Consider the following 45,019-nt stretch of genomic DNA (forward strand, 5'->3'; position numbering starts at 1 on the left):
CGAGGTGCGCCGTGTCGGGCATCCCCGCACCGTGCAGGTCCTGGTCGCCCTCGCCGCCGCCCACCCCGACCCGGCGCTCGCCAAGGCCGTGCGCCGCGCCGCCTTCCAGGTCCACACCGGCGGCGAGTGAGGCTCAGCGGAAGGTGTTGCACCGGCCCATGTCGCCGGTGCGATAGCCCTCGTAGAACCACTGCTGGCGCTGCTCGGCCGAGCCGTGCGTCCAGGACTCCGGGGTGACCCGGCCCTGGAACTTCTCCTGGATCCGGTCGTCGCCCACCGCGGCCGCCGCGTCCAGGCCGTCACGGATGTCGTTGTCGTCGAGCCTGCTGATCAGCGTCTTGCCCGTGCGGTCGTCCGGACTGCGCGTCGCGTGCCGTGCCCACACCCCGGCGTAGCAGTCGGCCTGCAGCTCGACCTTCACGGCGTTGCTGTCCCGGCCCGTGCGGCCGTCCTGGGAGCGCCGCAGGGTTCCCATCAGGTTCTGCACGTGGTGCCCGTACTCGTGGGCCACGACGTAGGCCTGCGCGAAGGGCCCGCCGCTGGAGCCGAACTTGGTCCGCAGGTCGTCGAAGAAGCCCAGGTCGAGATAGACCCGCCGGTCGCCGGGGCAGTAGAACGGGCCGACCGCCGACGTGGCGGTGCCGCAGGCGGTGCCCGTCCGGCCGCTGAACAGGATGGTCTGCGCGGGGGAGTACGCCCCCTGTCTGCGCTGGAACTCGGGGCGCCAGAAGTCCTGGACGCTGTTGACCACCGCCACGATGCGGCAGTCGTCCTTGCTGTTCGCGTCCCGCCCCTTGTGACAGGTCTGCTGGACCTGCGCAAGGGACGAGGAGGTGGCCGTAGGCTCCTCGTTGCCCGAGGAGAGGCCCAGCTGGTCGGGGCCGACGCCGAAGAAGAGCCCCAGGAGCAGGGCGATCAGACCGGCGATGCCGCCGCCCACCGTCGCCCGGCCGCCGGGGATCCGACTGCCGCGCACATCCTGCACCTCCGAGGTGTCCAGATCGGCGTCGTCGTCGAACTGCATGCGTGCACCCCTCTGCCGGGCATCCGGAACGGCCCACGCCGTCCCGCGCCGGGCTACCGGCCACTTCATCCTGATATGCCCGCCCCGGCCGGGCGCCGGAGGGAGGTCCGAACGGGGGACGCGGAGCGCTCCCCGCGCCGTGTCGTCCCGTCGCACGGCGGCCGCCCCGACCCCCGCGGCTACGCTCTGCGCCTGATCCGTGGGCAGTGGTACCGAAGGGGGGCGTCATGTCCGCTCTGCCGCTCGACGCGACCGGCCACGCCCCGGCCCGTCGGGGCACGCGCATCGCGCTGCCCGTGGCCCTCGCCGTGCTCGCCCTGCCGCTCGTCACCGCCGCCCACCACGCGCGGCCCGCCCCCTACGGAGACCGCCTCACCGTCCACGCGCGCGTGGACCGCGTGGATGATGCGTCGCCCGTCGGCGACCCCGCGCTGCGCGCGAAGGGCCGGGCCGTCGAGGCGTACGACAAAGAGAGCGGCAGCCGCCGTTGGACCTACACGCGCGCGGGACGCCGTCCCGTCGCGCTCCTGCCCGCGCCGGGCCACGCCTTCACGCTCTGGAACGACGGCCTGGTCACCGACACCGCCCGCGGCTCCGTGCGCTGGCACCGCGCCGTCCCCGCGAGCGCCGACTGGCTGCGCACCCCGGACGCCCGGGACGGCGCCGGGGTCCTGCAGCCGCTCACCCCGGACGCCGGAATGCTGGCCGTCGTCACCCCGCACCGCATCGCCGCCTACCGCACCTCGGACGGCGATCTGCGCTGGGTGCTGCCCGCCGGGCCCGGCTGCGCCTTCGCACCCGCACGCTCGGTCCGCCGCGGCGGGGCGCTCCTGGTCGCCCAGCCCTGCGCGGGCCCGGCCGCGGCCTGGACCGCCCAGGTCGTCGCGGTGGACGACTACGGCAGGATCGTTCCGGGCCGCGCTCCACTGGGCAACGGGGACGTGCGGCGGGGCCCCGGCGGCAGCGGCAGCCCGGAAAACTAGTTGCGGCGGCCCGTTAGAATGGCTGCCATGGCAGCACCTCTCCTCAGTTGGACGGCATAGACACCGGTCCTGAGCACCTCAGTCGTCCCTCTCGCCGTCCACTCTGTTTCTGGAGAACCCCGTGATCACCGCTTCCGGCATCGAGCTGCGCGCCGGCGCCCGCATCCTCATCGAGAACGCCACCTTCCGCATCGCGAAGGGCGACCGCATCGGCCTCGTCGGCCGCAACGGCGCGGGCAAGACCACCCTCACCAAGTGCCTGGCAGGTGAGGGCATCCCCGCGGGCGGCACGATCTCCCGCTCCGGAGAGGTCGGCTACCTCCCGCAGGACCCCCGCACCGGCGACCTCGACGTGCTCGCCCGCAACCGCATCCTCTCCGCGCGCGGCCTCGACGTACTGATCCGCAAGATGCGCGAGAACGAACAGCGCATCGCGAACGGCTCGGGTGCCACCCGCGAGAAGGCCCTCAAGCAGTACGAGCGCCAGGAGACGGAGTTCCTCACCAAGGGCGGGTACGCCGCCGAGGCCGAGGCCGCCACCATCGCCGCCGCGCTGAACCTCCCCGACCGTGTGCTCGGCCAGCCCCTGCACACGCTCTCCGGTGGTCAGCGCCGCCGCATCGAGCTGGCCCGCATCCTCTTCTCGGACGCCGACACGCTCCTCCTGGACGAGCCGACCAACCACCTCGACGCCGACTCCATCGTCTGGCTCCGGGACTACCTGAAGACGTACCGCGGCGGCTTCATCGTGATCTCCCACGACGTCGACCTCGTCGAGACGGTCGTGAACAAGGTCTTCTATCTGGATGCCAACCGCGCCCAGATCGACGTCTACAACATGGGCTGGAAGCTCTACCAGCAGCAGCGCGAGTCCGACGAGAAGCGCCGCAAGCGCGAGCGTCAGAACGCCGAGAAGAAGGCCGCGACGCTGCACTCGCAGGCCGACAAGATGCGCGCCAAGGCCACCAAGACCGTCGCCGCGCAGAACATGGCCAAGCGGGCCGACAAGCTCCTCGCGGGCCTGGAGGCGGTGCGCCAGAACGACAAGGTCGCCAAGCTCCGCTTCCCCGAGCCCTCGCCCTGCGGCAAGACGCCGCTGATGGCCGAGGGCCTGTCGAAGTCGTACGGCTCGCTGGAGATCTTCACCGACGTCGACCTCGCCATCGACAAGGGCTCGCGCGTCGTCATCCTCGGCCTCAACGGCGCGGGCAAGACCACGCTGCTGAGGCTCCTCGGCGGCGCGGAGAAGCCCGACACCGGCCAGGTCATCGAGGGCCACGGCCTCAAGCTCGGCTACTACGCCCAGGAGCACGAGACGCTCGACCCCGAGCGCACGGTCCTGGAGAACATGCGCTCGGCCGCCCCCGACCTCGACCTCGTCGAGGTGCGCAAGACGCTCGGCTCGTTCCTCTTCTCCGGGGACGACGTGGACAAGCCCGCCGGAGTGCTCTCCGGCGGCGAGAAGACCCGGCTCGCGCTCGCGACCCTGGTCGTCTCCTCGGCCAACGTCCTCCTGCTCGACGAGCCCACCAACAACCTCGACCCGGCGAGCCGCGAGGAGATCCTCGGCGCGCTGCGCACCTACAAGGGCGCCGTCGTCCTCGTCACGCACGACGAGGGCGCCGTCGAGGCGCTCCAGCCGGAGCGCATCATCCTGCTGCCGGACGGCGTCGAGGACCTGTGGGGCCAGGACTACGCGGATCTGGTCGCCCTCGCCTGAGCACCGGGCCACGGCGTCCACCGCGCTTGATCGAATGACTGATCCACTGCGTATGGATCATTCGGCCGATCCGTGATCCCTCATCTGTGTGAGCTGTCCTCGTACCGAGGTGTGGCATACACGGATTTTGGCGCCGAGCTGCGACAAGGCGACCCCCGTCGCCCGGCACGGCGCTGACCTGGAGATTCGCTGTATCACCCGTTCCGCTTCGGATGGATCGACGCGCGGAATCGTTAATTCCGATCGTGGTAGACGCTCCCGAAGGCGCGAACCGCGCCGTACGGACCTTGTCGAATGGGTGGCCAGGAAGCCCGGGAGGGGTGATCATGAGAAGTCCAGAGCGCACTTCCCATGAGGAGGCACGGGTGGCCGAGACTCTGAAGAAGGGCAGCCGGGTAACCGGCGCCGCGCGCGACAAGCTCGCGGCAGACCTGAAGAAGAAGTACGACGGCGGTGCGAGCATCCGGGCGTTGGCCGAAGAGACCGGCCGCTCGTACGGCTTTGTGCACCGGATGCTCAGCGAATCCGGCGTCACGCTGCGGGGACGCGGCGGGGCGACGCGAGGCAAGAAGGCCGCCGCCGGCTGACGGCAGGCGGCACGCTGTCCCATGGTCCGATGGTGACCACCCGGTCGGTCGCGTGACCGGCCGGGTGGTTACTGTGCAGTCACTTACGGGCGCTCCCGGCGTCCGGTCCGACCGCACCCCCATCGGAGGCACCCCATGGCTTCGTCCGACAGCGAGCTCGCACCGGTTCTCGACAAGGACGGCGTACGCCTCACCATCGACGAGGCCGTCGCCACGGTGACGCTGACCAATCCGGCCAAGCGCAACGCCCAATCTCCCGCGCTGTGGAGGGCGTTGGTCGAGGCCGGTCAGCTGCTGCCGGGCAACGTCCGAGTCGTGGTGCTGCGCGGAGAGGGCAAGTCCTTCTCCGCGGGCCTGGACCGGCAGGCGTTCACGCCCGAGGGCTTCGACGGCGAACCGTCCTTCATCGATCTGGCACGCGGTGAGGACGGCCTTCTCGACGCCACGATCACCGAGTACCAAGAAGCGTTCACCTGGTGGCGGCGCAGCGACATCGTGTCCATCGCCGCCGTCCAGGGCCACGCCATCGGCGCGGGCTTCCAGCTCGCGCTCGCCTGTGATCTGCGGATCGCGGCGGACGACGTGCAGTTCGCCATGCGCGAGACCAGCCTGGGCCTGGTCCCCGACCTCACCGGCACGCATCCGCTGGTGGGGCTCGTCGGCTATGCCCGCGCGCTGGAGATCTGCGCCACCGGGCGCTTCGTCCACGCGGACGAGGCCGAGCGGGTGGGCCTCGCCAACCTCGTCGTGCCCGTCGACCAGCTCGACGCTGCCGCCAGGGACTTGGCCGCCGCGCTCGTCGCCGCGCCCCGGGACGCCGTCATCGAGACCAAGGCGCTGCTGCAGGGCGCCGCGGGCCGCTCCTACGAAGAGCAGCGGGTCGCAGAGCGCGCCGCACAGGGGCGCCGACTGCGCGACCTCGCGGGCCTCGGCGACTGACGTACTGCCGTAGGCCGACCCCGCACCTCCCCTGCCGCTACCGCACGTCGGTGACGAGCACCGCCACCGACGGGTGGTCGGGCAGGGCCGTGCCGACCGCCGCGCGGACCGCGAGCGCCACGTCCAGAGCGCGGTGCCCGTGGTCCGTCGCGAGCTCCACGCGCGCGTGGCGGCGCGGCAGCGAGCCCGTCGCCGGGCGCTGCTCGATGTGCACGGCCCGGCCGAGCACGCCGGTCAGCCATGCCACTCCGGGCACCGCGAGGGCGGCCCGCTCGGCACGTGCTTCGTCGCTGTCGCTCGCGGCCTGCTCCGTGGACTGCTCGGCGGGCTGCTCGGCGGGCGGAGTGTGCGGCCTGGACCGGCCGTCCTCGCCGCCTTCCTCGGCCGTGTCGAGCAGGGCCGTCACCTTCAGGTCCACCCCGTCCGTCACCAGGCCGAGCCCGTCCGCCGCTTCCGAGAGCGCGGCGCGCAGCCGGTCCGCCGCCGCGGGCAGCGGATCGCCCGCGACGGCCGAGAACTCCGCGACGATCCGCAGCGGTCCGGGCGGCAGCGCGCTCGGCGGTGACGGCACGGCCGCGACGGACGCCTCGCCCGGAGCGGCCGGTGCGATGCGCACCGGCCCGAGACGCACGCCGGGCACCCGCTCAGCCATCCGGCGCAACGCGCCGTCCACCGCCGATTCCGTCACCCACGCGCCGTCCGCGGCGCCGCCCAGCGGCAGCACCCGGCCGAGCCCCAGCTGTCGGCGTACCGCCTGCGTCCAACCCTCGCCCGTCATGGCTCAAGCCTGCCGCATCCAGGGCGCGCGGGTGTGGGGCCGCGCTTAGTGTGGGCTGAGAAGCAGCCCCACTCGACCCCCACTCGACAGGGACGGCACGGCCATGACCGACACCGGACAGCGCAAGGCGTCTCAGACGCTGGAGAAGGACTCCCAGGACGAGAGCGCGGCGAGGTCCGCGCCCGGACGGGGCGGCGGTGATCCCGGCAGCCGGGGCCGCACCACCATCGCGGACGGCGTCGTCGAGAAGATCGCCGGCCTCGCCGCACGTGACGTCGACGGCGTACACGCGATGGGCGGCGGCCTCGCCCGCACCTTCGGCGCCGTGCGCGACCGGGTGCCCGGCGGCTCGAAGTCCGTGTCACGCGGTGTGAAGGCCGAGGTCGGCGAGGTGCAGACCGCGCTCGACCTGGAGATCGTCGTCGAGTACGGCGTCTCGATCGCGGACGTCACACAGGACGTGCGGGAGAACGTGATCACGGCCGTCGAGCGCATGACCGGGCTCGAGGTCGTCGAGGTCAACATCGCGGTCAGCGACGTGAAGCTGCCCGACGAGGAAGACGACGAGCCGCAGGGACGCCTTCAGTAGGACGTCCTCGACGACGTCGACGACGTCTCGATAAGGAGCGCACGATGAGTATGGCCGTGATCGGCATGGCCGTCGGAATGGCACTCGGCTTCGCCGGATACTTCGGCGGATTCGGGGCGTTCCTGTTGGTGGCCGCCCTGGGCGCGATCGGTTTCGTCGCCGGGAGGTTCCTCGAAGGGGACCTGGAGCCCGGCGACTTCTTCCGCACCCGCGGCGACCGGCGGCGGTGAGCGGTGGCGGCACAGGTCGAGCCCCGGGAGCGCGGCGCGACCCGGATCGCCGACCGGGTCGTCGCGAAGATCGCCGCGCGGGCGGCGCGCGAGGCGGTGGACGCGGTTCCGGCCGACGGTTCGCCGCCGCGCGCCACGGTCTCCGTCCACCGTGAATCGGCCCGTATCCGCGTCAGCCTGGAGCTCGACTACCCCTGCGACATCGGCGGGCAGTGCGGCGCGGTGCGTCGCCATGTCACCGAGCGGGTAGAGGCGTTGGCGGGGATGGACGTACCCGAGGTGGCCGTTCAGGTGGAGCGGCTGCACTCCGCGCAGGTGCGCGCCGCGGCGCAGGGGAGGACACGATGAGTGAACCCCGAGGGGGTGGCGGCACCCAGCCGCTGCCGGTCATCGAACAGTCGGCGGGCGAGTTCGGCCAGTCGGCGTCCGCGGCGGCCTACGACCCGCTGCCCACGCTCTCCGACGAAGAGAAGGCCACCCGTTTCTGGGCGCCCCGCCGGGTGCCCGCCGCTCTCCTCGCCCTGGTGGTCCTCGGCGCCGCCGGGCTCCTCCTCTACGACGTCGTCGCCGTCCGGGCCGACCATCCCGCGATGCACTGGCGACGCGAACTGGCCCGTCAGCTCGGCAGGCGCCCCCTCGACGACACCGCGGTGCTCGTCGGGGCCGGGGTCGCCGCCGTCCTCGGGATCTTGCTCGTGGTGCTGGCCGCGACACCCGGGCAGCGCGGCATCCTGCCGATGCGCCGCACCCACTCCGAGGTCCGCGCGGGGCTGTACCGCGGCGCCGCCGCCATGGTGCTCCGCGACCGGGCCATGGACGTGCCCGGCGTGCAGTCCGTGCGGGTCCGCGTGAAGCGCTCCAAGGTGGACGTGCGCGCCGTCTCCCACTTCCGTGAACTCGACGACGTACGGGGCGACCTGGACGCGACGCTGGCCGACGGCATCCGCGACCTGGGACTCGCCCGCGCCCCCGGGCTCTCCGTCCGGGTGGCCCGGCCCGGTAGGAAGGGGTGAGCGGCGTGCTGAGCACGGTCAACCGCGTGGTCCTCGCGCTCGTCGGGGTCGTCCTGCTCGTCCTCGGCGGCTCCGTGCTCGCCGTCGGGCTCGGCGCGTCCCCGCCCTCCTGGTGGATCCACGACGGCCGGCACGACGTGCTGGTCAGCGCCGCCGACCGGGCGCGGTGGCGGGGCGACGGATGGTTCTGGCCCACGGTCATCGCGGCCCTCGCGGTGTGCGTGCTGCTCGCGCTGTGGTCGCTCTCCGCCCAGCTGCGCAGGCGCCGCCTCGCGGAGGTCCTGGTGGAGACCGGGGACGGCGAGGGCGCGCTGCTGCGCGGCCGGGCGATGGAGAACGTACTGACCGGGGAGGCCGAGACGCTGGACGGCGTGGCGCGCGCCCAGGTCGTGCTGACCGGCAGGCGCAGCACTCCGCAGGCGCGCGTGGAGCTCGTCCTGGCCCCCCACGCCACGCCGTCCGAAGCGCTGCACCGGCTCTCCGCCGACACGCTCGGCCGGGCCCGCGACTCGGCGGGCCTGGCATCGCTCCCGGCCACGGTCCGGTTGCGGGCCGCCAAGCACCGCGCGGAACGCGTGAGTTGAGGCCCGCACGGCCCGTGCCGTCAGAACCCGGCGCGTGAGCCGCCGTCCACCGGGACCATGATTCCCGTCAGGTACGACGCCGCGGGCGAGAGCAGGAACGCCGCGGTGCGGCCGAATTCCTGGGGCGTGCCGTAGCGGCGCAGGGGGATGCCCGCCTCGTTCGCGGCGCGGGTGGCCTCCGGGTCGGGGGAGAGGCCGTCCAGCTGGCGCATGCGGTCGGTGCCGATCCGGCCGGGGAGCACGCCGACCACGCGGATGCCGCGCGGGCCGAGCTCGTCCGCGAGGGACTTGGCGAATCCGGCGAGCCCGGGACGCAGGCCGTTGGAGATCGTCAGGCCCGCGATCGGCTCGTACACCGACCCGGAGAGCACGAAGCCGATGACGCCGCCCTCGCCGAGCTCCGCGGCCGCGGCCCGGGCGAGCCGCACCGCGCCGAGGAAGACCGACTCGAACGCCGCCTGCCACTGGTCGTCGGTGTTGTCCGCGACGAAGCCCGGCGCGGGCCCGCCGACGCTGATCAGTACGCCGTCGAACCCGCCGAAGTGCTCGCGGGCCGCGGCGACGAGCGCGGCGGCGGAGGCCGGGTCGGCGTTGTCCGCGGCGACGCCCACCGCATTCGGGCCCAGCTCGGCGGCCGCCTCGTCCACCGTCTTCTGCTGACGGCCCGTGACCACGACCTTCGCCCCGTCCGCGACCAGTTCGCGGGCGGTGGCGTTGCCGAGGCCGCGGGTGGCGCCGGTGACTACGTAGACACGGTCTTTCAGTCCAAGATCCATGGCCCTATCCTCCCGCGTCCGCCCCGTGGAGCGCGAGGGCGGTATTCACCAGGCCGATGTGGCTGAATGCCTGCGGGAAGTTGCCGAGCTGACGGCGGGAGGAGGGGTCGTACTCCTCCGCGAGCAGCCCCACGTCGTTGCGGAGCGAGAGCAGGCGCTCGAACAGCTCGTGCGCCTCCTTCGTGCGGCCCGTCATGTGCAGCGCGTCCGCCAGCCAGAACGAGCAGACGACGAAGACGCCCTCCTGGCCGGGTAGGCCGTCGACGGCGGTCTGGTCGGCGGTGTAGCGGCGCAGGAGCCCGCCGTGGCCGAGCTCGGCGTGGACCGCGTCGATGGTGCCGATGACGCGCGGGTCGTCGGGCGGCAGGAACCCCACCCGCGGTATCAGCAGCAGCGAGGCGTCCAGTTCCGTGGAGCCGTAGGACTGTGTGAACGTGTTGCGCTCCGGGTCGTAGCCGCGCTCGCAGACCTCGCGGTGCACCTCGTCCCGCAGCTTCCGCCACCGCTCGACGTCGCCGCGCAGCTTCGGGTTCTTCTCCAGGGCGCGCACGGTGCGGTCGGCGGCGACCCAGACCATCACCTTGGAGTACACGAAGTGCCGGCGCGGGCCGCGCACCTCCCACAGCCCCTGGTCCGGCTCCCGCCACTTCTGGCGCAGGAATTCGAGCAGGGACAGCTGCAGGTGCCAGGCGTGCGGCGGGGTGGCGAGGCCCGAGCGGTCGGCGAGGGCGAGGGAGTCGACGACCTCGCCGTACACGTCGAGCTGCAGCTGTTCGACCGCTTCGTTGCCGATGCGCACCGGGGCGGAGTCCGCGTACCCGGACAGCCACGGGACCTCGTACTCCGGCAGTCGGCGCTCACCGGCGAGGCCGTACACGATCTGCAGGTCGGCGGGGTTCCCGGCGACCGCGCGCAGCAGCCAGTCGCGCCACGCCTCGGCCTCCTCCGAGAAGCCGGCCGCGAGCAGGGCGCCGAGGGTGAGGGTGGAGTCCCGCAGCCAGCAGAAGCGGTAGTCCCAGTTGCGCACGCCGCCGGGCTCCTCGGGCAGCGAGGTGGTGGGGGCGGCGACGATGCCGCCCGTCGGGGCGTAGGTGAGGGCCTTGAGGGTGATGAGGGAGCGGACGACCGCGTCGCGGTGCGGGCCGTCGTAGTGGCAGCGCGCCGTCCAGGCGCGCCAGTCCTCCAGGCTGTGGCGCAGCGATTCGTACGGGTCGACGAGCGCGGGGCGCGGCTCGTGCGAGGGGTGCCAGGTGAGGACGAACGCGACCTTCTCGCCCTCCTCGATGGTGAATTCGGAGTGCGTGCCGAAGTCGCGGCCCCAGGTGTGCACGGCGGGCTCGCTGCGCAGCCACACGGAGTCGGGGCCCGCAACGGCGACGCGATGGCCGTCCTCCTGGCGCATCCAGGGCACGACCGAGCCGTAGTCGAACCGGATCCGGAGCGTGCTGCGCAGGGTCACGCGCCCCTTGAGGCCCTCGACGATGCGGACGACGTCGGGGGCGCGGTCACGCTGCGGCATGAAGTCCGTGACGCGGACGGAGCCGTTCTCGGTGTCCCACTCCGAGTCCAGGACGAGGGAGTCGGGGCGGTAGGCGCGGCGGGTGCAGGCTCCCGCGCCCTCGGGCGCCAGGCGCCAGTGGCCGTTCTCCTCGTCGCCGAGCAGCGCGGCGAAGCAGGCGGCCGAGTCGAACCGGGGCAGACAGAGCCATCCGATGGAGCCGTCCCTGCCGACGAGGGCGGCGGTCTGGTGGTCGCCGATGAGCGCGAGGTCCTCGATGGGCACGAGGTCCGAGGCGGGTGGGAGGTCTGTGGCGGGCGTGAGGTCTTCGATGCGGCGGGGCACGGATGACGGGTTCCCGGAGAGCGGCCCCGTCAATCCGCCGGGGGCTCGGTGCGCCCCGGCGCGAGTGGGCCGTCCACCCCGCCGCGGGTGCGGGGCCGCCTCAGACGGCTGCCGCGGCCGTTTCCGGCGTGGTGGCCCCGGCGGCTTCCGCGCGGTCGCGCCGCTCCCTGCGGACCAGGACGACCCAGCCGACCGGGACGCCCGAGGCGAACAGCCACCACTGGACCGCGTACGCCATGTGCGCGCCGATGCTGCTGTGGTCGGGCTCGCCGATCAGCTGGGGGGAGTTGTCCTTCGTCTCGGGCGCGGACTGCTCGACGTAACCGCCGAGGACCTTCTTGCCGAGGGCGTCGGCCTGCTGCCCGCTGCTGATCAGCATGATCTGACGGTCCGGCAGTCCGCGGACGTCCTTGATGCCGCTGGCGGCGGACGTCTCGTCGGCCATGAGGCGGCCGGTGACGGTCATCTCGCCCTTGGGGGGCGCGGGGATCTTCGGGAAGGCGGTCTGCGGGCCGTCGGCGGGGATCCAGCCGCGGTTGACGAGCAGGACCTTGCCGTCGTCGAGGACGAACGGCGTCAGGACGTGGAAACCGACCTCGTCGTCGGAGTTGGTGCGGCGCCGCACGACGACCTCGTGCTCGGTGTCGAACGTCCCCTTGGCGCTCACCCTGCGGTAGAGGTCCGTCTTGGGCACCTCGTGACCGGGCGAGGTGAGCGTCTCGGCCGGGACCGGGTCGGCGGCCAGCGCGTCGGAGATCCGCTGGTTCTGCGCGACGCGGTTCTCGTGGCGGTGCAGCTGCCAGAAACCCAGCTCGATCATCACGGGGATGAGAACGAGAGCGATGAGGGTGAGGATCACCCACTGCCGGGACAACAGGAAGCGGTACACGGCATTGACGGTACCCCGGCCCGGTTCGGCCCTCGTCGGGTGGGTCCCGACGAGGGCCGGGGAACCCCGTGATCACACTCGGTCGACGATGCCCACCCGCCCCTCCGCGCGCGAGCAGTGGGCGCCGCAGTACCAGTGCCCTTCCGCCTCGACGCCCTGGCCGATGATGCGGCACCGGCAGTGCTCGCAGATGGGCGCCATGCGGTGGATGGCGCAGGAGAAGCTGTCGAAGACGTGCACGGCCCCTTGGGCGTGCACTTCGAAGGACATGCCGTAGTCGTTTCCGCAGACCTCGCAACGTGCCATGCGCCACAGGGTGGGACGCCACGGCGGTGCGGGGCGAGCGGTCGGCGGGCGAGTCGTGCGGCAATCACCCGTCTGACGCCTGTGCGGTTACGACTCCGTGGCGGGCGTCACGTCCTGGAGGAGCTGGCCGAAGGCCGCCTCGTCGATCACCGGCGTGCCGAACGAGCGGGCCTTGACCGTCTTGGAGGTGCCGGAGTCCGGGTCGTTCGTGACGAGCAGGCTCGTGAGGCGGGACACACTCGTCGCGATGTGCAGCCCGGCGTCCACCGCACGGTCCTCCAGGAGTTCGCGCTCCACGGAGGTGTCTCCGGAGAACGCGACCCGCATGCCCTGCTTGAGTGGTTTGCCCGGTTCGTACCGCCCCGGGTTCGGGTACGGGCACGGCGGGCGCTTCCGCGAGGGGCGCCAACTTCCGGGCCGGTACGACGAGGCGGGCGTCGGGCCCGTCTGCTGACGGCCGATGCGGGGCGCGCCGTCCGACCACTCGGTGAGCGGCCGGCACTCCAGGAGCGGCAGGCGGACATTGCCCTCGGCCGCCGCCAGCAGGCTGGGGCGGAACGCCTCGGCGAGCACGCGCGCGTCGTCCAGGGCGTTGTGCGCGTGGCGCTGCTCGACGCCGAAGTGCGCGGCCAGGGACTCCAGCTTGTGATTGGGCAGCGGCAGCGCCAGCTCCTTGGAGAGCGCGATGGTGCACAGGCGTTGGCGCACGGGGGCCGTGCGCTCCGCGCGCGCGTACTCCCTGGCGATCATCGACCAGTCGAAGACGGCGTTGTGCGCGACGAGGACGCGGCCGTCGAGCCGGGCCGCGAACTCCTCGGCGACGTCCTTGAAGAGCGGGGCGTCCGCAAGCATCTCGCTGGTGAGGCCGTGGATCCAGACGGGGCCCGGGTCGCGCTGGGGGTTGACCAGCGTGTACCAGTGGTCCTCGATGTCTCCCCGGGCGCTCACGCGGTAGACGGCGGCCGACACTATGCGGTCGTCGCGGGCCAGGCCGGTGGTCTCCACGTCGACGACCGCGTACCCCGTTGGATACGCGGCCGGCCAGGGCACTGCGGACGCTGCGGTCGTGCGGTCTTCGAGCATGGTCCATGAGGATACGGGCCACGACCGACAGTCAGGGCGCCGGTCCGAGAAGCCCGGCCACCAGAGCCCTGACCGAGGTGGCGAAAAGCGCCTCCGGATCGAGGGGTCCCGCCAGCGCACGGGCGAGCGCACCGTCCTGCTCCGCGGCCTGCGCCGTCCACAACTCGTCCTCGCCGGGCCGCTGCACGGGGGCCCGCTCCCGGTTGCGCTCGACCAGGACGTGGCCGACGACGTGGACCTGGACGGCGCGGACGGCCTCGGCGGCGCGGCCCCCGCGCAGACCCGCCTCGTGGACCTCGTGCACGAGCGTCCGCTGGGCGGGCAGGAACATCCGCTCCGTCAGGCCCCGTTCGTGGACCATCGCGACGAGGTGCGGATGGTCGAGGAGCTGGCGGCGCAGGGCGCGGGCCACGGAGGCGACGCGCTGGGCGGGGGTGTGGCCGGTGGCGCGGATCTCACCGAGGTCGGCGAGGGTGCGCTCGACGAGGGCGTCCAGGAGCGACTCGCGGTTGCCGACGTGCCAGTAGATCGAGGTGACGGCGGTGCCGAGCTCGGCGGCGAGCGCCCGCATCGTCAGGGCCTGGGGGCCGTGCCGCTTGACGAGGCGTGCGGCGGCGGCGAGGACCGTCTCCCGGTCCAGATGCGCGCGGGGCTCCTGGGACGGCCGGTTCCGCGTCCCTTCGCGTTGCGTCTCTTTACCCTTCACGCGTCCTGTTGTAACTGTGTTACAGAACCGCCGCAAGTCCCGCCCGCGGACCCCTCGGTCCGCGCCGACGAAGGGTGGTACGACATGGCACGTATCCGTTACGGAGCACGCGACGAGGCGGAGATCGCCGCCGCGCGCACCGCGAGTTCCAAGCTCCCCGACATCTGGTCCACGGGCGTGGTGGCCGTCTGGGAGAGCGATCCGGACGCGGTCGCGGCGGTCCTGCCGCCACCGCTGAAGCCCACCGGGCAGCCCCTGGTGCGGGTGAATATCAGCAAGGTCGACCTGCCCGGCTATCCGCTGGGCGCCGGCTCGGTCGCCGTCGCCGCCGAGCACGGGGGAGTGCGGGGCTGGTATCCGCTGGTGATGCCGATGACCCACGAGCGGGCCCTGATCGGCGGGCGCGAGGTCTTCGGGGAGCCCAAGAAGCTCGGCGAGGTGGAGGTCGAGCGCGACGGCCTGGTGGTGAGCGCCCGCCTCGCCCGGCACGGCATCGCCTTCGTGGAGGTGCGCGGCGCGGTCAGCGGCCCCCTGCCGCTGCCGGAGCCGACGCGGAAGACCGACTTCTACTTCAAGTTCCTGCCCGCGGTGGACGGTTCGGGCTTCGACGCGGACCCCGTGCTCGTGCACTGCGTACGCAACGAGAAGGTCCGCAAGCTGGAGGCCGTCACCGGGGACGTGGTGCTGCGCGAGTCGATGTACGACCCGGTGGCCGACCTGCCGGTGCGCTCGCTCGTCGAGATCACCATCGGCGAGAAGACCACCGACCAGCAGGGCCGCGTCGTCGAGCGCGTCAGCGCGCAGGCCCTGCTGCCCTACATCCACCAGCGCTACGACGACCCCGCGCAGATCCTCGACGGCCCGCCCGAGGGGAGCGCCTGAGATGGAGCTGCGCACGGGTCAGGTCGCCGTCGTGACGGGCGCGGCGAGCGGCATCGGGCTCGCCATGGCGCGCCGGTTCGCGGCGGACGGTCTGCGGGTGGTCCTCGCGGACGTCGAGGAGGGCGCCCTGGAGAAGGCGGCCGCCTCCCTGCGGGAGGACGGTGCGGCGGTGCACGCGCGCGTGGTGGACGTCGGGGTGCGCGAGCAGGTCTTCGCCCTCGCCGAGGAGGCGTACGACAGGTTCGGCGCCGTCCATGTGCTGTGCAACAACGCGGGCGTCGGCTCGGGCGCCGAGGGGCGCATGTGGGAGCACGAGCCGAACGACTGGAAATGGGCCTTCGAGGTCAACGTCTGGGGCGTCTTCCACGGCATCCAGGCCTTCGTGCCCCGGATGATCGCGGGCGGCGAGCCGGGCCACGTCGTCAACACCTCGTCCGGTGACGGCGGCATCGCGCCGCTGCCCACCGCCTCCGTGTACGCGGTCACCAAGGCCGCCGTGGTGACGATGACCGAGTCGCTGTACGCGCACCTGAAGGCGGAGCACGCGCGCGTGGGCGCCTCCGTGCTCTTCCCAGGACCCCACATGCTCCGCACCGGTCTGTGGGAGTCGCACCGCAACCGGCCCGGCCGGTACGCCAAGTCCCGCCCCCGCAGGACCCCTTACCGCAGCCTCGGTCAGTGGGAGGCCGCGATGAAGGAGGCCGGGCAGGAGGTCGAGTTCACGCCGGTCGAGCAGGTCGCGGACTTCGTGGCGGAGGGCATCGCGGCAGGACGCTTCTGGCTGCTCCCTGAGAGCGAGCACAGCGACCGGCAGATCAAGGCGAGGTCGCGCTCGATGCTGGACCGGGCCGACCCGGCGTACCTGGAGAGCTTCATCCTGGACTGAAGGGGCGTGTGACCGATGACCGACCAGGACCACCGGAACGACCTCGATCCCTACCTGATCATCTCCTCCGACTGCCACGCCGGGCTCCCCACCGAGGAGTACCGGCCCTACCTCGACCGCCGCTTCCACCGCGCCTTCGACGACTTCCTCGGCGAGCGCGGCGCCCGCCGCGAGGAGGCGACCCGGCTCGGCATCCGCAACGACGCGTTCGCCGCCAAGTGGTTCCAGGACAACGAGGAGGGCCTGCGCGGCGGCTGGGACACCGCGCAGCGCCTCAAGGAACTGGACGGCGACGGGGTGGCCGCCGAGGTGGTCTTCCCCGACGCGGACGCCGTCGACAGCCAGACGGCCGCGCCCTTCGGGGTCGGGCTCGGTCTCTCCGGCGACCAGGATCCCGAGCTCGGCATGGCGGGCGCCCAGGCCCACAACCGCTGGCTGGCCGACTTCGTCTCCGAGCACCCCGAACGGCACTGCGGTGTCGCCCTGTTGCCCGTCACCGGAGAGGTCGACCGGGTCGTCGCCGAGGTCCACCGCGCCAAGGAGTCGGGGCTCGGCGCGCTGATGATCCCCTCCATGTGGGTCGACAAGGCGCCCTACCACGACCGGCGCTACGACCCGGTGTGGGCCGCGGCGGCCGAGTGCGCGATGCCCGTGGTCACCCACTCCGGGGCGGCGCCCCGCCACGAGTACGGGGACCACCTCGGGATCTACGTCTCCGAAGTGACCTGGTGGCCCGCCCGGCCGCTGTGGTTCATGCTCTGGTCCGGTGTCTTCGAACGCCATCCGGGGCTGAAGTTCGGTGTCGCGGAGTCGGGCTGCTGGTGGCTGCCGAACCTCCTGTGGTTCATGGACCGCCTCTACCTGGGTGCGCACGGCGGCAAGAAGCTCTCCCCGTTCGAGGAGCTGAAGCGTCCGCCGCACGAGTACCTGGACCGGCAGATCTTCGTCTGTGCCACCAACACCAAGCGGCGCGAGCTCGCCCAGCGGTACGAGATCGGCGTCGACAACATCCTCTGGGGCAGCGACTTCCCGCACCCCGAAGGAACCTGGCCCGACACGCGCGCGTGGCTGAAGAGGACCTTCCACGACATCCCGGTGGCGGAGACCCGCCGGATGCTGGGTCTGGCGGCGGCGGAGGTCTTCGGCTTCGACACCGGGAAGCTGGCGCCGCTGGCCCGCCGCATCGGCCCGACACCCGCAGACCTCGGCCAGGACGCCGACCAGACGTCCGTGACGGCCTCCTGGGCGCGCTCGCGCGAGGTGGGCCGCCACTGGCTGACCGACCACGACTTCCCGGTACTGGGGGCGGACGCATGAGTTCACGGCACGGCAGCGAGGACCGCTACACCGTCATCTCCGCGGACTGCCACGCGGGAGCCGATCTCCTGGACTACCGGCCGTATTTGGAGTCGCACCACCACGACGCGTTCGACGCCTGGGCGGCCACCTACGTCAATCCGTACGAGGACCTCCTCGCGGACACCGCGGACCGCAACTGGAACTCGGACCGCCGGGTCGCCGAACTGGAGGCGGACGGCATCGTCGCCGAGGTCGTCTTCCCCAACACCATCCCGCCGTTCTTCCCCTCGGCGTCCCTGATGGCCCCGGCCCCGACCCGCGAGGAGTTCGAGCAGCGCTGGGCCGGTCTGCGCGCCCACAACCGCTGGCTCGCGGACTTCTGCGCCGCCGCACCCGGTCGCAGGGCGGGCGTCTTCCAGATCCTCCTGAACGACGTGGACCGGGCCGTCGAGGAGATCCACCGGTCGGTGGAGGCGGGCCTGACGGGCGGCCTGATGCTGCCGGGCACCCCGCCGGGCTCGGGCCTGCCCGAGCTCTACTCGGCGGAGTACGACCCGATCTGGTCGGCCTGCGCCGAGCTGGGCGTGCCGGTCAACCACCACGCGGGCTCTGCCTCGCCGCCGCTCGGCGAGGAACCGGCCGCGCGCGCGGTGTTCATGGTCGAGACGACGTGGTTCTCGCACCGGGCGCTGTGGCACCTCGCCTTCGGCGGGGCCTTCCGCCGCCACCCGGAGCTCAAACTGGTCCTCACCGAGCAGGGCTCGGGATGGGTCCCCGGGGTGCTCGACATGCTGGACTACTACCACGGGCGCCTGGTCGCCGCGGCGCAGCGGGCGGGCGGCGCGGGGACGGCAGGGACGGCGGAGTCGAAGTTCGGCGAGGGGCTCGCCGACGCGATGGGCAAGGGGCCCTCCGAAGTGTGGCGCGACAACTGCTTCGTGGGCGCCAGCTTCATGCGCCCCCACGAGGCGGCCCTGCGCGACCGGATCGGCCTCGACAAGATCATGTGGGGCAGCGACTACCCGCACGACGAGGGGACGTACCCCTACTCGCGCGAGGGCCTGCGCATCGCCTACGCCGGTCTCCCCAGGGACGAGATCGCCGCCATGGTCGGCGGCAACGCGGCCCGCGTCTACGGCTTCGACCTGGCGCGGCTCGGCGAGATCGCCGCGCGCGTGGGACCGACAGTTGGAGAACTGGACGAACCCCTCAAGGAGACGCCTGCGGACGCGACAAGTCCGGTGTTCGCGGCGGGAGGGGCGGTACGGGTCTGGTGAGCGCGTAGCGCTACGCGGCGATACCCCATTACGGGCCCCGCCTCGGGTTCCCTGTGGAATCCTGGCCCGCGTCGAGCTCGTTCAACGGGAGGCGCGGGCCATGGGGGAGAGCAAGCGGGCGCTGATCGTCGCCGTGCCGCGTTACGAACTCGAGGAAGAGTTCCCGGACCTGACCCAGGCCGTCCACCGCGACGCGGAGCTCATCGGCGCGGCGCTGCACGCATCCGGATACAGTGTCGAGGTCCTCGGGCTCGCGCCCGACAAACCCGCCCAACGCTCCCGTATCCGGAGCGCGATCAGCCGGATCTGCTGCACCACTCCGGAGGACGGCACCGTCCTCATCCACTTCACCGGGCATGGGCTCTCCGCCGGGGGCGCCGACCATCTCGTGCCCGCCGACGCCCAGTTGAGCTGGGCCACCGAGCCGCCCGAGGTGGAGCCCGACAGCCTCATCGACCTGGACCTGACCTCGCTGCTCCAGGGCTGCCGGGCCGGCACGGTGCTGCTGACCGTCGACGCCTGCCGCGATCCGGCGGGTCCGGACGGCGGTTCGCACGGCGGCCCCGCCACCAACTTCCCCTCCTGGCGCGATCGCGTCGCCGTCCTCTTCGGCTGCGGGGCCGGCCAGACCTGCGGTTCGGACGACGAGCACGGCAGCCACTTCACGCGTGCGCTCGCCGAAGCGCTCGACGCCGACACCGCGCCGCGCACTGTCGCCGAGGTCATCGCCTACACGACCGCCCGCACCACCGAGCTGGCCCGTGCCGCCCGGCACGAGCAGACCCCCAATCCGCACTACGCGCCGAGCGGCCCCGACGCCATCGGCTCTGCGCTGCTCTGCTCGGGGCGCACCCTCCAGGAGTCGTGGTCCACGGCGGTCCGTGACCCCGAACTGTGGGCGGCCGTGCGCTGCGACGACGAACGCCGCGCCATGCTCCAGCGGTCCCTGGTCCAGCTCACCCGGGAGTGTGCCCGGTGGTGCGGTGCCGCGACGGCCGGGGTGCACGACCCGTGGGCGGACGACGACTATCCCGTACGCGTCCTCACCAAGGGCCTGCGGCCGCTTCTCGCGCCCTCACAGACCCAAGGGGGGCCGGTCCTGGACGCGGGAGAGTTCGCCGTGCTCGCCGCGGCTCCCTTCGTACGGGAGGCGTTGTACGCCCTCGGCGTCAAGGCGGCCGTCGCGGCTGACGCCTTCCACCTCGATCCCGCGGTCGGCGACAGCGAGACGGAGACGGAACGCGTCGACCTCGAACACACCTTTGCCGCGCACTCGTTGATCTGGCGCAAGGGTCGTGAGCTGGCGGGCCGAGGGCGCGACGAGGACGCGCGGGCCGTCGCCGCCTGGCTCATGCACCGGCATGTGCGGGGCAAGGAGGAGCTGTGGGACGACTTGTACGTCACGCAGCTCCTGCTTCCACTGGCCAGGGCACTGCTCGGCGAGAGCGCGCCGACCGGACGCGTCGAGGAACTCGCCGACGAACTGGTGCGCGTCTGCCGGCAGACCGGCGTCGTACCTCCCCAGCCCGGCGGCGACGACCGTGAACCGCCCTACCGCCTCACCGAACTGGTCCGCACGGGGCCGCCCGGCACGAGCGAGGTGACCGAGCGATGGCGTCCCCGGGAGCTGGCCTGGTTGCTCGCCGTCGCCGGACTTCTCGGCGGCGATCTGCGCGAGCTGCCCGGTGTGCTCGTCGACAACATCGGCGTCACCGACGGGCTCGTACCGGCGCAGGCCGTCGCGAGCGTGCGGGAGCTGCGGTGGGTCAGGGACCGCTACACCCGCACCGTCGACCTCGACCTCCAGTGCCCGCACCCCGCCGTCCACGCGGCCCTGGAGACGCTGACCGGCTGGACCGACGATGCGGTGCAGCGCGTGCGGGAACATGCGGGACCGACACCGGACGACCTCCTGGCATACCTCCCCGAGCGGGTCACCTGCCGTCGGCTCGGACCCGCCTGGGACACCGCGACCAAGAACACCGTCTACGGCGTGCCGTTGATGCGCTTCGGTCTCGCCGAGGACGAGATGCGGGAGCTGCTGATGGGCACGCAGCTCTACGGAGACCCCCATCTCGCCCTGCGCGAGCTCTACCAGAACGCGCTGGACGCCTGCCGCTACCGCCAGGCGCGGCTGCGGTACGGCAAGGCACACAAGGACATCCCGTACTCATGGGAGGGCGAGATCGTCTTCCGGCAGGGCGTCGACGGCGCGGGCCGTCCCTTCGTGGAGTGCGCGGACAACGGCGTCGGCATGGGACGTGACACCCTGCGGGGCACCTTCTCGCGCGCGGGGCGCCGCTTCGAACAGTCCCGGGAGTACCGCAGGGAACAAGCACGCTGGCGTCGTGCCGACGAAACATTGCGCATCTACCCCAACAGCCGATTCGGCGTAGGGGTGTTCAGTTACTTCATGCTGGCCGACGAGATCAGCATCCGCACACGTGCGACGGACGACTACGGCCGCCCGGAGTCCGGCCGAGGGCTGCGCGTGGACATCGCCTCCAGCGGCAGCCTGTTCCGCATCAAGGGAGCGGACGAGTCCCAGCCCGGCGGCGGCACCACGGTGCGCCTCTACCTCCAGGACGACACCGTCGACGTGGCGAAAGTGCTCGGCGCGCTGGTGTGGCGCACCGATTTCTCCCTGCGGGTGGAGCGGGACGGGGCGACGGTGCGGAGCTGGCAGCCGGACGCGCTCTACTACGAAGGCGACGCCTCGCGGGCGGTGCGGGCGACGCGGGACCTGTGGTGGGTGCCGGGGCCGGGCCGACTGCTGGCGGACGGGGTGCTGGTGGGCGAGTCGGGTGAGAGGCCGGGGCGGCTGGAGTTCCATTTGCCCCGGTGGGACAGGGCCGATGACGAGGAGACTCACGACCCCCGCCGCGACAGTTTCCCGTTCGGCTGTGTGATGGACCTCAGGGAAACTCACGCGCCGGAGCTCAGCACCAGCAGAACCCGTGTCTTCTCCTACGACCAGGTGTGGGCGACCCACGAGATCCTGCGGGCCTGCGCGCGGTTCGAGGCTCCGGCGTGGTTCTACCTGGAATGGCTCTGGGACTTCGCCCGGTGGGTGCCGGAGGGCGCGGTACGGCTGACGGAGCGCCTCATGGCCACGGACGCCCATGTGACGTCCGTGCTCACCTGGGACCGGACGACCCTCATCCCTTTCCGCCGGGTGGGCTTCTTCACCAGCGATCCGGTGATCGCCGCCAAGCGCGAGGTGGAGGAATCCAGCTACTCGTCGGCGGATGACCGCTATCTGGCCTGGCGGTCCGGCATCCTGCGGGACGCCGGCATCAGGCGGGAGGAACGGCTGCTGAACCTGCCGGTTCCGGACTCGGTCGAGGGCTATCCGCGCCCGCGTGCCTGGGAGGCCGGTGCCCATGGGCGCATGCTGTACGGAATGGACTTCCTGTTCCGTGCCGCCGTGCCACCGGAACCCGAGGCCTGCACTTTCGGCCAGTTGCTCATGCGGGCCAGGCGGCACGCCATCACGGGCTTCGGCGTGCCTGCCGCACCCGACCTCGACGCCGCGCACTCAATGGCGCTGGACGCGGTCGACCGGCGTTTGCTGCTCGGCGGACGAAGATACGGCAGCTTGCGTAGGCACTGGCTGACCGACACCGAAGAAGGTGGTGTCCGGGACGTGCTCTGGCTTCTGCGGTGGTTCTCCGCGGACGCGGGACTCTCTGTGCGCGAAGCGCTGGAGCGTGCACGGCGTTTCGCCGCCGCCGGTTTCGCCTTTCACGTCCCGGACACCGTGGCAGAGCCGTCCGGCGATCACCGGGCCACCCATGAGGAGCTCAACGCCCTCTCCTGGCACCCGTGGTTCGCGGAACCCGAGGGCAGAATCTTCCGGGGCAGCTACCCGCCTCCCTGGTTCTACGCCGAGGTGCTGCGCCGCTACGCCTGGCTGGGGATACCCGAACTGCCCGCCGTCGACGGGCCGGCCGGGACGACCGGCGGACGCCGGCGCAGGGAGCTCACCGACGAAGAGAGAGACGCCTACTCCCAGCACTTCAACCTGTACGTGTCCGACGCGGAGGTCTCGCTCGTCAAAGTGGCTGTCGCGGCGGGAGAGCTGTCCCTCACGTTCGCCGAGGTCGTCGAGCGCTTCGCCGCCACCTTCGAGGCGCTGGGAATGCGGGTGCCCGACCTCGGCGATCTGGCCGGGTACACGCCCAGCAGGCTCGATTGCGAGCTGTTGCAGGCGCCCCGGCACCGCCTGCTGCTGTTCGAGGAGGGGGAGGAAGACACTCCCGCCCCGCTCCTCGGCACGGCGCTCGCGGTGCAGAGCGTGCAGGCGGACGCCGAGCAGGTGCGGCAGGCCCTCACGCGGCTCGCGGACGGCGGGCTCGTACAGCCGTCCGCCCCCGGACTCGTCGACAGCTGGCGGGAGCTGTCGCGCGGTGACCTCTCCCTCCTGCCGCACGAACGGGGCGCGTCCGGTCAACTGGACCGGGTGGACGGCACTCGGTACTCCATCGTGCAGGAGAAGTTCGACGTTCCCTACGGACTCATGGCAGCGGCCTCGGCCGGGCTGCCGCTCGGACCGGCCTTCGACCGGCTGGCCGTCCTCGGCCCGCTGACCGGCCATCCCGCCCCACTGCGCCTGCCGTCCCCGGAGCGGCTCGCTGGAGTACGGCCTTCCACGACTGACGCCTTCGCCTGCTGCCTGCGCGGTGACGGGGGCGTGGTCTGGCGTACGGAAAGCAGCGTGCGCCTCCTGATCGAGCACGCGCGCGAGTTGAACCACACGCTGGGGGACAGCCTGGACACTCTCGTCCAGTACGCCGCACTGGGTGCCCCCTGGCATGCGATCGAGGGCGACGACCAGGCGTGGCGCGACCACCGGCCGAATCCGCACGACAGCGCCCTCTTCCGGGACGACCTGGTAGGCGGCGGTGCCCCTGTCACCCCCCTCACCCTCGTCCGTGTGGCCGCCCGCTTCGGCTGGCCCCTGGACCAGGCCTGGGACCGGATCGCGCTCTACCGTCCCTTCGGCGTGGAACTCGTCATGCGACGCCCGGAGATGGCGGTCATCCCGTGCTGGCAGGACCTGATCCTGCTCACCTCTCAGTACACGGGTCGCGCCCCCGCCCTCACCGGGCCGGTCCCCTCTCGCCACATCACCGTCGCCGCCCGCGAGGTCGAGGAATCCACCCACTGGGTGCGTGACCGGCTCGCCCTGTACTCCGAGCTGTTCGCCCTGACGCTGCCCGACCGCTGCCCCGCCGAGCCCGCTCCCACTCCGCAGGCCGTGCTGTACCGCTCAGCGGCCGACCGACCGACTCACTGACCGACGGAGACCGACGTCCATGCCCGCTCATGCCCCGACTCCGTTCCAGGAATCGGAAGTCCAGCCCGCCGACACCTTCACTGTGGAGCGGTCCGCCGACGGCCGCTGGTACACCGTGACCGGGCACTGCCCGACCTGCCGCGGCCGCACGGTGTTCCGGGTCGCTTTCGGGGTGCTGGGGCCGGTCAAGGGGCGCGGGCGCCGGACCCGGCCCGAGCCGCTCACCGGGTCGATCCCGGTCTACTGCCAGTGCGGCTACCCCCATCCGGACCGTCCGCCCGAGTCGCCCGACTCCGGATGCGGCGCCTTCTGGGACGTTCCGGTCCCGACCCCGGCGCAGGGCGGTGCCACTCCGTGACCGACCTCGCCAAGAAGAGGTTCGCGCAGCTCGGCCAGCAGCTCCAGGTCGACCAACTGGCCGCCGTCCGACGGCAGGCCGAAGGGTGGCGCAACGGTCTCGCCGGGCTCATCGGACTGGTCGGCGCCGTCTTCGTGCTCAAGGGCCGGGAGAGCGTCGCGGGCATGCCGGAGCTCTGGCGGTGGACCACGGCGGGACTGCTCGTCACCGCCTTCGTCCTGCTCCTCTCCGGCGCGCTGAAGGCCGTACGTGCCGCCCACGGGCAGTTGGGGCAGCAGGCCTGGCTGAGCGGCGACCGGCTCTTCGCGGCGATCCTCGACGAGGTCGAGGAGACGCAGGACGCGCTGGCGTCGGCACGGCGGCGCTCGGTCGTGGGCCTGTGCGCGATCGTGACCGCGCTGGCGGTCAGCTGGGTCGTGCCGGTCGGCACCGAGGAGGGCAAGGGCGAGGGGAAGAGGGAGGAGGGAGGCGCTTCCAGCGTGTCGCGCGTGCTGGTGACGACGGCCGGGGGCGGCACTGTCTGCGGCGAGCTGGTGGTGAGCGACGCCCGGGGCGTGGCGGTGCGGGCGCCGGGGACCAAGGACCGTGCGGGGAAGCCCGTACGGCGGACCATCCCCGCCGACGAGGTCCGCTCGCTGGTGCCCGCCAGGCGATGCTGAGACACGGCAGCCGCACCCCGGAGCAGCGGCCCGCCGTTTGAAGCCGGATCTTTGGTGAGGATCACCAACATCCATACCCGTACCGCCGGTAATACTTGTCGGTAACAACCTCTAGTCGTGGGCGAATAGCCGTTCTACCGTGCACGCATGTCCCCGAACCTGCCCGATGTCGTGCTGTGGTCCATACCTGCCTTCGTGCTGCTCACGGTCGTCGAGATCGTGAGCCACCGGATCCATCCCGACGACGATGCCGCGGGGTACGAGACCAAGGACGCCGCGACCAGCATCACCATGGGGCTCGGCAGCCTCGTCTTCGACTTCCTGTGGAAGATCCCCATCGTCGCGATCTACTCGGGCGTCTACGCACTGACGCCGCTGAGCGTGCCGATCCTCTGGTGGACGGTTCCGCTGATGCTGCTCGCGCAGGACTTCTTCTACTACTGGTCGCACCGCGGCCACCACGTGATCCGCGTCCTGTGGGCCTGCCACGTGGTGCACCACTCCAGCGAGAAGTTCAACCTCACCACCGCGCTCCGCCAGCCCTGGACGAGCCTGACGGTGTGGCCCTTCTATCTGCCGCTGATCGCCCTCGGCGTCCACCCGGCGGCGCTCGCGTTCTGCTCGTCGGCCAACCTGGTCTACCAGTTCTGGATCCACACCGAGCGCATCGGGAAGCTGCCCCGCCCCTTCGAGTACGTCTTCAACACGCCCTCGCACCACCGCGTGCACCACGCGTCCCAGGGCGGCTACCTCGACCGCAACTTCGGCGGCATCCTCATCATCTGGGACCGCATGTTCGGCTCGTGGGTGGCGGAGACCGACCGGCCCGTGTACGGCCTCACGAAGAACATCCACACGTACAACCCCCTGCGCGTGGCGACCCACGAGTACGCCGCCATCGCCAAGGACCTGCGGGCGGCCACCAACTGGCGCGAGCGGGCCGGGCGGGTCTTCCGCGGCCCCGGCTGGCAGCCCGCGGCGCCCGAGGCCCCAGAGGCGCCCCAGGCCGCCCTGCCCGCCGCCGACGCGACGGTCCCGGAGCGCGCGGCATGACGGGACGGCCCTCGTCCCGGCTGCTCCTCGGGGCCTTCGGCGTCGCCGCGCTCGGCGACCTCGGCGCGCTCCTCGCGGACTTCGGCCCCGGCCACGCCGTCTTCAAGCCGCTGCTCATGCCGCTCTTCGCGGCGTACGTGGCCGCCCGGCGGGGGCCCCGGCCGCTCGTCGCCGCGCTCCTCTTCGGCTGGGGCGGCGACACCTTCCTGCTCTTCGACGCCGAGCTCGCCTTCCTCGCCGGGATGGGCTCCTTCGCCGCGGGGCACGTCTGCTACCTCGTGCTCTTCAAGCGGTACGGGGCCGGGGCGTCCGGCGCGCGCGGGGCAGGCCTCGTGGCCGGGTACGCCCTCGCCCTCGTCGGCACCGTGGCGCTGCTCTGGCCCGACCTGCCGGCCGACATGCGGGGGCCCGTGGCGGGCTACAGCCTGCTGCTCACCGCCATGGCGTTCGGCGCCACCACGCTCGGACCCGCGGCGGGCGCCGGAGGGGCGCTGTTCCTGCTCTCGGACACCCTCATCGCGACCGGCGTCGCCGAGTGGCCCCAGCTGCCGAGGCCCGACTTCGCGATCATGATCACGTACCTCGGGGCCCAGTACCTGCTCGCCCGGGGAGTGCTTGCGGCGGCCGGGCGGACCGCGCCGGAGGTCACCAGCGAATCGGTACCGGCACCGCGGTGAGCAGCGCCGACAGCACCACGACGACGCCCAGCGCGATCACCTCCCCGCGCGCGGGAACGTAGGCCGAGACGCGGTCCGCCGTGCGGCGCAGCCGACGGCGGGCCAGCAGCGCGAGCAGCGCTACGGCCAGCACGAGCAGCACCTTGGCGAGCAGGGTGCGGCCGTAGGCCGTCCCGGTGAGCTGGTCGAGGACCGTGCTCGCCGGCATCCGGCGCAGCGTGCTGCACACCCCGGTCGCGGTGATCGCGGCGAACAGGACGGCGGCCACGCGCGCGTAGAGCCCCAGTACCGCGACGGCCTCCTCCGGAGAGGACGTCCGCCACCGGCGCAGCATGCGCAGGACGTACAGCAGCCCGCCCGCCCACAGCGCACCGCACGTCAGGTGGACGAGCGTGAGACCGCTGCCGAGGAGTGGGCTGTCCTCCACCGGAGGGTGGGCCCGCAGCGCCTCCGCGACGATCACCGCGGCCAGCGGGAACACCGCCCCCGCCGGACGCCGTGAACGCGCGCACAGGGCGGCCACGATGAACGCGTTGACCTCCAGGAGGGCCAGCCTCCCGTCCCGGGTGTCGTACAGCCGCCCGATGTCCAGGTCGGAGAGCTCCTGCGGGACCAGGTTGCCGTTCGCCACGATCGCCGCGAGCCCCAGCGCCGCGACGCACCCCGCCCAGGCCGCGTACGACGACCAGCCGCGCGGCGCCCGGTCGAGCGGCGCGCCCGCCACCCGGCGGGCGAGCCGGGTCGCGAACACCTCGCCCAACTGCACGCACAGGGCGGCGAACAGGACCGTCCGAAGGAACGTGATCCAGGCCGTGCCGGGTGCGCGGGCCTCACCGGTGCCCTGCAGCGCCGTCGAAGGGCCGAGCAGGGGGATCAGCGCGGCGACGGCCACGAGGACGAGCACGGCGGCGGCGCGGGCCGCGGACGGGCGGCGGCGCGGGGCGCGGTGCGAGACGGGGGCGGTGGCCGGTATGCCGGTCGAAGCATCGCCTCCGGGCTCGACGGACGGTCGTATGGAGCTCACTACAAGATCTTCACCAGGGCTCCCGGCGACGGGCAAGTCCTGAGGGACAACTGGCGCAAAGGCGCTCCGATCGGACCGAGTCACTCATCTCCACCCGAGTCCCTGCCGGTCAACTGCTCGCCGACCACCACAGCCTCACCGACTTCTCCGGCTCCGACGGCCGCAGCTCCCACCCCTGAACGGCCGCCGCCTGGACGACGTAGTGGCCGCCGCAGCCTCGGTAGGCGCGCCGCGGGATCTCGCACTCGGAGGGCGGCAGCGGCTTCTTGGGCACGCGCGGGGCCGACGCCTTGGCCGTCCACCGGGCGAGCAGCTTGTCGACCTCCGCGCGGTAGTGGTCGGCGTCCCCCTCGTGGCGCACCTCGGACCAGAGCACGCACCAGCGGGGCAGGGTGAAGACGCGGCCCATCGCCCGGTCCATGAACCGGTCGAACGCCTTCTCGTACGACGAGCTCACCGCGGCGATCACCTCGGTGACCAGGCCGATGGCGAGGGTGCCGAGGAAGATCGCGATCCCGAGCACGACCCAGCACGGCAGGAACACCACCGTGGCGACGAACCGGGTCACCAGCTGCCACCGGGGGCGGGTGGGCCAGGCCACCCAGTGTTCCGTGCCGGAGACGACGAACTCGGAGTTCTTGTACTCGTACATGACACACGATCCTCTCGTGGAGCGACAGGAAAGGGCCGGGCGGCCCCGAAGCCGCCCGGCCCGATCCGTCGCGCCGTGGTGCTACTTGCGCACGGCGTCCAGCGCGTCGGCCATGCCCACGCCGTAGAAGCCGTTCTTGTTCCTGCCGCCCTCGCAGACCGCGTCGACCTTGCCGTCACCGTCGTAGTCGTACGGATCGGTGCACGCCATCGCGTCCGCCTGGCGGTAGAGCAGCGCCTTGATCCGCGCCGCCGAGGCGTGCGGATGCGTCGACTTCAGCAGCGCGGCCACGCCCGCGGCGTGCGGCGACGCCATCGACGTACCGGCCTTGTAGCCGAACTTGCCGCCCGGCAGCGTCGACAGGATCCTGCCGTCCTCGGCCGGCGCGTTCGGCGCCTGGTACTTCGTGGAGTCGCCGCCGGGCGCCGTGATGTCGACGACGCCGTTGCCGTAGTTCGAGTACGACGACTTGAAGCCCTTCGCGCCGGTCGCCGAGACCGTCACGACGCCGGGCAGCTGCGACGGGAGGTCGAAGCAGTCCTTGGTCTTGACGGTCCGCGGCACCGGGGTGGTGTCGTCGGGGCTCGACTCGTCGAGGATCTCGTCCTGGGCGAGGTCGGTCTTGGCGTTGCCCGCGGCCGCGACGTTCACCGCGCCCTTGCGCTCCGCGTACTCGGAGGCCCGCCCGACCGCGTCGACCAGCGCCTTCTGATCGGCGTCCGTCGTGCAGTTGAACAGCCACGGGTCGGTGTAATAGCTGTTGTTGGTGACGTCGACGCCGTGGTCGGCCGCCCACACGAAGCCGCAGACCACGGCCTCCGTGTAGTACATGCCGGTCGCCGGCTCGGCCACCTTCAGGCTCGCCACCTTCACGCCCGGCGCGACACCGGTGACGCCGGTGCCGTTCTTCGCCGCGGCGATGGTGCCCGCCACGTGCATCCCGTGGTCGCTCTCCTTGGCCACGGGACGCCACGCGTTGTCCTTCTGCACGGGCACGCCGCCCAGGCAGCTCGCGGACGCCCGGCGGTCGAAGTTCGGCGCGATGTCGGGGTGCGTGTCGTCGACCCCGGAGTCGAGCACGCCGACCGTGACCTCGGAGCTGCCGAGCGAGACCTCGTGCGCCTTGTCCGCCTTCATGGCGGGCAGGTCCCACTGCAGCGGCTCCAGCTCGTCCTGACCCGCCGACGCCTTGCCCGCCGCGGCCTTCGCCTCCTCGGCGGTCAGCGGCCGCTCCGACTCGAGGGCGTCGTCCGCCTGCGCCGACAGCGGGGCCGTGCGCGTCGCGCCCGCCGAGTCGACGCCCTTGACCTTGCGGATCGTCTTCGCGAAGTCGGGGTTCGCCGAGTGGACGACGATGACACCGATCTTGTCGTACGCGATGACCACGTCGCCGCCGGCCTTGGCGATGGCCTTCTTGGCGCGCTCCGAACTGCCCTTGCCGGGGCGGACGTTCACGACGTAGCTCATCGACGCGGCATCCGCTGCCGTGGACCCCGCGGCCGCCGGGGCGGAGGCCGGGGCGTCCGGCATCGCCGCGGGCCTGGCCGAGGCAGTGCCCGGCAGGAAGGCGACGGCCGAGACCATCGCGACGCCGAGCGGCAGGGCTAGCGCGCGGCGGGAGCGCAGGAAGGCCACGGCCGATATGTGGGACTTGTTCACGTTCTCTCTCCCCGTCACTTCTTCTTCACGGCGTCGAGCGCGTCGACGAGCCCACTGCCGTAGAAGCTGGTCCCGTGCTTGCCGCCGCTCTGGCAGACCGCGTCGACGTCGCCGTCACCGTCGGGGTCGTACGGGCCGGACGGGCAGTCGAGCCGGTCGGCCTGCTTCTTCAGGAGCCGCTGCAGCTCCGCCGGGCCCGCCTTGGGGTGCGTGGACTTGAGCAGCGCGGCGACGCCCGAGGCGTGCGGCGCGGCCATCGAGGTGCCCTGCAGCCAGCCGTACTCGCCGCCCGGCATGGTGGAGAGGATGCGGCCGTTCTTCGACGGGGTGTCGCCCGGGATCTGGAACTTGTCGCCGCCCGGGGCGGCGATGTCCACGACGCCCTTGCCGTAGCTGGAGTAGATCGACTTCAGGTTCTGCACGCCCGTCGCGCTGGTGGTGACGACGCCCGGCAGCTGGGTCGGCACGTCGAGGCACTCGTGCGGGTCGATGGTGCGGGTCACCGGAGTGGAGTCGTCCGGGCTGGAGTCGTCGACGATCGCGTCGGAGTCCAGGTCGTGGTTGGAGTTGCCCGCGGAGGCGACGTGCAGGGTGCCCTTCTTCTGGGCGTACAGCTGCGCGCGGTTGACCGCGTCGAGGATCGCCTTCTGGTCCGGGTCGTCCTTGCAGTTGTACAGCCACGGGTCCACGTAGTAGCTGTTGTTGGTGATCTCGACGCTGTGCTCGGCGGCGAACACGAAGGCGCAGACCACGTTCTCCGGGTAGAACAGCTCGTCGACCGGGTCGGCCACCCTGATGGCCGAGACCTGCACGCCGGGCGCCACGCCCGCGACGCCGACGCCGTTGCGCGCGGCGGCGATCTCACCGGCCACGTGCGTGCCGTGGTAGCTGTCCTTCGACGACGGGCGCCAGGCCCCCGCCGAGGTGTCCGCCTTGCCGCCGACACAGCTCGCGGACTGCGACGGCGAGAAGTTGGACGCGAGGTCGGGGTGGGTGTCGTCGACGCCGGTGTCGATCACGGCGACGGTGACCTTCTTGCTGCCCGGATTGATCTTCGCGGCCTTGTCGGCACCGATCGCGCGCAGGTCCCACTGGTCGGCTTCCATCGGCTCGGCGCCCGGGGCGGCGCTCTGCTTCAGGGCCTTGGCCTCAGCCTTCGAGAGCAGCTTCGCCTTGCCGTCGTCCGTGGTGCCGGCGGCCTTCAGCGGCGAGGTGTGGGTCGCTCCCGCGGACTGGACACCGCGCACGGCACGTATCTGCTGGCCGAACTCCGGATTCGACGAGTGCGCGACGATGACGCCGATCTTCTCGTGCGTCACGACGACGGAGCCACCGGCCCCGGCTATCGCCTTCTTGACGTACGCGAGCGTCTTGCGGTCCGTTCGGGTGTTGACGACGTACGCGAAGACGGGGGCATCCTTCGCGGCCTTCGCCGACACGGGGGCGGGCGACTCGTTCGGGGCCGCGGTCGCGGCGCCGGGCACGAAACCGACCGAGGCGGCGAGCGCGATGCCGAGCGGCACGATCAGTGCCGCACGACGTCTGGAACGCAGATGAGCCATGGGATCTCCACATCATCCGGAGACGGAACCGTACGCGGAATTGCATACGGAACTGCCCGAACACGACTGGTGCTCGGGCAGGTACATGACGGGCTGTGCAGGGTGAAGCTAACCCTGAAGCTCCCAGGCCAGCAATGACTTACCGAAGAAATGGGGGAGTTCGACCACGTCGGAGACGTCGCGGGGACGTTGAGCAGACAACGGAAGCAACATCAACCCCCTGTCGGATCACGTCCCATGGCCTTAGCATCGCCATCCGTGGCTCACGTGATCCGCGTCACGCTGGATGTGAGACCAGAGAGCCCATGGATCAACTGTCCGTCCCCACCCCACCCGCACCACGAGGAGACTCCGTGGCCACCGACGCACCGCCCCCTTCGAAGGGTGGCGCAGGAAACGAACCCGCTCCCCACGCGCCCTCCACGGAGGAGTTCACCGAGGTGCAGGAGAGCGCGGAATTCGGCGAACTGCGCACCGCTCACCGCTCGTTCGCCTTCCCGCTCACCGTCGCCTTCATCGCCTGGTACCTCGTGTACGTCCTGCTCTCCAACTACGCGGGCGACTTCATGGGCACCAAGCTCTTCGGCAACATCAACGTCGCCCTGGTCCTCGGCCTCGGGCAGTTCCTGACCACGTTCCTCATCGCCTGGTTCTACTCGCGCCACGCCGCGTCGAAGCTCGACCCGAAGGCCGAAGCGATCAAGTCCCGCATGGAGAACCGCCCGCAGACCCGCCTGGAGGGCGACGCATGAGCCCCGCGCACCCCGCCGTCATCGAGCTGGCGGCCGCGTCCGACGCCTCCGAGCACCGGACGCTGATCATCAGCCTTTTCGCGGCCTTCGTCGTCGCGACCCTCTGCATCACCGTCTGGGCCGGCCGGCAGACCAAGAGCGCCGCCGACTTCTACGCGGGCGGCCGCCAGTTCACCGGCTTCCAGAACGGCCTGGCGATCTCCGGCGACTACATGTCCGCCGCGTCCTTCCTCGGCATCGCCGGTGCCATCGCCCTCTTCGGCTACGACGGGTTCCTCTACTCCATCGGATTCCTGGTCGCCTGGCTGGTGGCGCTCCTCCTGGTCGCCGAACCGCTGCGCAACTCCGGGCGCTACACGATGGGCGACGTCCTCGCGTACCGCATGCGCCAGCGCCCGGTCCGCACCGCCGCGGGCACCTCCACCATCGTCGTGTCGATCTTCTACCTGCTCGCGCAGATGGCGGGCGCGGGCGTCCTGGTCTCGCTGCTGCTGGGCATCACCAGTGACGCGGGCAAGATCCTCATCGTCGCCCTCGTCGGCGTCCTGATGATCGTCTACGTCACCATCGGCGGCATGAAGGGCACCACCTGGGTGCAGATGGTCAAGGCCGTCCTGCTCATCACCGGCACCGTCCTCATCACCTTCCTGATCCTGCTGAAGTTCAACTTCAACGTCTCCGACTTGCTCGGCACGGCCGCCTCCAACAGCGGCAAGGGATCGGCCTTCCTGGAGCCCGGTCTCAAGTACGGCGCGTCCGGCACCTCGAAGCTGGACTTCATCTCGCTCGGCATCGCCCTGGTCCTCGGCACCGCGGGCCTGCCGCACATCCTGATCCGCTTCTACACGGTGCCCACGGCCAAGGCCGCCCGTAAGTCCGTGAACTGGGCGATCGGCATCATCGGCGCCTTCTACCTGATGACGATCGTCCTCGGCTTCGGCGCCGCCGCCCTGCTCAAGCCCGGCGAGATCATCGCCTCCAACAAGGCGGGCAACACGGCGGCACCGCTCGCCGCCCTGGAGATCGGCGGCGGTGGCGACTCGACCGGCGGCGCGATCCTGCTCGCGGTGATCTCCGCGGTCGCCTTCGCCACGATCCTCGCGGTGGTCGCGGGCCTCACCCTCGCCTCGTCGTCCTCGTTCGCCCACGACATCTACGCGAACGTCATCCGCAAGGGCAAGGCCACCGAGAAGGAGGAGATGAAGGCGGCCCGCTGGTCGACCGTGTTCATCGGCATCGTCTCCATCGCCCTCGGCGCCCTGGCCCGAGACCTCAACGTGGCGGGCCTGGTCGCCCTGGCCTTCGCGGTCGCGGCCTCCGCGAACCTGCCGACGATCCTCTACAGCCTGTTCTGGAAGAGGTTCACCACCCAGGGCGCGCTCTGGTCCATCTACGGCGGTCTGATCACCGCGGTCGGCCTGGTGCTGTTCTCACCGGTCGTCTCGGGCAAGCCCACCTCGATGTTCCCCGACGCAAACTTCGACTTCTTCCCGCTGGAGAATCCGGGCCTGATCTCCATCCCGCTGGGCTTCCTGCTCGGCTGGCTCGGCTCGATCCTCTCCAAGGAGGAGCCGGACAAGGGCAAGTACGCGGAGCTCGAGGTCAAGTCCCTCACCGGCGTCGGAGCCCACTGATCGGGCATTGTTCACACGTCCGTAGCGGCCGCGTCGTAGAGTCCTACGACGCGGCCGCACCGTTCCTCGTGGCAAATGGCCCATGGCGTTGTCAGACGTCTGACGTAAGGTCGAAAGCAGCCGGAACAACAAGTCGGTTCTATCTGCATCCAACCGCCGGGGAGGGGCCGCAGTGCTCATCGACACCTATGGCCGTGTAGCCACTGACCTGCGCGTTTCGCTGACCGATCGCTGCAATCTGCGCTGCACGTACTGCATGCCGGAAGAGGGCCTGCAGTGGCTGGCCAAGCCGGACCTGCTCACGGACGACGAGATCGTGCGCCTCGTGCGCATCGCCGTCACCCAGCTCGGCGTCACCGAGGTCCGCTTCACCGGCGGCGAGCCCCTGCTGCGCCCCGGCCTCGTCGGCATCGTCGAGCGCTGCGCCCAGCTGGAGCCCCGCCCCAGGATGTCCCTGACGACGAACGGCATCGGCCTCAAGCGCACCGCGAAGGCCCTCAAGGCCGCAGGCCTCGACCGTGTGAACGTCTCGCTGGACACGCTGCGCCCCGACGTCTTCAAGACGCTCACCCGCCGCGACCGCCACAAGGACGTCCTGGACGGCCTCGCGGCCGCCCGTGACGCGGGCCTCACCCCGGTCAAGGTCAACACCGTCCTGATGCCGGGCCTGAACGACGACGAGGCCCCGGACCTGCTGGCCTGGGCCGTCGAGAACGACTACGAACTGCGCTTCATCGAGCAGATGCCCCTGGACGCCCAGCACGGCTGGAAGCGCGACGGCATGATCACCGCGGGTGACATCCTGCAGTCCCTGCGCACCCGCTTCGAGCTCACCGAAGAGGGGTCGAAGGAGCGCGGCTCGGCGCCCGCCGAGCGCTGGATCGTGGACGGCGGCCCGCACCGCGTCGGCGTCATCGCCTCCGTCACCCGCCCGTTCTGCTCGGCCTGCGACCGGACCCGGCTCACGGCCGACGGACAGGTGCGCACCTGTCTGTTCGCCACCGAGGAGACCGACCTGCGCGGGGCGCTGCGCGCGGCCCCGGAGGACAGCACGGACGGGTCGGACGAGGCCATCGCCCGCATCTGGAAGCTCGCGATGTGGGGCAAGAAGGCGGGCTCGGGTCTGGACGACCCGTCGTTCCTGCAGCCGGAGCGCCCGATGTCGGCGATCGGCGGCTAGCCGGCCCCGCCGCTTTTGGCGTCGTCCCCGGCGGCGGCCTCGCGCGCCTGCCACTCCTGGAGCACCACCACGTCCTTCAGGAAGCCGCGCACGCCCAGGAACTGGGAGAGGTGCTCGCGGTGTTCCTCGCACGCGAGCCACGTCTTGCGCCGCTCCGGGGTGTGGATCTTGGGGTTGTTCCAGGCAAGCACCCAGACCGCGTCGGCGCGGCAGCCCTTGGCGGAACAGATCGGGTTTTCGTCACTCACAGTCGCGTCCAAAGTGCTGCAAACAAGGCGACGCCGAGCAGCCACGGGGGGAGCTGCCCGGCGTCGGTCTGTCGCTCCGACGGGGGATGCGGAGCGCGTACGAAGTATGTCATGGGGGACCCGGCTACTGGCACCGGAACTACATGATTGATCTGAGGTTTTCTTGAGCTTGGCGCAACGTCGACGGTCAGCTCTGTTCGTGTGAAGTGCCGCGCCGCTGGTCGTGCGCGGGCCCCAGGGGATCTTCCGGGACGGATTCCGCGGCGGCGGCCGCGGCGGGCGGCGCCAGCATTGGCCGAGAAGGAGCGGGTACGAAGGTCGACGGCAGCGAAGGCGGAGACTCCCGGCCGGCGTTCGCGATCACGACGGAGATGTACGGCAGGAGGACACCGAGCACCAGTGCGACGAGGGCGACGTGTCGCTCGACGTTCCACAGCACCGCGGCTGCCACCACGGACACCGTTCGGACCGACATCGAGATCACATAACGCCGCTGCCTGCCCCGCACGTCCTCCGCGAGACCCTGTCGGGCCCCCGTGATCCGGAAGACCTGGCCGCTGCTCTGCTTCCGCATCACGTTCCACCGCCCTGTCCGCTGTGCCGGACTCTCCCTGGTTGAGCACCCCGGTCCGGCCCGCTCAACGTTACGCCGCGGCTGCGCCGCCTACGAGACCGGGGGAGCCTTCACCTCGGTGCCCTGCCTGCGCCGTGCCACGTATGGAGGTGCCCGACATGCGCCGTATGGAGGACGGGACGACACTGGCGGTAACGCTCGTGTAGAGCCGACTAGGAGGCAGCTATGGGCTGGTTGTGGGCGATCATCGTGGGATTCGTGCTGGGGCTGATTGCCAAGGCGATCCTGCCGGGGAAGCAGCACAGTCCGCTCTGGCTGACCACGGTGTTCGGCATCATCGGAGCCGTCCTGGGCAACTGGCTCGCGACGCAGTTCGGGATCAATGAGACCAAGGGCATCGACTGGGGCCGCCATGCGCTCCAGCTGGTCGCGGCGCTCGTCGTCGTCGGCGTCGGTGACGCGGCGTACACGATGGTCCGGGGCAACAAGCGAAGGGCGTAGCCGTACGAAGAGGGGCCGGTCCGCACGGACCGGCCCCTCTCGTATGCGCCGTTCACGCGGCGTCGGCGGGTCAGCCCGCCGTGACCTCGACCGCCGCCAGGTTCTTCTTGCCGCGGCGCAGCACCAGCCACCGCCCGTGCAGCAGGTCCGCACGGGCCGGCACGTGGTCCTCGGCGGCCACCTTCACGTTGTTCACGTAGGCACCGCCCTCCTTCACCGTGCGCCGGGCGGCGGACTTGCTCGCCACCAGGCCCACCTCGGCGAGCAGGTCCACGACCGGGCCGAGCTCGGCGACCTCGATGCGCGGCAGCTCGGAGAGCGCGGCGGCCAGCGTCGCCTCGTCCAGCTCCGCCAGGTCGCCCTGGCCGAAGAGCGCCTTCGAGGCGGCGATCACCGCGGCGCACTGGTCCGCGCCGTGCACCAGCGTGGTCAGCTCCTCGGCGAGCGCGCGCTGCGCGGCGCGCGCCTGCGGACGCTCCTCGGTCTGCTTCTCGATCTCTTCGAGCTCCTCGCGGGACTTGAAGGACAGGATCCGCATGTACGTCGAGATGTCCCGGTCGTCCGTGTTCAGCCAGAACTGGTAGAACGCGTACGGCGTCGTCATCGCCGGGTCGAGCCAGACGGCGCCGCCCTCGGACTTGCCGAACTTGGTGCCGTCCGACTTGAGCATCAGCGGCGTGCCGAGCGCGTGGACCGTGGCGTCCGGCTCCAGGCGGTGGATCAGGTCGATGCCCGCCGTGAGGTTGCCCCACTGGTCGCTGCCGCCGGTCTGCAGCGTGCAGCCGTACCGCCGGTTGAGCTCCAGGAAGTCCATGCCCTGCAGGAGCTGGTAGCTGAACTCGGTGTACGAGATGCCCTCCTGGGACTCCAGGCGGCGGGCCACGGAGTCCTTGGTCAGCATCTTGTTCACGCGGAAGTGCTTGCCGATGTCGCGCAGGAACTCGATCGCGGACATGCCCGCGGTCCAGTCGAGGTTGTTCACCATCGTCGCGCCGTTCTCGCCCTCGAAGGACAGGAACGGCTCGATCTGCGAGCGCAGCCGGGCCACCCAGTTCGCGACCGTCTCCGGGTCGTTCAGGGTGCGCTCGGCGGTCGGCCGCGGGTCGCCGATCTGGCCCGTGGCCCCGCCCACCAGCGCCAGCGGGCGGTGCCCCGCCTGCTGGAGCCGGCGGACGGTGAGGACCTGGACGAGGTGCCCGACGTGCAGGCTCGCCGCGGTCGGGTCGAAGCCGCAATAGAACGTGACGGGACCGTCCGCGAGCGCCTTGCGCAGTGCGTCTTCATCGGTGGACAGGGCGAAAAGCCCCCGCCACTTCAGCTCGTCGACGATGTCCGTCACGGGTCTCGCGTCTCCTTGGGTGTGCTGACACAGTGCACGTAGGTGCAGGGTCCGAGGTTATACGCCCTGGCTGACCGAACTCATATTGAAATCCGGGACGCGCAGCGCGGGCATCGCGGCCCGGGTGAAGTAGTCGCCCCACTCGCGCGGCAGCGTCTTCTCGGTGCGGCCCGCCTCGGAGGCCCGCCCGAGCAGGTCCACGGGCGATTCGTTGAACCGGAAGTTGTTCACCTCGCCCACCACCTCGCCGTTCTCGACGAGGTACACGCCGTCCCTGGTCAGCCCGGTGAGCAGCAGTGTCGCCGGGTCGACCTCGCGGATGTACCAGAGGCAGGTCAGCAGCAGCCCGCGCTCCGTGGCCGCGACCATCTCGTCCAGTGTGCGGTCGCCGCCGCCGTCCAGGACGAGGTTGTCGACGGCCGGCGTCACCGGGAGCCCGGTGAGCGCCGCGCTGTGCCGGCTGGTGGCGAGGTGAGCGAGCTCACCGGCGCGGATCCACTCGGTGGCGGCCAGCGGCAGGCCGTTGTCGAAGACCGAGGCGTCGCCGCCCGAGGCGTGCGCGAGCACGAAGGGCGCCGACTCCAGGCCCGGCTCGTGCGGGTCGCTGCGCAGCGTCAGCGGCAGCTCGGCCAGCCGCTCGCCCAGGCGCGTGGCACCGCCCGGCTTGGAGAACACCGTGCGGCCCTCGGCGGCGTCGCGGGCCGACGACTGCCACAGCTGGTAGATCAGCAGGTCCGCGACGGCGGTCGGCGGCAGCAGGGTCTCGTACCGCCCCGCGGGCAGGTCGATGCGCCGCTGCGCCCATCCGAGGCGCTGGGCCAGCTCCGCGTCGAGGGCGGCCGGGTCGACGTCCTTGAAGTCGCGGGTGGCGCGGCCCGCCCACGCCGACTTGGTGCGGTCGGGCGACTTGGCGTTGAGCTCCAGGGTGCCGTTGGGCTGGTCGTGCCGCAGGCGCAGCCCCGTCGACGTACCGAGGTAGCTCGTCACGAATTCGTGGTTCGCGAAGCCGTAGAGCTCCCGGCCGCCCGCGCGGGCCCGGGCGAACGCCTCGCCGAGCGCCGGGGCGAAGTCCGCGAAGACAGCCGAGGACGTCTCGGCGGGCGCCTCGGTGAAGTCGGGGGAGGCGGTCGTGCCGGTCACCAGCGGCTGCGCGTCCTCGGCAGGACCCGCCCCGCGCGCGGCCTCCTCGGCGGCCCGCACCAGCGGCTCCAGGTCGTCCGCGGTCACGGCCGCGCGCGTCACGACACCGGAGGCGGTGCCTTCCTTGCCGTCGACGGTCGCGATGACGGTGAGGGTGCGGCCGCGGGTCACGCCGTTGGTGGTCAGGGCGTTGCCCGCCCACCGCAGGTTCGCCGACGACTCCTCGTCGGCGATCACGACGCAGCCGTCCGCGGTGGACAGTTCGAGGGCGCGCTCGACGATCTCGTGCGGCTTGGTGGCGCTGCGGCTCATCGACCGGCCTCCTGCGTGGTGTTCAGAATGTTCACGCCCCGGAACAGGGCGGACGGGCAGCCGTGGGAGACCGCGGCGATCTGGCCGGGCTGGGCCTTGCCGCAGTTGAAGGCGCCGCCGAGGACATACGTCTGCGGGCCGCCGACCGCGGCCATCGAGCCCCAGAAGTCGGTGGTCGACGCCTGGTAGGCGACGTCGCGGAGCTGCCCGGCGAGGCGGCCGTTCTCGATCTTGTAGAAGCGCTGTCCGGTGAACTGGAAGTTGTAGCGCTGCATGTCGATGGACCACGACCGGTCGCCGACGACGTAGATCCCGCGGTCGACGCCCGCGATGAGGTCCTCCGTGGAGAGCCCGCCCGGGTCCGGTTGCAGCGACACGTTCGCCATGCGCTGCACCGGGACGTGGCCGGGGGAGTCGGCGTACGCACAGCCGTTGGAGCGCTCGAAGCCGGTGAGCTTCGCGATGCGCCGGTCCAGCTGGTACCCGACCAGCGTGCCGTCCTTGACCAGGTCCCAGGACTGTCCGGCCACGCCCTCGTCGTCGTACCCGATCGTCGCGAGCCCGTGCTCGGCCGTCCGGTCGCCCGTCACGTTCATCAGCGAGGAGCCATACGCCAGCTTGCCGAGCTGGTCGAAGGTGGCGAACGACGTGCCCGCGTACGCCGCTTCGTAGCCGAGCGCGCGGTCCAGCTCGGTGGCGTGGCCGATCGACTCGTGAATCGTCAGCCAGAGGTTGGACGGATCGACGACCAGGTCGTACGCGCCCGCCCGGACGCTCGGCGCCCGCATCTTCTCCGCCAAATGCCCGGGAATCTCGGAGAGCTCCCGATCCCAGTCCCAGCCGGTCCCCGTGAGGTACTCCCAGCCGCGGCCGACCGGCGGCGCGATGGTCCGCATCGAGTCGAACTCGCCGGTCGACCCGTCGACGGCCACCGCGGTCAGCTGCGGGTGCAGCCGCACGCGCTGCTGCGTGGTCACCGTCCCCGCCGTGTCCGCATAGAACTTGTTCTCGTGCACGGTGAGCAGCGAGGCGTCGACGTGCGAGACCCCGTCGGCTGCGAGCAGCCGCGCGCTCCAGTCGGCGAGCAGCCCCGCCTTCTCCTCGTCCGGCACGGAGAACGGATCGATCTCGTACGAGGAGACCCAGGTCTTCTCGGCGTGCACCGGCTCCGGCGCGAGCTCGACGCGCTCGTCCGACCCCGCGGCCTTGATGACCTGCGCGGACAGCTTCGCCATCGCGACGGCCTGGGACGCGACGCGGGCCGCCGCGTCCATCGTCATGTCGACCCCCGAGGCGAAGCCCCAGGTGCCGCCGTGCACCACCCGGACCGCATATCCGAGGTCGGTGGTGTCGGAGCTGCCCGCCGGTTTGGCGTCGCGCAGCAGCCAGGACGCGCTGCGCACCCGCTCCAGGCGGAAGTCCGCGTGGTCGGCGCCGAGCGCCCGCGCGCGGGCGAGCGCGGCGTCGGCGAGAGCCCGCAGCGGCAGCGCCGTGAAGGCTTCATCGATGGAATGAGGCACGGATGTCTCCCTGCTTTCGGCTCCGGTCAGGTCCGATCATGTCGCGCCCGACGCCCCGGCGGCCAGGGTTTTCTGTAGGGATCCGACAGGGAGTCCTCTTCGCCACTGTCGGTCGTCGATTCTCCGTATCGCGACAGGTACCGATAGGTTTTCGAGGTACCAGACCGCTATCGAAAGGGTGATCCGTTGAGCCGCTCGGTTCTCGTCACCGGAGGAAACCGGGGCATCGGCCTCGCCATCGCCCGCGCCTTCGCCGACGCCGGCGACAAGGTCGCGATCACCTACCGCTCGGGTGAGCCGCCGAAGCTCCTCACCGACGCCGGGGTCCTCGCCGTCAAGTGTGACATCACCGACGCCGAGCAGGTGGAGCAGGCCTACAAGGAGATCGAGGAGAAGCACGGGAACGTCGAGGTCCTGGTCGCCAATGCCGGCATCACCAAGGACCAGCTCCTGATGCGCATGACCGAGGAGGACTTCACGTCCGTCCTCGACACCAACCTCACCGGCACCTTCCGCGTCGTCAAGCGCGCCAATCGCGGCATGCTGCGCGCCAAGAAGGGCCGCGTCGTCCTCATCTCCTCGGTCGTGGGCCTGACGGGCGGCGCCGGACAGGCGAACTACGCCGCTTCCAAGGCGGGTCTGGTCGGCTTCGCGCGTTCGCTCGCCCGCGAGCTCGGTTCGCGCAACCTCACCTTCAACGTCGTCGCCCCCGGTTTTGTCGACACCGACATGACCAAGGTGCTGACGGACGAGCAGCGTGAGGGCATCGTCTCTCAGGTGCCGCTCGGCCGTTACGCGCAGCCCGAGGAGATCGCCGCCGCGGTGAAGTTCCTCGCGTCGGACGACGCTTCTTACATCACTGGAGCCGTCATCCCCGTTGACGGCGGATTGGGCATGGGTCACTGATCACATGAGCGGAATTCTCGACGGCAAGCGCATCCTCGTCACCGGTGTGCTGACGGAGGCCTCGATCGCCTTCCACGCGGCCAAGGTCGCCCAGGAGCAGGGCGCCGAGGTCATCCTGACCGCGTTCCCGCGGCCCACGCTCACCGAGCGCATCGCCAAGAAGCTCCCCAAGCCCGCCAAGGTCATCGAGCTCGACGTGACCAACCAGGAGCACCTGGACCGTCTCGCGGGCGTCGTGAAGGAGGAGCTCGGCGGCCTCGACGGCATCGTGCACTCCATCGGCTTCGCGCCGCAGGGTGCCTTCAACTTCCTCGAGGCGACCTTCGAGGACGTCTCGACGGCGATGCACGTCTCGGCGTACTCCCTGAAGTCGCTCACGATGGCCTGCCGTCCGCTCTTCGAGGGCGGCGCCTCGGTCGTCGGCCTCACCTTCGACGCGCAGTACGCCTGGCCGAAGTACGACTGGATGGGCCCGGCCAAGGCCGCCCTGGAGGCCACCAGCCGCTACCTCGCCCGCGACCTGGGCAAGGAGGACATCCGCTGCAACCTGATCTCCGCGGGGCCGCTCGGCTCCATGGCCGCCAAGTCCATCCCGGGCTTCGGCGAGCTCGCGGAGGTCTGGGACTCCCGCTCCCCGCTGAACTGGGACATGGCCGACCCGGAGCCCGCGGGCCGTGGTGTCGTCGCCCTGCTCTCGGACTTCTTCCCGAAGACCACCGGCGAGATCATCCACGTCGACGGCGGCGTGCACATGATGGGCGCCTGACCGGGCACCAGCCCCGGCAGCGGGTACGTTTTCGAGGCCCCGTCCCCCGCAGCGCGCGGGTGGCGGGGCCTCACCCGTTCGGCCCCCTGGCCGGGCGGCGACGGGGGAGTGCCGCGCACTCTGAAGTGTGCGTCTTACCGGTGCGGTGCTCGTGGCTCTCGCTCTTGTGGCCGCCGCGCCGAGCGGCGTGCCGCAGGGTCCCTCCGCCGCGCGCGTGGAGGAGGAGAAACCCCGGCCCCGGCCCTTCGGTTCGGAGTGCCGCACCGGCGTCGCAGGCGCGCACGTCGTCGCGTACTGCCACAACCCCTACCCCGAGACCGACCGGGTCCGTCTCCACGTGGAGTGCGACCAGTGGTGGGACATCGACACCGACTCCCGGCCCGTCGAGGCGGGGCCCGCGATGACGGTGCGGCTCACGGGGCGGTGCTGGAAAGAGGTCCGCTCGGCCTGGGTCAGCCACCAGAAGTCAGCGCCCGGTCCCGTCCTTCGGCCCCGGTGAGCCGCTCCGGGCAGCACATGAAGGGGTAGCTCGCCGCCTCCGCCGCGGCGGCCTCCGCGTCGCCCGCGCGGATCGCGTCCACCAGCCGGGTGTGGTCCATGTGCGCCTCGGGCGTGAGCTCCTCGCCGATGTCCTCGCGCAGCCAGTCCCGCAGCACCTCTCCGAGGTCCGCGTACATGGCCGTCATGACGTCGTTGTGCGAGGCGGCGACGACGGCCATGTGGAACGTCGCGTCGGCCGTCACGAACGCCTCCGTGTCCCCGGTCGCCCAGATCTCCTCGCGGCGCACCAGCAGCGCGTCGAGCTGCTTGAGGTCGCGCTCGGTGCGGCGCTCGGCGGCGAGCTTCGCGGCGCTGGACTCCAGCGTGCTGCGCAGCTCGGCGATGTGCCGCGGGTCGGCGTCGGCGAACCTGCGCTGCATCACGCCCGCGAGCTCGCTCGTCGCGACCACATAGGTTCCCGAGCCCTGGCGGATGTCGAGCAGGCCGTTGTGCGCGAGGGCGCGCACGGCCTCCCTGACCGTGTTCCTGGCCACGCCCAGCTGATCGACCAGCTCGGGCTCGGTGGGGATGCGTGAGCCGACCGGCCACTCGCCCGAAGAGATCTGGTTGCGCAGCTCGGAGATGACCTGTTCGGAGAGTGCGGAACGGCGAGGGGTGGTCAGCGGCATGACGTTCCTTCGTGCGTGCGTGGCCCGTGGATGAGCAGTGTGACGTAATCGGATTGGACAGCCAATCATCCCATGATTCTATGATGGCTCCATGGCTAGTGAGAAAACCCCGACGATGACACCGACAGCAACGGCCTCCGCACCCACCGGGGACCCGGAGAAACAGGCCCCCACGCGCGCGTGGGCGACGCGCCTCGTCGTCGTCGGCATCGTCCTCGCGGCCATGAACCTCCGCCCGGCCATCACCAGCCTCGGCGCGCTCCTCGAAGAGGTGCGCGACGGCCTCGGCATGAGCGGCACCCTCGCGGGACTGCTCACCTCCGTCCCGCCCCTCTGCTTCGCGATCTTCGGCGTGATGGCGCCCCGCCTGGCCAAGCGCTTCGGGCCCAGCGCGGTGGTCTGCATCGGCATGGCCGCCATCGCCGCCGGCCTCGTGCTCCGGCCCTTCATCGGGGGCACCGCGGGCTTCCTCGCCGCCACCGCCCTGGCCCTCGCGGGCATCGCCGTCAGCAACGTCCTGATGCCCGTCATCGTCAAGCGCTGGTTCCCCGACCGGGTCGGTTCGATGACCGGCCTGTACTCGATGGCGCTGGCCCTCGGCACGTCCCTCGCGGCCGCCCTCACCGTGCCCGTCACCGACGGCCTCGGCGGACGCTGGCAGTCCGGCCTCGCCGTGTGGGCCGTGCTTGCCGTCGTCGCCGTCATCCCCTGGATCCCGCTCGTCCGCGACCGGAGCCGGACGGCCGCCGCGGTGCCGGAGCACGTCAGCGCCGCCGTGCGACGCGAGGACGACGGGCTGCGCATCACCTCCAGCCGCACCGCCTGGGCGCTCGCCGTCTTCTTCGGCCTCCAGGCCACCGCCGCGTACATCACGATGGGCTGGATGCCGCAGATCTTCCGCGACGCGGGCGTCCCCGCGGGCGAGGCGGGCGTCCTGCTCGCCGTCACGATGGCCATGGGCGTGCCCCTGGCGTTCGTCATCCCGCGCGTCGCCACCCGCCTGCCCAACCAGGGCCCGGTCGTGATCGTCCTCGGCGCGTGCGGCCTCGCCGGGTACGCGGGCCTCTTCCTCGCCCCCGCGGGCGGCGCCTGGGCCTGGGCGCTGCTGCTCGGCATCTCCAACTGCGCCTTCCCGCTCGCCCTCACCATGGTCGGGATGCGCGCGAAGAGCAGCGTCGGCGTGGCCAAGCTGTCCGCCTTCGCGCAGAGCACGGGCTACCTGATCTCCATCCCGGGCCCGCTCCTCGTGGGCGTCCTCTACCAGCACAGCGGCGGCTGGGGGCTGCCCCTCGCGCTCATGGCGGGCCTCATGGTGCCGCAGATCGTCATCGGCACCCTCGCGGGCCGTAACCGCACGGTCGAGGACGAGGTGGCGGCCAAGGCCGCCGCGGCCTGACCCCGCCGGAGGGAGGACGGGCAAAGGGTGCGAGACTGGCCGTATGCCCGTCCTCGATCCGAACCCCCAGAACGGCCAGAAGAAGCTGCTCATCGTGCTCGGCGCGATGCTGGCCATCACCGTGATCATCGGCATCATCGCGTCCATCGCCTCGCCGTGATCCACCTTGCCCGCTCGCCTTCACCGGCTCGACGTGAACCGGCCCCCGACGGAGCGATGGTGGGGCTAGGTCGTGTCTTCAATGT

45 protein-coding genes are annotated in these 45,019 nt (G+C 71.5%); 27 read left to right on the forward strand and 18 right to left on the reverse strand.

Features of this window, described 5'->3' with window-relative positions:
- Positions 1 to 133 precede the first annotated feature (133 nt).
- On the reverse strand, positions 134 to 1,024 hold the full coding sequence (gene ypfJ / locus AOK03_RS18915) for a KPN_02809 family neutral zinc metallopeptidase (protein ID WP_055566475.1): 891 nt from the start codon (positions 1,022 to 1,024) through the stop codon (positions 134 to 136).
- A 227-nt stretch (positions 1,025 to 1,251) separates the two neighbouring features.
- Here ypfJ and AOK03_RS18920 point away from each other — a divergent pair, with 227 nt between their 5' ends.
- The 4 genes from AOK03_RS18920 to AOK03_RS18935 all read left to right on the forward strand — a co-directional run bounded on the left by AOK03_RS18920 (position 1,252) and on the right by AOK03_RS18935 (position 5,253).
- Positions 1,252 to 2,007 (forward strand): PQQ-binding-like beta-propeller repeat protein, encoded by a 756-nt coding sequence (locus tag AOK03_RS18920; protein WP_055566476.1) that lies wholly within the window; start codon positions 1,252 to 1,254, stop codon positions 2,005 to 2,007.
- Positions 2,008 to 2,128: 121 nt separating this feature from the next.
- On the forward strand, positions 2,129 to 3,727 hold the full coding sequence (locus AOK03_RS18925; protein WP_055566477.1) for an ABC-F family ATP-binding cassette domain-containing protein: 1,599 nt from the start codon (positions 2,129 to 2,131) through the stop codon (positions 3,725 to 3,727).
- 365 nt (positions 3,728 to 4,092) lie between these two features.
- Positions 4,093 to 4,314, forward strand: coding sequence for a helix-turn-helix domain-containing protein (locus AOK03_RS18930; protein ID WP_055550175.1), 222 nt, complete (start codon positions 4,093 to 4,095; stop codon positions 4,312 to 4,314).
- Between the two features lie 135 nt (positions 4,315 to 4,449).
- Positions 4,450 to 5,253, forward strand: coding sequence for an enoyl-CoA hydratase/isomerase family protein (locus AOK03_RS18935; RefSeq protein ID WP_055566478.1), 804 nt, complete (start codon positions 4,450 to 4,452; stop codon positions 5,251 to 5,253).
- Between the two features lie 37 nt (positions 5,254 to 5,290).
- Here the strand turns inward: AOK03_RS18935 and AOK03_RS18940 are convergent, their stop codons facing one another.
- A complete protein-coding gene (locus AOK03_RS18940; RefSeq protein ID WP_055566479.1) occupies positions 5,291 to 6,031 on the reverse strand; it encodes a hypothetical protein in 741 nt (246 codons plus the stop codon).
- A 103-nt stretch (positions 6,032 to 6,134) separates the two neighbouring features.
- Here AOK03_RS18940 and AOK03_RS18945 point away from each other — a divergent pair, with 103 nt between their 5' ends.
- Genes AOK03_RS18945 through amaP form a run of 5 tightly spaced genes read left to right on the forward strand, consistent with a single transcriptional unit; the run spans position 6,135 to position 8,447 of the window.
- Positions 6,135 to 6,620: an Asp23/Gls24 family envelope stress response protein gene (locus tag AOK03_RS18945; protein WP_055566480.1), complete on the forward strand. Its 486-nt coding sequence runs from the start codon at positions 6,135 to 6,137 to the stop codon at positions 6,618 to 6,620.
- Between the two features lie 44 nt (positions 6,621 to 6,664).
- Positions 6,665 to 6,850: a hypothetical protein gene (locus AOK03_RS18950; RefSeq protein WP_055566481.1), complete on the forward strand. Its 186-nt coding sequence runs from the start codon at positions 6,665 to 6,667 to the stop codon at positions 6,848 to 6,850.
- Positions 6,851 to 6,853: 3 nt separating this feature from the next.
- A complete protein-coding gene (locus AOK03_RS18955; RefSeq protein WP_055566482.1) occupies positions 6,854 to 7,198 on the forward strand; it encodes an Asp23/Gls24 family envelope stress response protein in 345 nt (114 codons plus the stop codon).
- Positions 7,195 to 7,863 (forward strand): DUF6286 domain-containing protein, encoded by a 669-nt coding sequence (locus tag AOK03_RS18960; RefSeq protein WP_055566483.1) that lies wholly within the window; start codon positions 7,195 to 7,197, stop codon positions 7,861 to 7,863. The genes AOK03_RS18955 and AOK03_RS18960 overlap by 4 nt, the downstream gene beginning before the upstream one ends.
- Complete coding sequence (gene amaP, locus AOK03_RS18965) at positions 7,860 to 8,447, forward strand: alkaline shock response membrane anchor protein AmaP (protein ID WP_055566484.1); 588 nt, start codon at positions 7,860 to 7,862, stop codon at positions 8,445 to 8,447. Before AOK03_RS18960 ends, amaP begins: the two co-directional genes overlap by 4 nt.
- A 20-nt stretch (positions 8,448 to 8,467) precedes the next feature.
- Here the strand turns inward: amaP and AOK03_RS18970 are convergent, their stop codons facing one another.
- The 6 genes from AOK03_RS18970 to AOK03_RS18995 form a co-directional block, all read right to left on the reverse strand.
- Positions 8,468 to 9,223, reverse strand: a complete 756-nt coding sequence (locus tag AOK03_RS18970) for an SDR family oxidoreductase (protein ID WP_055566485.1) — start codon at positions 9,221 to 9,223, stop codon at positions 8,468 to 8,470.
- Between the two features lie 4 nt (positions 9,224 to 9,227).
- The gene (locus AOK03_RS18975; RefSeq protein ID WP_425264393.1) at positions 9,228 to 11,006 is read right to left on the reverse strand and encodes a glycoside hydrolase family 15 protein; all 1,779 of its coding nucleotides are present in this window, start codon (positions 11,004 to 11,006) and stop codon (positions 9,228 to 9,230) included.
- 160 nt (positions 11,007 to 11,166) lie between these two features.
- On the reverse strand, positions 11,167 to 11,955 hold the full coding sequence (locus AOK03_RS18980) for an SURF1 family cytochrome oxidase biogenesis protein (RefSeq protein ID WP_055566486.1): 789 nt from the start codon (positions 11,953 to 11,955) through the stop codon (positions 11,167 to 11,169).
- Positions 11,956 to 12,027: 72 nt separating this feature from the next.
- Positions 12,028 to 12,261 carry a hypothetical protein gene (locus AOK03_RS18985; RefSeq protein WP_079074822.1) on the reverse strand — a complete coding sequence of 78 codons (234 nt, stop codon included), beginning with the start codon at positions 12,259 to 12,261 and terminating at the stop codon, positions 12,028 to 12,030.
- Between the two features lie 87 nt (positions 12,262 to 12,348).
- On the reverse strand, positions 12,349 to 13,344 hold the full coding sequence (locus tag AOK03_RS18990; protein WP_055566488.1) for a DEDDh family exonuclease: 996 nt from the start codon (positions 13,342 to 13,344) through the stop codon (positions 12,349 to 12,351).
- 31 nt (positions 13,345 to 13,375) lie between these two features.
- Positions 13,376 to 14,050, reverse strand: a complete 675-nt coding sequence (locus AOK03_RS18995) for a TetR/AcrR family transcriptional regulator (protein WP_079074823.1) — start codon at positions 14,048 to 14,050, stop codon at positions 13,376 to 13,378.
- Between the two features lie 84 nt (positions 14,051 to 14,134).
- Between AOK03_RS18995 and AOK03_RS19000 the strand changes: the two genes are divergently transcribed.
- From AOK03_RS19000 to AOK03_RS19040, 9 genes are all read left to right on the forward strand, one after another.
- Entirely contained in the window at positions 14,135 to 14,932 is a 798-nt protein-coding gene (locus tag AOK03_RS19000; RefSeq protein WP_055566489.1) for an acetoacetate decarboxylase family protein, read from the forward strand.
- Position 14,933: 1 nt separating this feature from the next.
- Positions 14,934 to 15,818 carry an SDR family NAD(P)-dependent oxidoreductase gene (locus tag AOK03_RS19005; protein ID WP_055566490.1) on the forward strand — a complete coding sequence of 295 codons (885 nt, stop codon included), beginning with the start codon at positions 14,934 to 14,936 and terminating at the stop codon, positions 15,816 to 15,818.
- A 15-nt stretch (positions 15,819 to 15,833) separates the two neighbouring features.
- Positions 15,834 to 17,135 (forward strand): amidohydrolase family protein, encoded by a 1,302-nt coding sequence (locus AOK03_RS19010; protein WP_055566491.1) that lies wholly within the window; start codon positions 15,834 to 15,836, stop codon positions 17,133 to 17,135.
- On the forward strand, positions 17,132 to 18,394 hold the full coding sequence (locus AOK03_RS19015) for an amidohydrolase family protein (protein WP_055566492.1): 1,263 nt from the start codon (positions 17,132 to 17,134) through the stop codon (positions 18,392 to 18,394). The genes AOK03_RS19010 and AOK03_RS19015 overlap by 4 nt, the downstream gene beginning before the upstream one ends.
- A 100-nt stretch (positions 18,395 to 18,494) precedes the next feature.
- Positions 18,495 to 23,693 carry an HD domain-containing protein gene (locus tag AOK03_RS19020; protein WP_055566493.1) on the forward strand — a complete coding sequence of 1,733 codons (5,199 nt, stop codon included), beginning with the start codon at positions 18,495 to 18,497 and terminating at the stop codon, positions 23,691 to 23,693.
- 19 nt (positions 23,694 to 23,712) lie between these two features.
- The gene (locus AOK03_RS19025) at positions 23,713 to 24,051 is read left to right on the forward strand and encodes a hypothetical protein (RefSeq protein WP_157868997.1); all 339 of its coding nucleotides are present in this window, start codon (positions 23,713 to 23,715) and stop codon (positions 24,049 to 24,051) included.
- The gene (locus AOK03_RS19030; protein WP_055566495.1) at positions 24,048 to 24,710 is read left to right on the forward strand and encodes a hypothetical protein; all 663 of its coding nucleotides are present in this window, start codon (positions 24,048 to 24,050) and stop codon (positions 24,708 to 24,710) included. The genes AOK03_RS19025 and AOK03_RS19030 overlap by 4 nt, the downstream gene beginning before the upstream one ends.
- A 147-nt stretch (positions 24,711 to 24,857) precedes the next feature.
- The gene (locus tag AOK03_RS19035; RefSeq protein ID WP_055566496.1) at positions 24,858 to 25,763 is read left to right on the forward strand and encodes a sterol desaturase family protein; all 906 of its coding nucleotides are present in this window, start codon (positions 24,858 to 24,860) and stop codon (positions 25,761 to 25,763) included.
- Positions 25,760 to 26,440: a lysoplasmalogenase gene (locus AOK03_RS19040; RefSeq protein ID WP_055566497.1), complete on the forward strand. Its 681-nt coding sequence runs from the start codon at positions 25,760 to 25,762 to the stop codon at positions 26,438 to 26,440. The genes AOK03_RS19035 and AOK03_RS19040 overlap by 4 nt, the downstream gene beginning before the upstream one ends.
- Here AOK03_RS19040 and AOK03_RS19045 read toward each other — a convergent pair.
- From AOK03_RS19045 to AOK03_RS19060, 4 genes are all read right to left on the reverse strand, one after another.
- Complete coding sequence (locus tag AOK03_RS19045) at positions 26,409 to 27,413, reverse strand: CopD family protein (protein ID WP_055566516.1); 1,005 nt, start codon at positions 27,411 to 27,413, stop codon at positions 26,409 to 26,411. The two genes, AOK03_RS19040 and AOK03_RS19045, sit on opposite strands and share 32 nt — an antisense overlap.
- A gap of 160 nt (positions 27,414 to 27,573) precedes the next feature.
- On the reverse strand, positions 27,574 to 28,116 hold the full coding sequence (locus tag AOK03_RS19050; protein ID WP_055566498.1) for an alpha/beta hydrolase family protein: 543 nt from the start codon (positions 28,114 to 28,116) through the stop codon (positions 27,574 to 27,576).
- 81 nt (positions 28,117 to 28,197) lie between these two features.
- Positions 28,198 to 29,751, reverse strand: coding sequence for a S8 family peptidase (locus AOK03_RS19055; protein WP_055566517.1), 1,554 nt, complete (start codon positions 29,749 to 29,751; stop codon positions 28,198 to 28,200).
- Positions 29,752 to 29,789: 38 nt separating this feature from the next.
- Positions 29,790 to 31,337: a S8 family peptidase gene (locus AOK03_RS19060; protein WP_055566499.1), complete on the reverse strand. Its 1,548-nt coding sequence runs from the start codon at positions 31,335 to 31,337 to the stop codon at positions 29,790 to 29,792.
- 353 nt (positions 31,338 to 31,690) lie between these two features.
- Between AOK03_RS19060 and AOK03_RS19065 the strand changes: the two genes are divergently transcribed.
- The 3 genes from AOK03_RS19065 to moaA all read left to right on the forward strand — a co-directional run bounded on the left by AOK03_RS19065 (position 31,691) and on the right by moaA (position 34,903).
- Positions 31,691 to 32,089: a DUF485 domain-containing protein gene (locus AOK03_RS19065; RefSeq protein ID WP_055566500.1), complete on the forward strand. Its 399-nt coding sequence runs from the start codon at positions 31,691 to 31,693 to the stop codon at positions 32,087 to 32,089.
- Entirely contained in the window at positions 32,086 to 33,723 is a 1,638-nt protein-coding gene (locus AOK03_RS19070) for a solute symporter family protein (protein WP_055566501.1), read from the forward strand. The genes AOK03_RS19065 and AOK03_RS19070 overlap by 4 nt, the downstream gene beginning before the upstream one ends.
- 172 nt (positions 33,724 to 33,895) lie before the next feature.
- The gene (moaA, locus tag AOK03_RS19075) at positions 33,896 to 34,903 is read left to right on the forward strand and encodes a GTP 3',8-cyclase MoaA (RefSeq protein WP_055566502.1); all 1,008 of its coding nucleotides are present in this window, start codon (positions 33,896 to 33,898) and stop codon (positions 34,901 to 34,903) included.
- Here moaA and AOK03_RS19080 read toward each other — a convergent pair.
- Both AOK03_RS19080 and AOK03_RS19085 read right to left on the reverse strand, forming a co-directional pair.
- The gene (locus AOK03_RS19080; protein ID WP_055566503.1) at positions 34,900 to 35,151 is read right to left on the reverse strand and encodes a hypothetical protein; all 252 of its coding nucleotides are present in this window, start codon (positions 35,149 to 35,151) and stop codon (positions 34,900 to 34,902) included. The genes moaA and AOK03_RS19080 overlap by 4 nt on opposite strands.
- 187 nt (positions 35,152 to 35,338) lie before the next feature.
- Positions 35,339 to 35,725, reverse strand: a complete 387-nt coding sequence (locus AOK03_RS19085) for a DUF3099 domain-containing protein (RefSeq protein WP_055566504.1) — start codon at positions 35,723 to 35,725, stop codon at positions 35,339 to 35,341.
- A 225-nt stretch (positions 35,726 to 35,950) separates the two neighbouring features.
- On the opposite strand from AOK03_RS19085, the gene AOK03_RS19090 reads away from it, so the two are divergent.
- A complete protein-coding gene (locus AOK03_RS19090) occupies positions 35,951 to 36,226 on the forward strand; it encodes a GlsB/YeaQ/YmgE family stress response membrane protein (protein WP_055566505.1) in 276 nt (91 codons plus the stop codon).
- A 70-nt stretch (positions 36,227 to 36,296) separates the two neighbouring features.
- Here the strand turns inward: AOK03_RS19090 and tyrS are convergent, their stop codons facing one another.
- Genes tyrS through AOK03_RS19105 form a run of 3 tightly spaced genes read right to left on the reverse strand, consistent with a single transcriptional unit; the run spans position 36,297 to position 40,537 of the window.
- Positions 36,297 to 37,565 carry a tyrosine--tRNA ligase gene (gene tyrS, locus AOK03_RS19095; RefSeq protein ID WP_055566506.1) on the reverse strand — a complete coding sequence of 423 codons (1,269 nt, stop codon included), beginning with the start codon at positions 37,563 to 37,565 and terminating at the stop codon, positions 36,297 to 36,299.
- 57 nt (positions 37,566 to 37,622) lie between these two features.
- Entirely contained in the window at positions 37,623 to 39,017 is a 1,395-nt protein-coding gene (locus tag AOK03_RS19100) for a metallopeptidase TldD-related protein (protein WP_055566507.1), read from the reverse strand.
- The gene (locus AOK03_RS19105; protein WP_055566508.1) at positions 39,014 to 40,537 is read right to left on the reverse strand and encodes a TldD/PmbA family protein; all 1,524 of its coding nucleotides are present in this window, start codon (positions 40,535 to 40,537) and stop codon (positions 39,014 to 39,016) included. Before AOK03_RS19105 ends, AOK03_RS19100 begins: the two co-directional genes overlap by 4 nt.
- Positions 40,538 to 40,723: 186 nt before the next feature.
- Between AOK03_RS19105 and fabG the strand changes: the two genes are divergently transcribed.
- The 3 genes from fabG to AOK03_RS19120 all read left to right on the forward strand — a co-directional run bounded on the left by fabG (position 40,724) and on the right by AOK03_RS19120 (position 42,708).
- A complete protein-coding gene (gene fabG, locus AOK03_RS19110; RefSeq protein WP_055566509.1) occupies positions 40,724 to 41,443 on the forward strand; it encodes a 3-oxoacyl-[acyl-carrier-protein] reductase in 720 nt (239 codons plus the stop codon).
- Positions 41,444 to 41,447: 4 nt separating this feature from the next.
- Positions 41,448 to 42,209, forward strand: a complete 762-nt coding sequence (gene fabI, locus AOK03_RS19115) for an enoyl-ACP reductase FabI (protein WP_055566510.1) — start codon at positions 41,448 to 41,450, stop codon at positions 42,207 to 42,209.
- A gap of 145 nt (positions 42,210 to 42,354) precedes the next feature.
- Positions 42,355 to 42,708 (forward strand): hypothetical protein, encoded by a 354-nt coding sequence (locus AOK03_RS19120; RefSeq protein ID WP_425264394.1) that lies wholly within the window; start codon positions 42,355 to 42,357, stop codon positions 42,706 to 42,708.
- Here the strand turns inward: AOK03_RS19120 and AOK03_RS19125 are convergent.
- Positions 42,662 to 43,378 carry a FadR/GntR family transcriptional regulator gene (locus AOK03_RS19125; protein ID WP_055566512.1) on the reverse strand — a complete coding sequence of 239 codons (717 nt, stop codon included), beginning with the start codon at positions 43,376 to 43,378 and terminating at the stop codon, positions 42,662 to 42,664. The two genes, AOK03_RS19120 and AOK03_RS19125, sit on opposite strands and share 47 nt — an antisense overlap.
- 91 nt (positions 43,379 to 43,469) lie before the next feature.
- Between AOK03_RS19125 and AOK03_RS19130 the strand changes: the two genes are divergently transcribed.
- Both AOK03_RS19130 and AOK03_RS44885 read left to right on the forward strand, forming a co-directional pair.
- Positions 43,470 to 44,774 (forward strand): CynX/NimT family MFS transporter, encoded by a 1,305-nt coding sequence (locus AOK03_RS19130; protein ID WP_208609557.1) that lies wholly within the window; start codon positions 43,470 to 43,472, stop codon positions 44,772 to 44,774.
- Between the two features lie 43 nt (positions 44,775 to 44,817).
- A complete protein-coding gene (locus AOK03_RS44885; protein WP_107059069.1) occupies positions 44,818 to 44,934 on the forward strand; it encodes an SGM_5486 family transporter-associated protein in 117 nt (38 codons plus the stop codon).
- Positions 44,935 to 45,019: the final 85 nt, after the last annotated feature.

Source organism: Streptomyces atriruber (assembly GCF_001418325.1).
Taxonomy (GTDB): Bacteria; Actinomycetota; Actinomycetes; order Streptomycetales; family Streptomycetaceae; genus Streptomyces; species Streptomyces atriruber.

What these genes read in the sequence shown, in the direction of transcription:
- AOK03_RS18935 (WP_055566478.1), top strand. Translation starts at nt 4,450, where the DNA reads ATGGCTTCGTCCGACAGCGAGCTCGCACCGGTTCTCGACAAGGACGGC.
- AOK03_RS19040 (WP_055566497.1), top strand. Translation starts at nt 25,760, where the DNA reads ATGACGGGACGGCCCTCGTCCCGGCTGCTCCTCGGGGCCTTCGGCGTC.
- AOK03_RS19070 (WP_055566501.1), top strand. Translation starts at nt 32,086, where the DNA reads ATGAGCCCCGCGCACCCCGCCGTCATCGAGCTGGCGGCCGCGTCCGAC.
- AOK03_RS19130 (WP_208609557.1), top strand. Translation starts at nt 43,470, where the DNA reads ATGGCTAGTGAGAAAACCCCGACGATGACACCGACAGCAACGGCCTCC.
- AOK03_RS19050 (WP_055566498.1), bottom strand. Translation starts at nt 28,116, where the DNA reads ATGTACGAGTACAAGAACTCCGAGTTCGTCGTCTCCGGCACGGAACAC.
- AOK03_RS19085 (WP_055566504.1), bottom strand. Translation starts at nt 35,725, where the DNA reads ATGCGGAAGCAGAGCAGCGGCCAGGTCTTCCGGATCACGGGGGCCCGA.
- AOK03_RS19000 (WP_055566489.1), top strand. Translation starts at nt 14,135, where the DNA reads ATGGCACGTATCCGTTACGGAGCACGCGACGAGGCGGAGATCGCCGCC.
- AOK03_RS19060 (WP_055566499.1), bottom strand. Translation starts at nt 31,337, where the DNA reads ATGGCTCATCTGCGTTCCAGACGTCGTGCGGCACTGATCGTGCCGCTC.
- AOK03_RS44885 (WP_107059069.1), top strand. Translation starts at nt 44,818, where the DNA reads ATGCCCGTCCTCGATCCGAACCCCCAGAACGGCCAGAAGAAGCTGCTC.
- AOK03_RS19020 (WP_055566493.1), top strand. Translation starts at nt 18,495, where the DNA reads ATGGGGGAGAGCAAGCGGGCGCTGATCGTCGCCGTGCCGCGTTACGAA.
- ypfJ (WP_055566475.1), bottom strand. Translation starts at nt 1,024, where the DNA reads ATGCAGTTCGACGACGACGCCGATCTGGACACCTCGGAGGTGCAGGAT.
- AOK03_RS18940 (WP_055566479.1), bottom strand. Translation starts at nt 6,031, where the DNA reads ATGACGGGCGAGGGTTGGACGCAGGCGGTACGCCGACAGCTGGGGCTC.
- AOK03_RS19100 (WP_055566507.1), bottom strand. Translation starts at nt 39,017, where the DNA reads ATGAGCCGCAGCGCCACCAAGCCGCACGAGATCGTCGAGCGCGCCCTC.
- AOK03_RS19005 (WP_055566490.1), top strand. Translation starts at nt 14,934, where the DNA reads ATGGAGCTGCGCACGGGTCAGGTCGCCGTCGTGACGGGCGCGGCGAGC.
- AOK03_RS19035 (WP_055566496.1), top strand. Translation starts at nt 24,858, where the DNA reads ATGTCCCCGAACCTGCCCGATGTCGTGCTGTGGTCCATACCTGCCTTC.
- AOK03_RS18960 (WP_055566483.1), top strand. Translation starts at nt 7,195, where the DNA reads ATGAGTGAACCCCGAGGGGGTGGCGGCACCCAGCCGCTGCCGGTCATC.
- AOK03_RS18985 (WP_079074822.1), bottom strand. Translation starts at nt 12,261, where the DNA reads ATGGCACGTTGCGAGGTCTGCGGAAACGACTACGGCATGTCCTTCGAA.
- AOK03_RS18990 (WP_055566488.1), bottom strand. Translation starts at nt 13,344, where the DNA reads ATGCTCGAAGACCGCACGACCGCAGCGTCCGCAGTGCCCTGGCCGGCC.
- AOK03_RS19015 (WP_055566492.1), top strand. Translation starts at nt 17,132, where the DNA reads ATGAGTTCACGGCACGGCAGCGAGGACCGCTACACCGTCATCTCCGCG.
- AOK03_RS18945 (WP_055566480.1), top strand. Translation starts at nt 6,135, where the DNA reads ATGACCGACACCGGACAGCGCAAGGCGTCTCAGACGCTGGAGAAGGAC.
- AOK03_RS19090 (WP_055566505.1), top strand. Translation starts at nt 35,951, where the DNA reads ATGGGCTGGTTGTGGGCGATCATCGTGGGATTCGTGCTGGGGCTGATT.
- AOK03_RS19025 (WP_157868997.1), top strand. Translation starts at nt 23,713, where the DNA reads ATGCCCGCTCATGCCCCGACTCCGTTCCAGGAATCGGAAGTCCAGCCC.
- AOK03_RS18970 (WP_055566485.1), bottom strand. Translation starts at nt 9,223, where the DNA reads ATGGATCTTGGACTGAAAGACCGTGTCTACGTAGTCACCGGCGCCACC.
- AOK03_RS19125 (WP_055566512.1), bottom strand. Translation starts at nt 43,378, where the DNA reads ATGCCGCTGACCACCCCTCGCCGTTCCGCACTCTCCGAACAGGTCATC.
- AOK03_RS18950 (WP_055566481.1), top strand. Translation starts at nt 6,665, where the DNA reads ATGAGTATGGCCGTGATCGGCATGGCCGTCGGAATGGCACTCGGCTTC.
- AOK03_RS18920 (WP_055566476.1), top strand. Translation starts at nt 1,252, where the DNA reads ATGTCCGCTCTGCCGCTCGACGCGACCGGCCACGCCCCGGCCCGTCGG.
- AOK03_RS19010 (WP_055566491.1), top strand. Translation starts at nt 15,834, where the DNA reads ATGACCGACCAGGACCACCGGAACGACCTCGATCCCTACCTGATCATC.
- fabI (WP_055566510.1), top strand. Translation starts at nt 41,448, where the DNA reads ATGAGCGGAATTCTCGACGGCAAGCGCATCCTCGTCACCGGTGTGCTG.